Origin of the sequence: Streptomyces huasconensis, assembly GCF_021028635.1 — a bacterium.
Taxonomy (GTDB): domain Bacteria; phylum Actinomycetota; class Actinomycetes; order Streptomycetales; family Streptomycetaceae; genus Streptomyces; species Streptomyces huasconensis.
Map to the genome: position 1 here is coordinate 8,192,079 of NZ_CP086119.1, position 44,504 is coordinate 8,236,582.

General features: G+C 67.5%; 32 protein-coding genes and 2 pseudogenes (1 of these 34 only partly in view). 17 read left to right on the forward strand and 17 right to left on the reverse strand.

Annotation, left to right across the window (positions count from 1 at the left end):
• Nucleotides 1-421 carry the 3' portion of a hypothetical protein gene (locus tag J2N69_RS36195; RefSeq protein WP_230898836.1) on the forward strand. Its footprint begins 296 nt before the window's first position, so the window shows 421 of its 717 coding nt (coding positions 297-717); its start codon lies off the left edge, out of view; its stop codon occupies nucleotides 419-421.
• A gap of 128 nt (nucleotides 422-549) precedes the next feature.
• Here J2N69_RS36195 and J2N69_RS36200 read toward each other — a convergent pair whose 3' ends face one another.
• The 9 genes and pseudogenes from J2N69_RS36200 to J2N69_RS36240 form a co-directional block, all read right to left on the reverse strand.
• A complete protein-coding gene (locus J2N69_RS36200; RefSeq protein ID WP_230898835.1) occupies nucleotides 550-1,272 on the reverse strand; it encodes a hypothetical protein in 723 nt (240 codons plus the stop codon).
• Nucleotides 1,273-1,453: 181 nt separating this feature from the next.
• On the reverse strand, nucleotides 1,454-2,752 hold the full coding sequence (locus J2N69_RS36205; protein ID WP_230898834.1) for a GNAT family N-acetyltransferase: 1,299 nt from the start codon (nucleotides 2,750-2,752) through the stop codon (nucleotides 1,454-1,456).
• 459 nt (nucleotides 2,753-3,211) lie between these two features.
• Complete coding sequence (locus J2N69_RS36210) at nucleotides 3,212-4,342, reverse strand: endonuclease domain-containing protein (RefSeq protein WP_230898833.1); 1,131 nt, start codon at nucleotides 4,340-4,342, stop codon at nucleotides 3,212-3,214.
• Nucleotides 4,343-4,428: 86 nt separating this feature from the next.
• Entirely contained in the window at nucleotides 4,429-4,866 is a 438-nt protein-coding gene (locus J2N69_RS36215) for a hypothetical protein (RefSeq protein WP_230905021.1), read from the reverse strand.
• A gap of 270 nt (nucleotides 4,867-5,136) precedes the next feature.
• Nucleotides 5,137-5,700 (reverse strand): annotated as a pseudogene (locus J2N69_RS36220) (TniQ family protein); the annotation flags it as partial.
• Nucleotides 5,697-6,731 (reverse strand): ATP-binding protein, encoded by a 1,035-nt coding sequence (locus tag J2N69_RS36225; protein ID WP_230898832.1) that lies wholly within the window; start codon nucleotides 6,729-6,731, stop codon nucleotides 5,697-5,699. The pseudogene J2N69_RS36220 and the gene J2N69_RS36225, both read right to left, overlap by 4 nt.
• Entirely contained in the window at nucleotides 6,719-8,878 is a 2,160-nt protein-coding gene (locus tag J2N69_RS36230) for a transposase (protein ID WP_230898831.1), read from the reverse strand. Before J2N69_RS36230 ends, J2N69_RS36225 begins: the two co-directional genes overlap by 13 nt.
• Nucleotides 8,875-9,585: a TnsA-like heteromeric transposase endonuclease subunit gene (locus J2N69_RS36235; RefSeq protein WP_230898830.1), complete on the reverse strand. Its 711-nt coding sequence runs from the start codon at nucleotides 9,583-9,585 to the stop codon at nucleotides 8,875-8,877. The genes J2N69_RS36230 and J2N69_RS36235 overlap by 4 nt, the downstream gene beginning before the upstream one ends.
• 659 nt (nucleotides 9,586-10,244) lie before the next feature.
• On the reverse strand, nucleotides 10,245-11,276 hold the full coding sequence (locus J2N69_RS36240; protein ID WP_230898829.1) for a hypothetical protein: 1,032 nt from the start codon (nucleotides 11,274-11,276) through the stop codon (nucleotides 10,245-10,247).
• 851 nt (nucleotides 11,277-12,127) lie between these two features.
• On the opposite strand from J2N69_RS36240, the gene J2N69_RS36245 reads away from it, so the two are divergent.
• Nucleotides 12,128-13,744, forward strand: coding sequence for a helix-turn-helix domain-containing protein (locus tag J2N69_RS36245; protein ID WP_330166786.1), 1,617 nt, complete (start codon nucleotides 12,128-12,130; stop codon nucleotides 13,742-13,744).
• A gap of 587 nt (nucleotides 13,745-14,331) precedes the next feature.
• Here J2N69_RS36245 and J2N69_RS36250 read toward each other — a convergent pair.
• A complete protein-coding gene (locus J2N69_RS36250) occupies nucleotides 14,332-14,886 on the reverse strand; it encodes an ATP-binding protein (protein ID WP_230898828.1) in 555 nt (184 codons plus the stop codon).
• Nucleotides 14,887-15,090: 204 nt separating this feature from the next.
• Here J2N69_RS36250 and J2N69_RS36255 point away from each other — a divergent pair, with 204 nt between their 5' ends.
• Together J2N69_RS36255 and J2N69_RS36260 are read left to right on the forward strand one after the other, a co-directional pair.
• Nucleotides 15,091-15,327, forward strand: a complete 237-nt coding sequence (locus J2N69_RS36255) for a DUF397 domain-containing protein (RefSeq protein ID WP_230898827.1) — start codon at nucleotides 15,091-15,093, stop codon at nucleotides 15,325-15,327.
• 88 nt (nucleotides 15,328-15,415) lie between these two features.
• Nucleotides 15,416-16,330, forward strand: a complete 915-nt coding sequence (locus tag J2N69_RS36260) for a helix-turn-helix domain-containing protein (protein WP_230898826.1) — start codon at nucleotides 15,416-15,418, stop codon at nucleotides 16,328-16,330.
• Between the two features lie 39 nt (nucleotides 16,331-16,369).
• Here the strand turns inward: J2N69_RS36260 and J2N69_RS36265 are convergent, their stop codons facing one another.
• The 4 genes from J2N69_RS36265 to J2N69_RS36280 form a co-directional block, all read right to left on the reverse strand.
• A complete protein-coding gene (locus J2N69_RS36265; RefSeq protein WP_230904521.1) occupies nucleotides 16,370-17,179 on the reverse strand; it encodes an SAM-dependent methyltransferase in 810 nt (269 codons plus the stop codon).
• Between the two features lie 92 nt (nucleotides 17,180-17,271).
• Nucleotides 17,272-17,751, reverse strand: a complete 480-nt coding sequence (locus J2N69_RS36270; protein WP_230898825.1) for a hypothetical protein — start codon at nucleotides 17,749-17,751, stop codon at nucleotides 17,272-17,274.
• A complete protein-coding gene (locus tag J2N69_RS36275) occupies nucleotides 17,748-18,785 on the reverse strand; it encodes a helix-turn-helix domain-containing protein (RefSeq protein ID WP_230898824.1) in 1,038 nt (345 codons plus the stop codon). Before J2N69_RS36275 ends, J2N69_RS36270 begins: the two co-directional genes overlap by 4 nt.
• A 166-nt stretch (nucleotides 18,786-18,951) precedes the next feature.
• A complete protein-coding gene (locus J2N69_RS36280; RefSeq protein ID WP_230898823.1) occupies nucleotides 18,952-19,209 on the reverse strand; it encodes a hypothetical protein in 258 nt (85 codons plus the stop codon).
• A gap of 738 nt (nucleotides 19,210-19,947) precedes the next feature.
• Between J2N69_RS36280 and J2N69_RS36285 the strand changes: the two genes are divergently transcribed.
• From J2N69_RS36285 to J2N69_RS36295, 3 genes are read left to right on the forward strand one after another with little or no spacing between them, the layout of a single operon-like run.
• The gene (locus tag J2N69_RS36285) at nucleotides 19,948-20,586 is read left to right on the forward strand and encodes a helix-turn-helix domain-containing protein (protein WP_230898822.1); all 639 of its coding nucleotides are present in this window, start codon (nucleotides 19,948-19,950) and stop codon (nucleotides 20,584-20,586) included.
• Nucleotides 20,587-20,610: 24 nt separating this feature from the next.
• Entirely contained in the window at nucleotides 20,611-22,719 is a 2,109-nt protein-coding gene (locus tag J2N69_RS36290) for a coiled-coil domain-containing protein (RefSeq protein WP_230898821.1), read from the forward strand.
• On the forward strand, nucleotides 22,719-23,435 hold the full coding sequence (locus J2N69_RS36295) for a helix-turn-helix domain containing protein (protein ID WP_230898820.1): 717 nt from the start codon (nucleotides 22,719-22,721) through the stop codon (nucleotides 23,433-23,435). Before J2N69_RS36290 ends, J2N69_RS36295 begins: the two co-directional genes overlap by 1 nt.
• Before the next feature lie 143 nt (nucleotides 23,436-23,578).
• Here J2N69_RS36295 and J2N69_RS36300 read toward each other — a convergent pair whose 3' ends face one another.
• Together J2N69_RS36300 and J2N69_RS36305 are read right to left on the reverse strand one after the other, a co-directional pair.
• Nucleotides 23,579-24,001, reverse strand: coding sequence for a hypothetical protein (locus J2N69_RS36300; protein ID WP_230898819.1), 423 nt, complete (start codon nucleotides 23,999-24,001; stop codon nucleotides 23,579-23,581).
• Nucleotides 24,001-24,198, reverse strand: a complete 198-nt coding sequence (locus J2N69_RS36305) for a hypothetical protein (RefSeq protein WP_230898818.1) — start codon at nucleotides 24,196-24,198, stop codon at nucleotides 24,001-24,003. Before J2N69_RS36305 ends, J2N69_RS36300 begins: the two co-directional genes overlap by 1 nt.
• 467 nt (nucleotides 24,199-24,665) lie before the next feature.
• Between J2N69_RS36305 and J2N69_RS36310 the strand changes: the two genes are divergently transcribed.
• The 5 genes from J2N69_RS36310 (at nucleotide 24,666) to J2N69_RS36330 (ending at nucleotide 31,993) form a co-directional block, all read left to right on the forward strand.
• The gene (locus tag J2N69_RS36310; protein WP_230898817.1) at nucleotides 24,666-24,842 is read left to right on the forward strand and encodes a hypothetical protein; all 177 of its coding nucleotides are present in this window, start codon (nucleotides 24,666-24,668) and stop codon (nucleotides 24,840-24,842) included.
• Between the two features lie 185 nt (nucleotides 24,843-25,027).
• The gene (locus J2N69_RS36315) at nucleotides 25,028-25,672 is read left to right on the forward strand and encodes a hypothetical protein (RefSeq protein WP_230898816.1); all 645 of its coding nucleotides are present in this window, start codon (nucleotides 25,028-25,030) and stop codon (nucleotides 25,670-25,672) included.
• A gap of 20 nt (nucleotides 25,673-25,692) precedes the next feature.
• A complete protein-coding gene (locus J2N69_RS36320) occupies nucleotides 25,693-26,745 on the forward strand; it encodes a hypothetical protein (protein WP_230898815.1) in 1,053 nt (350 codons plus the stop codon).
• A gap of 60 nt (nucleotides 26,746-26,805) precedes the next feature.
• Nucleotides 26,806-31,428, forward strand: a complete 4,623-nt coding sequence (locus J2N69_RS36325) for a DUF6531 domain-containing protein (protein WP_230904516.1) — start codon at nucleotides 26,806-26,808, stop codon at nucleotides 31,426-31,428.
• A gap of 28 nt (nucleotides 31,429-31,456) precedes the next feature.
• Nucleotides 31,457-31,993 carry an SMI1/KNR4 family protein gene (locus J2N69_RS36330; protein ID WP_230898814.1) on the forward strand — a complete coding sequence of 179 codons (537 nt, stop codon included), beginning with the start codon at nucleotides 31,457-31,459 and terminating at the stop codon, nucleotides 31,991-31,993.
• A 155-nt stretch (nucleotides 31,994-32,148) separates the two neighbouring features.
• Here the strand turns inward: J2N69_RS36330 and J2N69_RS36335 are convergent, their stop codons facing one another.
• Nucleotides 32,149-32,694: a hypothetical protein gene (locus J2N69_RS36335; RefSeq protein ID WP_230898813.1), complete on the reverse strand. Its 546-nt coding sequence runs from the start codon at nucleotides 32,692-32,694 to the stop codon at nucleotides 32,149-32,151.
• A gap of 620 nt (nucleotides 32,695-33,314) precedes the next feature.
• Here J2N69_RS36335 and J2N69_RS36340 point away from each other — a divergent pair.
• From J2N69_RS36340 to J2N69_RS36360, 5 genes and pseudogenes are all read left to right on the forward strand, one after another.
• Nucleotides 33,315-33,569: a helix-turn-helix transcriptional regulator gene (locus tag J2N69_RS36340; RefSeq protein WP_230898812.1), complete on the forward strand. Its 255-nt coding sequence runs from the start codon at nucleotides 33,315-33,317 to the stop codon at nucleotides 33,567-33,569.
• A gap of 175 nt (nucleotides 33,570-33,744) precedes the next feature.
• Nucleotides 33,745-34,668, forward strand: a complete 924-nt coding sequence (locus J2N69_RS36345; RefSeq protein ID WP_230898811.1) for a DUF6083 domain-containing protein — start codon at nucleotides 33,745-33,747, stop codon at nucleotides 34,666-34,668.
• A 149-nt stretch (nucleotides 34,669-34,817) separates the two neighbouring features.
• Nucleotides 34,818-36,311 carry a UvrD-helicase domain-containing protein gene (locus J2N69_RS36350; RefSeq protein ID WP_230904518.1) on the forward strand — a complete coding sequence of 498 codons (1,494 nt, stop codon included), beginning with the start codon at nucleotides 34,818-34,820 and terminating at the stop codon, nucleotides 36,309-36,311.
• A 654-nt stretch (nucleotides 36,312-36,965) separates the two neighbouring features.
• Complete coding sequence (locus J2N69_RS36355; RefSeq protein WP_230904517.1) at nucleotides 36,966-40,550, forward strand: LamG-like jellyroll fold domain-containing protein; 3,585 nt, start codon at nucleotides 36,966-36,968, stop codon at nucleotides 40,548-40,550.
• Nucleotides 40,551-40,731: 181 nt separating this feature from the next.
• A pseudogene (locus J2N69_RS36360) lies at nucleotides 40,732-44,504 on the forward strand (hypothetical protein); the annotation flags it as partial.

The window sequence follows — 44,504 nt, forward strand, 5'->3', positions numbered from 1 at the left end:
GGCCGTAGCGTTGACGCCGGTGCTTCAGGCCAGCTGCCCCGAAGGGGCCGGCGGCTACGGCGGGACTCTGGAGGCCCGTCTTCACCCTGCGGACGCCCAGGCGCTGGGAGGTATGGAACTGATCCGTGCCGCGATGCGGCGTGCGGCACGCCAACTCGGATGGCGGGTCCGCACCGTAGGCTACGCCCGGGAGCGGCTCGTTCTGGTGATCCAGGACGTGCGCGACGTGCCCGCGGAGTTCACGGACGCCCTGGAGGTGGACTCCATGTCGGCATCTGTGGAGATGCATCAGCGCATGGCCGCGGTTGGGGGCGAGGCGGCGTTGAGCGCGCTGGGACCGGGCTCCGTTCAGCGGCAGACAGAGGCATTCCTGCAGGCGGCTCGGGACGCGGTCAAGGCGGATCCGGAAGCATGGCGATAGACGAGGACGAGTTCTCGACGACAGGCACCGTGCGCCGGTGTGCGTGAGCGCATGAGACTTCCGACCGTGCCCGGATTCTGACGGAGGCGCGTAGCCGCCGTCAGAATCCGGGCTGGTTGCGGAGATGGCTAGGCTGTCGTGTCCGGCTTGCTCAGGATGGGGTTCCAGGCGAACCAGCCCAGAACCTCGGAACCGAGCTCCCAGGGAGATTCCAGCATGAGTTTGCCTGCCGTTTCGAGATCTGCGGTGATGCTGTCCGGGGCCGGTCCGACACGTTCCATCAGCTCACCCCACTCACGCCAGAACTCCGCGTCCCCGCCCCGCAACCGGTGCAGGGCCGCTTCCACGCATGCTGGCCACAGCGGCATCCCGTAGTGATCGGTATGCGTGCCGATCTGGGGAGCGCCGGCGAAGACCAGGAAGTCTTCCGGCCCCGCTTCCTTTTCGACGTAGGCGAGTTGGTCGATTCGTTTCTTCACATGCTTCTGGATCTCCCCGAGGAACCCCCACCCGAAGTCCGTGAGCGTTCCGCCACACCCCGGCCAGACAGTTTCACGGTCCAGAATCAGATCCTCCAGCTTGTACAGCCGGTACCGGTCGTCCGATCCCAGGACATCGAACGCCTGCCGCGTGAGCCATGTGTTCCGGGCGAACATCGCCCCGTCCGAGAGGCCTTTGCGGCGGCTGGTGGGCCGTGCGGCGTGCGCGTCCTCGATCGGCCCGTTCCGCCACACCGACAGAACCAGCCCATGAGCAGCAGCCCATCGCAGACCGTCTTCGGCTGCGAAGACCTCCATCTCCTCCAGCCTCTGCCGCCCCCAGGCCACCGACTCCCGCAGCCTCTCCTCCACCGACTGCGCCTCCCCGTGTTCCCCGGACAACCGATCCGCCCCCTTGTCTGTGATGCACCAGCCCCGTGGAGCCCCACGAGAAACAGCAGAGCCTACGTTCCCCCACCGACACCATGACCAGCAGCAGAACTAACAAGTAGGCGCCTCCTGGGTTTCGCCGTCACGCGCTCGCCAGCGCGGTTCAGCCCACCCAGATGCCGTCGGGCGAGAGGCGGCGCGCGAGCTGCAGCCCTGACCGGCTGATCGGCGTAGACCAGGACACCTCAGCGACGGGGGAGCCGAAGTCGTCGGCGAGCGCCTGGACGAGCATGGCACCCACCCCTTGGCGCCGATAGTTGGCCGCCACCCAGATCAGGTCGATCCGCGGCCGCAGGGTGTCGTCTGCGTCGCCGAGCGGGGATTCGTCGACGAGGTCCCAGGGCCGATGGTGACCGGTGTCATGGGCTGCTAAGTAGCCGACAACGTGCCCGTTCGATTTCAGCAAGTACGCCCGAACGTTGTCTTCTGTTTCTTCGGGCTCGCCGAGGTGAGACCAGGAGCGGAAGTCGTAGTGATTCTCCCTCTGCGGCATCCCCGCCACCTTGTAGGCGAGCCTGCGCCACGCGATGGGGGACTGAGCCGTCACCACGGCCAGGTCACCCGGCCAGGAGAGGTTCTTGGGAACCCGCACACCAAGCGCCCATGTCGCGTGGTGGCCGGCGTGCTCACGGCCGTCATTGCCGCTCTGCCCCCGGTACCCGCACCGGCACTCATGATCGAGTGAAAGCTGCAGCAGGCGGAACTGGACGGGGGCGGCATGCTGACTGAGGTCCTGGTCGCGGCCTCCCACCCAGGGCCGGTGCAGCGTGTCGCCCGAGTCGACATGACCGCTCCACCGGTCCACCCAACCCGGATACTGCTCAGGGAACATCTCCCGCAGCTGCTTCTCGGCCGTCGGCAGTGTGGGGCGCACCCACACACTCCCAGCCGTAGCCCGGCCATTGAGACGCAGCCCGCTGCTCCTGGCCTTGCCCCGCAGGAACCGCAGAAACACGGCAGGCGGCGAATGGAAGTCCACTCCACGCAGCAACTCCCGCTCGCCCGGAGCCAGCCAGTCCTCTATAGGCAGCGTCAGCCGACCGGCCAGTGCCGCAAGCCCGCTGTAGTCGTTTTGGAGTTCCGCCTCACGCAGCGCTCCGACCGCAGCCTCAACCTCCGTGAACGGAACGGGTAAAGTGACCCAGCGACTCCCGTTGCTCCAGGTGAAGCTGCCCGGGTAGCCGTCGTACCAGAGGCGGTCGACGGCCGCGTCCTGAACCTTCTCGACAACATCGGTGTACGCAGTGGGCAACTCTGCGGTGTCGCCTCGTGAGGACACGGCGTCCACGTACCCGTCACGCTCGAGTTCGACCCGGGCGTACCAGCGATGTGCCCGGATACGGATCTTGCGGCAGCGCCAGTCACGCTGGTCGGCATCGAGGTGGATGGTCCGCTCGCTCATCATTGCTCCTTGTCCTGCTGGCTCCACGCACCCTCGGCAGTATCGCCTGCGGTGTACAGGCTGCGAGACAGAGTTACGCGGGATTGTCCGGCTTGCTCAGGATGGGGTTCCGGCGAACCATCCCAGGACCTCGGATCCAGCCCCGAGACCGTGTGACCGCCCATGGGTGTACTCGTTGAGCTGGGCCAAGTAGAGACGATCTTGACGCAAGTGAGACTGAATATGGCTTGTGACGATCCAGGGATCGAGAAGTGACGCTACGAGTACGACGGCGGTCGATACGTCGGCTGCAGAAACAGGAGTGGAGACCTGTGCACCGACTGCGGGGCCAATCACCTGAGGGGTGGGCGATGGAGGAGGCGCACGTAGGGCACAGGGCGGTGTAGCCGCTGTTGCTGGACGTGCGCCACTTCCAGACGCCTCCGGTGGCGGCCGCGAACAACATGCCCGACGTCCCTGCTACAGGCCGGGGCCGATGACTTCGTCGATGAATTGGCGTACGAGAAGCTTCACTTCGTCCGATGGGACGGTGACGGACCATACAAGCTCTGGCTGATGCTGATAGCACTGGAACCGGGCCAAAACCGATCCGTCGTCCTCGACGTAGAACCACCTCCAGGACAGCTCGTGCGTGCATGCCGCGTGTGGTTCGAATACGGCAAGGCAGCGGACGATGTCGGCGTGGTGCTGAAGGGGGAGGGTCCGCTGAGCGCGGCAGTCCGTGCACTGCAGAAGGTGATCGACCGCTCCAGGACGGTCGATGAACCCACGAGTGCCCTCGGAGTTGTTGCACTTCACGCACAACGGCCCGCGGAACAGACCGTGGGAATGGCAATGGTCCCAGTACAGGGCTCGCCGAGGCTCAGGACACATCCGGCACAGGAAAGCCTCGGCGGGAGAGCGTTTGGCGAACGCCTTCGTGTACTGGCGGCCTCGCAGATGGCCGGTGTAGGGCCTGGCGGCCTGGGCAGCACACGACGGGCACAGGACGACGAATCCTGAGGCGCTGGAGGAACGCCACTGCTTGCTGCCGGCCGGCGTTCCGCAGCCGCTGCACACGTCGTCCTGCGCTGCGAGGCCGGCTTCGACCTCCTCGGCCCGGTCCAGCACAGCAGCATAGGCGCGAGGAACCAGCCACTCCTTCCCCGACCAGACCATCAGCGGCAACGGCCGGGTGCTCGCGATGGTCCGCTGAGTGAAAGCTTCGGGCAGCTGCTGCCCGGTGAAATTCTTGGATAGGACACCAGGGCCCTGCATCCGAGGAAGCTCGGACTCATAGGTGGCCTGAGAGATCCACTGCCAGACGCGAGAGCGCCAGGTGTGCGGCTCGCTGGCCTCCAGACCGGCGTCGACCAGGTCGCCGGGGTCGATCTCGAGTCCGGCGAGCCGCTTGCCGGACTTCTGGATGTCCCGGTCAAGGAAGCGCCATTGCTGCCGGTACTTGTAGCCGGGCACGGCCATATCACCGATGAGCACGTGGCTGGTAGCGGAGAACGTGTAGCGGTTCACATGATCCAGATAGGCGGGGACTGCCGTGTGGTGGGTGAGGTCGGCAAGCCTTTGGTGTGCTGCCTGGAGTGAAAGCCACATGAGGCACAGCTCCTTGAAATCGCTGATAGAGACAATGGACGAGTCACCGAGCAGGCCGACGGGGCGACCGCTCCGCTGAGGAGATGTCACGGGCAGGGCGCCGGCTCGGGCCGTGGCAAGGGCACCGGTTCCCAGCCACCGGTGAGGAAGGCCGCCCCGGCCTCTTCGCAGAGGCTGCGGGGGCGGCGGTCGGTGAGGAAGCCGACGCGGTGGCTGTATTCGCTGGGCCGTACAGCTGTCCCGTGCACCGCCCACAAGCCGTTGCTTTCGGGGCTGTCCGCAGCGGTGAGCCTGCGCAGCCACTGTTCGAGGGGATCGGTTTGTGCGGCTGTCCTGGGCCTGGTGCGGGTGTAGGCGATCAGCCAGTCCGCGAGCCATGGCCTGTCGGCCCGGCGGCTGATTTCCTGGAGCAGCAATTCTCTTGCGGCGCCTACCCCTTTGGCTGCGGCGGTTTGGCGCAACTGCTGCTGCCAGTGCCGAGCGCCGAGCAGCCGGGCCACGGCGATCGTCTCGGGGTAGGACACCAGCGCGTGTGGTACCACCGCCGTCGGTATGGATCCCGTGGCTGCGGCCAGCCGGTGTACACGGTCTTGCCAGACCGTCTCGGATCTCCACCCTTGTACTTGCCACGACCACACCACCGCCGCGGCGAGGGCAACCACGTCCGCCGCGTGCGGATGGGCCCGTGCGAGCGCGGAGTGGTGTCGGTGAGCGGTGAGGACCTCGGGCAGAGTCTCCAGCGGAATGCTCGCCGGCCTCCCGGGATGTGCGAGGAGCCAGCGCCGGTGACGTCGGCAGACGTGCCCGGCCGTTCCCGGGTACACCAGCACCGGTCGTCCGGGCCGCCAGGCCCGCCCGGTACACGCAGGACAGGTCCCCACCCATGCCTCGCCTGGCATGTACCAGGCCGCCCGCAGGTTCTCGTCATCTGCGAGCCGTCCGTGTGGGGCGGCGAGAGAGGGCAGCAGGCGGGTGAGCCGGGTCAGGGGAAGACCGGTGGAGCGGGCCAGGGCTGTTCGCGCGGGTGTGTTGAGGAACAGTTCCAGTCCCTTGCCCGGGGTGCCCCTCACCTGCACCCGGTGCGCGCCGCTCAGGATGCCCCGCAGCAAGTCCTGCGCGGGCAGACCGTAAGGGGCGGCCATCCTCCGGAACCAGGAGCCGGTCAGTTCCCTCGCCACGGGAGGGATACGAACAAGCGTGGAGGCGGAGGGTTGCACCGGCATCGTCCTTTGGTGTGTGTGGGGGGTGAAGGCGGGGCATGGAGCACGGTCATGGAGCAGCGCCCGTCGGCACGGGCAGGGGGCTGGGCTGGCCCGTGGCGGGGAGGCATGGGCGGGGCCTTCCGCCACGCCGGTCATCTGCCGGGGCGTTGCCGCAGGGCGGCGCGCGCCGCGTTCGTGGCCTGGACGTCGAGGAGTACCTGCGACAGTTGTTTCTTCGTGATCGCGAGGTTTCCGTCCAGGATGGAACGGATCGCGGCCTCCCTGACGAGGAGGGAGAGACTGGCCATCACGCCGCCGGTGCGGAGATGGATGTAGGCGGCGTGGCGCACCAGGGTTCCGGGCCGGTGGCGGGCCAGCCGCAGCGCCCCCTCCATGTCGCCCAGGAGCGAGTGCCACATCTTCTTCTGCTCCGGGGTGCCGTTGAGCAGCGGGGGAGTGCGCAGGAGTTTGCAGCGGGCGGCGAGCTGGGCACCGCGGGGCCCTGTCAGCAGCGGTGAGTCCTCCACGTTGACACCGGCCAGCACGAACGTCGCGGGTACTCGTTCCATCAGGGTCTTGACCTGGTCGGAGGTGTCAGCGCCAGGCCGGGTACGGGTGTTGAGCAGGTGTACGTCATCGATGAACACCAGCCGGGTACCCCGCTCTAACATGACGTGGCACACGGCGTTGGTGATGGTGTGTTCGGTCATCCGGTCGTGGACGGGAATACCGGCGAACCGAGCGAGGACCTTGGCCAGGTTCCTGGGCGTGTAGGTGGGCGGGACGGAAGCGAACAGCACGGGCATGGAGCCCTCCAGTCCCGGCCGGCGGCGCCGTTCGCTCAGTTCGAAGGATCGGCCGAGTTCCATGAGCGTGGTCGACTTTCCCGCCCCCGGCGGGCCGGACACGATCAATCCGCGCCGGGCGGTGCCCGGCTGCTTGTTGTTCACCAGCAGCGTGACTCTCAGCTCCGCCATCGCCCGCTCCATGGAGGGCGTCTTGAGGGTGACGAACTCCGAGTGGTAATCCAGCAGCCTCGTACGGTTCCAGGACGGGTCTTCCACCGGCGCGGCGGTTACTCGCAGATGGCAGACGTACTCCTGCCACCGGACGCAGTCCGTGACCGCGCCGGGAGTGGCATCGCCGTCGGAGAAGTCGCCGCCTACGAGAGCAGTTACGGCAGCCACTGGTCCTCCTCAAGGTCCTGGTCGCTGAGGACGAGAGACCCTCCCGGGACATGGCCGGCCTCCAGCCCGTCCTCGTCCTCGTCCTCGTCCTCGTCCGGCAGGGTCTCGTCGTCGGGATCGGGCGCCGCGTACACGCCGGCCAGCCCGAACGACGGGGCGAGCACGTCCAGTACGTTGATCTCTCCCGCGGGCACCGGCACAGTGGTCTCAGAGGCGCGGGACTTCGCCATCACCCGCCGCTCCACGGTGGACAGTTCCTCTTTACCTGCGGCCCGCCGGAGGAAGGCGTCTAGGGCCAGGGCCAGTTCGGCCTCGTGTTCCTCACGTGAGCCGGTGCGCTCGACCACCTTGCAGATGTGTTCCCAGACGTGGTGTGTGAACGGGAGGGCGACCGAGGTGGTGTGGATCCACGCCACCTCACGGAAGCCCTCCGGCAGCCGGACCCAGATGCGGACCGGGTCGTAGGGGTTGTAATGCACCTCCCACAGGCCCTTTTGCGCCAGTACCTCGGAGTGCTGCCCGCGGTGTCCGTTGAGGCAGTTGCCGTCGTAGGTGCGGTAGTCGAACCGGATACCGGCATCGGTGATCGGCTGCCAGCGCACCGGCAGCAGCTCCACGAAGTCGTCCGACGACAAAGGCACCGGCACGTATCCGGCGACGGGCAGCAGCGCCGCCCACATCTGGTTCGGGGTGAGAACCTTCTTCGGCATCAGTGGATGCCGCAGTCCCGCGTGCGGGCGGTGGTGCCAGTGGACGAGGAACTCCTCCCACAGGGCCCGGAGTTCAGCCGCACTCCACAGCGGCTCCTGCTCGACCTTGGAACCGCGCTCGCTGACGTTCGAGCCGGTGTAACCGGGCAGCCACTGGCAGAACAGCGAATTGATCGAACCGAAGGGCCTCTCCACATGGCCCTTAGCCGGTCCGTTGGCCGGAGGCACCGGCTGCAGCGAGATCCCCAGGCTCTCGCACGCGGCCCGGGTAGCGGGGGAGACGAACACCTTGCCCTGGTCGACCACGACCGTCTCGGGCAGGATCACCGGACGGGCTGCCGCGTCCTTCACCCGCTCGTCGATGCCGGTCAGCCGCTCGTACGGCACGACCGAAGAGGCCATCGACAGCGCCGCGGACCAGCCGGGCCGCATCACCATCGGCGTCATCATCTGCGCCAGCAACACCGCTACGTCCGTCAGCTTGCTCCCTACCGGCCGCAGCACCCCCCACAGACCGCGCATGGCCACATCCACGGCGATGGTCAGCTCCAGCCGCCCCACCACCCCGTCGTCCAGGACCACCAACACGTCCAGCGGCGAACTGTCCAGCATCACGATCTCACCCGGACGCAGCGCCAGCGTCGGGGTGAACGGCGGGACCGGACGGGCGGCGCGGGCACGCCGCTGCGCCACCGTCCCCTGCAACCCGAGGGATGCCTCCACCGTGTCGAGGAGCCTGTTGAACGTGGACTGCGGCGGCACCTCGACCGTCCGCTGGCTGGGCTCACCGTGGCGCTCGTCCAGCCACCACTGCACCTCCCCCCGCATCCGCGTCTTCCACCCTCGCGACCGGGAGCGGGAAGCCTCCACAGACAGCAGGACGCGCAGCGCCTCGACCACCCGGGGATCGGCGCGGACCAGCCGCGCCGATCTGCGACGCTTCTTGACCAGCCCCCACACCCCGTCGGCGCGGTAACGCGCACGCCACCTGCGCACCGTCGCCCGGCTCACGTCCGTCCAGCCCTGCCCGACCAGTTCATCGGCCTTCGCCTGCTCACGCTGGGCCAGCGTGGTGGATGCGGGATCGTACTCAGGTCTCACCGACGCCGTCCCGTCCGGGGTGGGGCGCCCCGTCTCCACCTCACGGACGTGCCGCTCCAGTTCGAACGCACGCCGCTGCTCGCCCTCGGACACCGTCGACAGCAGGCCCATCTGCGGTACCCGCAGACGCGGCGGCCCTCCTACCAGCTCGAACGACGCATGGTCGAGCAGCTCCGCCAGCCCGAACACCGCCAGCGTGTCCTGCCCGTCTTTCTTCTCCGTCCCGGACAGCCAGATCCGCGCACCGGACACCGAGGTTCCCTCGATACCCGTGACGGTCCATTCCCGGCCCCCGAAGCGCACGCCGGTGCCGGGCCTGAGCAGGTGCTGGCTCACCGCCCGTCCTCCGCGCATGCCACCGCGACGGTCCGCTCGTGCAGCGGGCGTTCCAGCGGCACGCTCAGCACGCCCACCCACAGCGCGTGGAACACCGACGGCCACACCGCGATCGGATCACCCAGCAGCCGCACCCCCTCGGCCAGCGCCGTCGGCGTCCGGAAACACTCGGCCACGTCCGGCAACCGGTCCTGCGCGCACCGCGGATGCCGATAACCGGCAAGCCAGCGCACATTCGCCTCCACCACCGGCGGCGGCGGTCCGATCAGACGATAGGCCCAGCCTGCGGCGGCCGCAGCAACCTCCAGGTGGGCGGCCCGCCAAACCAGTCGCCGTCCCGCCCCGAACCGGCTCGCACAGTCCACCAGTAGTCCGCTGCCGTCCGCCAGACGCGCCATCAGGTGCGGCGCGTGCGACACGGCCCTGCCGCCCCGGCCGCGCCACGTCAGCTCCACCGGCCGGCAGGCCAGAGCCGTCACCACCGGATCGTGGTCTAGCATCATGAGCTGTGTGCGCATGGCCTTGAACCCGTGGTGCACCAGGCGCCTGTCGGTCGCGGACCAGTACCAACCCGGCGCCGAACGCCGTCCTTTGCAGACGGGGAACCGGCGTACCGGCAGGCACTCCTCCAGCCGTTGTTCTCCAGCTGTCTCCAGCCAGGGCAGTTCATACTCGGTGCCGTCGGGGCGGATGAACCGTGCGGTCATGTGCGCCGGATCAGCGAAGCGACGACCGATGCTCAGTGACGGTGGGGAATCAGCTTGCTGGTGTGCTTCGAAAGACAGAGGGATCACTAACAACTCTCATGTATGCAGGGGCGATCGGAACAAAGGGCACCGCTTGGAAGGCGGGACAGGCGTGTGAACACACTCAGTGGAGACGTCAGTCGGACCCGCGACGGCGAGCCGTGGCTCGCATGCCACGCTCACACCAACAAGGCGCGCGGCTACACGAAGGCGGAAGCAGAGCGGCACCAGCGCCATCACCGATGGGAGCGCTGTCGCCGCCCGGATCACCGGGCAGGATTTCCGTCTGATCGGCTGCAGGTTGCGCCCAATCGCCTTTGCCGCAGTGGTGCCTTCCTTCAGCCGCATACCGGCCGCGGCCTTTGGAGCAGGATCAGACATGATGAGTTCTGAGCACGGCATAACACCGTTCGTGACGGACCTTGCGCGTCACTCGATGGGGCATGCCCGCCAAGGCATTCGCTCTCGTGAGTTCCTCGTCCTGGACCGGGCGCCCAGCAGCTCCTGTCGTGCAACGGCCGTCGGCTTGAGCGTTCACGGGAGGCAGGCAAGGGCCATTCCACTCGCTGCCATTCATGCTGGTCAGCTGCCGTAGGGTCAGCTGGAGTACCCGCAGTGGATCAGGCCAGGTCGCCAAAGAGGGTGTCTTGGACTGGCGGTGCAGTGCGCGAGCGGGGGAGCGGTCGACGCTGGTCCTCCGGCGGTGGGGGTGTGCCGGCCGCGCCGTCAGTGAGCGCGTACCGGCAAGCAGCGCGCAGATTGGGCAGCTCGAGCTGTGCGCCCATGAAGCCAAGGAAGTCCGCGACGTTCCAGTCGATGAGGGCGCCCTGGCGGGACAAATACAGCCCCACGGATTCGATGGAGTAGCTGTCGCTGTAGTCCAACAAAAGGTAGCCAGCAAGCTGGTAGAGCTCAGCGCGGCCCATCCGCTCGGGGCGGATAGTGGCCTTACAGTCGATCAACTGGCCGCGGAGGATGAAGTCGGCATCGGCTCCTCCCACATGGGGGCTGCCGTCGAAGACGGGCCCGCAGACGCGCTGCGCGGCGGGCAGCTGCCGTAGGCCGTCGAAGGGCCCGGGATGCGCCGCCAACGCCTTCTGCTGGCCAATGTCGTCGGTGACGTAGGGCGGCACGGCATCGACGATTTCGTCCAGCGTCGCTCCGGGCCGACTGGAGCCCAGGCTGTTGCCCCGAACCCATCCCACGTGGCGGAAGATCGCCTCAAAGCTCGAGGCGACGTGACACAGCCGTACCAGACGCTCCTCCCTCTCGGAGTCGAGCGCCAACGGCAGACCGTCGCTGCTTTCGTACTGTTCCAGTTCTTTCAGCAGTACCGCCCCTGCTGCCTGCACCGTGTCGATGACATCGGGGTCCGGCCAGCCGCCGTCGTCGATGACCGCCCGCACGAGGCCTTCTTTGATCGGCTGGCCGGTGGGTGCTCCGAGGCTGATCCGCAGCCGGTGGTCGATCGTGTGGCCCAGCATGCGGTACTCCGGCTGCTGCCCCGCCCTGGTAGGAGGGTGCACCGGTGCCGGATAGCGGGCCAGGCGCTTGCGGTAGTCGGACAACAGACCATCGACGTCCGGCAGATGCTCGGTGAGGAACCGCGACATCGGCGACATCGGGTCCTTGAGGCACGAGGTGAGACTCATGAACGCATCCTGGCTCACCTGCCGGGCAGTGCATGCGGCGTCCAGTCTGGTACCGAGCGGTAGCCGAAACTTCACGCCATCTCGCCGCACCAGCCGCGCGCGGCCGCATTGTCAGACCCTGCCCCTACAGTGCCCCGGCCCCTCCGCGAAGACGCGGGCCTGAGCTCGCAGCCTGCCCGGCAAAAGAGTGCTGCAACCTGCATCGATGGTGCTGCAAGCAACGCGACGAGGCGAACATCCCGCCGGTGGCCAACGGCGAGACGGACATCCGACAAGGGCCCGGCAACCGGAAGACAGACGGCGGATGACGTCGTGCTACACGCGTTGAGTCCCGGCAATTCCATGCGGGCAAATGACCGAAAGGATCACGGTGCACTGCGAGCCGCCTTAAATTCGAGACGTGTTCGACACGTCACCCGTGCCAGGGCACGTCGGATCCGTACGTGCGTTGACACGTCCGCCCGATGGGCACCAAGGCCGCTACCGCGGCCCTGGCCCTCATCTTTGGCCTACACGCCGGCTCACTACCCCGTGACAGATTCGCCCCTGGCAGCGCTGTACGCGACGGCAACAATGCGAGGAAGTCGATAGAAGCCAGCGAGGCGGGCTACCCCGGCCATAGACCATCTACTCCCTGGTTGCCGCGCCCGTTTACCTCACCTCGTCCGAGTCCTCGGCGAGCACCTCCCGCCCCGGACACCGACCCGCCCTGGTGGACCAGCACCACCGACGAGTCCTGGTGAGCGGCGCCGACAAGAGATTCCGGGTGATGACCTGAGACAGGGGCGGCACCGCCCACGCCACCAACACTCCTTGCAACCCGGCCGCCCCGCTGTATCGAGAAAGACCAGATGATGAGCGGATACCCCGCGATCGACGACCTCCTCGCCACGCGCCGTCCTCTGCCCGCGCCAGCTGAACGCAGGCGTCTGCGCACCAGCCTCGACCTCATTGCTGATGCAGTAGCCCACGCGCTCGGTGTCAGCCCCGCCACGCTCCATGCGTGGGAAGAGGGACACGCCGAACCGCAGGGAGCTGCCCACGACGCCTACGCCTACTTCCTCTCTCGCGCCTGCACCTGCGCCGCCGCCGAGCCGCACCCCACCAACCAACCGGCAGCCGACACCTCCACCGAAATCTCGCCACCGCAAGCTTCTTGCGTGCTGTGCGGAAGCCCGGCCACCCAACAAGTGGACGGCTATCCGCAACACCTCACCGCTGCCGAGTGCGCCGAGGCAGCCACCACCGCGCCGGCCCACAGTCCTCCCCGGTCCGACGCGACACCCGAGCGCCTTATCGCGTACTCAAGCTCAGGCGCCTCGCAACACTCCAGCACCCGCCAGGACCCGATCGGGGAGACGGTCGCCGCGGCTCTGACTGTCCACGACGGAGATCAGCGCCGAGCCATCGCAGCACTTACCGCACGCGCAATTCCCGACGCGCTGCGTCTGCTCGAGGCGTGCCGAGTCGGTGCCCGGTACGACATTGTCCGCCACCCTGCACTACCCGAGATACTCCGCAAGCTGTCCCCGCAAGCACCTGACCGCATTTGGGAGGCGCGCCCCGAGTGGCAGCGCCCGCAGGCGCCAGAACAGAAGGACCCGGTGGCAGCACTCGACGTCAGCGGTGCCTACTTGGCCGCCTTCAAGACTCATCTTCCGCTCGGCCAGCTCCAACCCGCTGACCCTTGCCGTCACGACCGGCGTCGTGCCGGTCTCCACCTCATCACCCCGCCAGCTTGGGAACACGGCACCTACTTGCCAAACCCCCTCGGCCCGCGCCTTGAGCCCGGACCTGTCTGGATCACTGAACCCACCCTGCGTCTCCTGCTGCGCCTATCGAGTTCCCGGCACGCGCTGTGCGACCCGCCGGTTATCCACGAGTCCTACACGTCCGGATCCACCGAGAACCTGCTTGACAAGTTCCGCACCACCTTGCGCGATGCCCGGGCCCGCGCCCTCGGCGACGGTGACACCGTCACACTGGAGTATGTCAAGGCCCTGTACGTCAAGTTCGTCTCCGCCCTAGGTGATTCGGCCTTCAACAGGGGTCTGCGCCGCCCCGACTGGATGCACATCATCCGCTCACAAGCCTTCGCCAATCTGTGGTCCAAGGCCTACAACGCACACACCGAAGGTCTGACGCTCGTTCGGGTGTGCGGCACTGCCGAGCTGCACCTGCAAGGAGAGTGGCGACGTGCTTTCCGGGAAGGCCGAGACCTGGGCCAGGTCAAACTGAAGGACACCTACGAAGTAGCAGCGCTATACCCCGAGGCCGCCCCGGAACCTCAAGAGAGTTGCAACGACCCGTATATCGAGAAGCGGCGCTACGAGTACGCGGGCGGGCGCTACGTGGGCTGTCGCAGCTGCGGGGGAGACCTGTGCACCTCGTGCCGAACCACCCACCTTGCTCCGTCCGACATTCCATACGAGGACAACGACGACAACGTGTGCCCTGCATGCCGATAGGCGGCTCAACGGCAACAGCCATGGGGTCAACCTCCGAGGCCGCCACAGCAAGAGCTGGTGTAGGGCGGCCGTCTTTATAGGCAGGGACCAAGCTCAGGGGCCTCGCGTGCCTGCAACGGGCCGCTGCCGCCAGGCGGATAAGGTCCGGGAGCGATCATAGAGGCTGCCCTGCGTGGGTGGCTTCTCAAGAAAGTTCTAGCCCGGTTGCTGAGGCCCAGAGGATACGAAATCCTCACCGCACGGGACGATCGGGACAAGAAGCCCGGGGGCCGTCGAGGTCCGCAGCCCGTGGAAGGCACACACCGCCACCGCTCCGACGGCACCCGCCACCGGCTGATCACTGCGCGCAGGCCTGCACCGCCAGTTGGCCTTCCGCCGGGCTCGATCTGCACCTGATGGCGGGCCCGGGCGCTGACCCGACTGTCGGCCAGCGACATCAGCGCCTGGGCCAGTTGCTCCACCGGCCGCCCCGCTGCCTTCCGCCAGCGGTTGGCGCGCTACCGCTCCCAGACGTAACTCCTCGGCCCTGGGGCCTGACAACGTGACGGTCTTCGGTACCCCGATGTGCCGGGCTGACTCCCAGCCCGTTATGCCGCTGGCAGTGCCACGCGTGCCCAGACCGATTTTCCCTGGGCTTGGGGGGCTGTGGTCCAGCCCCAGGTGTGGCTGAGGGCGTTCACGATGGGCAGTCCGCGGTGGCGTTCGGCCAATGGCTGAGGAGAGGTGAGTCTGGGGCTGAGTTGGCTGGGATCGCGTACGACACACAGCAGGGTGCGCGGACGCAGAGTGAAAGCCAGCCATACCCCAGCTTGCTCACTGTCGGTTGTGGCCGTGTCTGGCCGGCCGTGGCGCACGGCGTTGGCGACGAGCTCGGAGGCGATCTGGACCGCGTCGTCGCAGATGCTGTGCAGGTTCCAGCGGCGCACGGTCTGCCGGGTGAACTGCCGCGCAATGTAGCAGCAGTGGTGGGAGGCGACGGGAATGCGGCGGGCGGCGAAGGGCGTGCTGCCCAGGCCCGAACGGACGGCGAGGTTGGGCGTGGGGGCCAGTGGTTCGCCGAGGAACAGCAGTTGCCGTCGTCGGCCCTCGTGCGCGGCAGGTGTGGACTGTGGCTGGAATGTGCCCTCGTGTGGTGGCGTCATCGTCCGTCCCCCGGAACTGGTGCCGTGCTTGATAGCACGACGTGCCGTCGTACCCGTCACTATTCCGGCCCGCTCCTCGTTCCTGCAAGCGCGGCTCTGCAATTGCAGAGCCCGGATATTCGTACAGACAGTCGGCCCGGCTGTCGACCGCGACGGACGAGTGCCTGTCGGCGTCGGGTATGGCTCGGAGGGGCACGGTGAAATATGCAACGGTTGGAAAACGGTGTCAGTGCAGGCGTGATCGAAGGGGCGCGCTGGTATAAGAGCCGTCGCAGCGGCGGAAACGGCAACTGCGTGGAAGTAGCCCGTCTTTCCGGCGGGCAGGTGGCGATGCGCAATTCCCGGTTCCCCGACGGTCCGGTCCTCGTCTATACCCGTGGGGAGATCGAGGCCTTCCTCGGTGGAGTCAAGGACGGCGAGTTCGACTTCACCCTTGCGTGACCGACAGTAGAGATATGGCCACTCGCTGACAGGGGTGAGTTCCGGCTGCCATACTCAAGGCTCTCAACAGTCCCATAGGAGTGCCCGTATGGCAGCCGACCGTCAGGCGCCGTCGATCCTCGGATTCCAGCACCGCCCGGAGTGGGGGCCTGCAGCACATCGCAAGGCGCTCGCCGGGCACCTGCGCCGCTGCCGAGACCACGCCGGGATCGCGCCCCGACAGGCCGCCCGGTGCATCCACACCTCTGAAGCGACGATCAGCCGCATGGAAACCGGCCGGATAGCCTTCAAGCAAGCAGAGGTCGAGCAGCTCCTCGACGCCTACCGCGTGAGCGATCCGCTCGAACGCGCCAGGATCGCCGACCTGGTCCAGGAAGCGGCCAAACCGGAGGTCTGGCAGCCCTACGCCAATGCAGCACCGCCGGCTCTGCGTCCGCTGCTGGCCATGGAACCGGCCGCCCGCCGCATCATCTCCTATGAACCTCAACTGGTGCCGGGCTGGCTGCAGACCGAGGAGTACGCCGAGATCGTGATCCGAGCCGCCCACCCGACGAAGCCGGCCAGGGACATCGCCGAACGGGTGGCCCTGCGGATGCAGCGTGTCGAGATGCTGCGCCGCGCCGAGACACCGCCGGTCCTGCTGGCCGTGATGGACTCCGAGGTTTTCCGCCGCCAGGTCGGCACGCCAGGGGTGATGTACCGGCAGATCAAGCATCTGCTCGCACTGCTGGAGGAGTTGCCCTATCAGCTTCATCTCCAGATCGCACCGCTGAGCGTGGGCGCCGCCGGGGCCATCGGGCACCCGGTCGTACACCTGCGGTTCTTCACCCCGGAATACCTGCCCGACCTGGTCTACCTCGAGCAGTACGAAGGAGCCGTCTACCGGGAGAAACCCTCGGAGTCCGAGCGCTACCAGGCCATCCTGAACAACCTGTGCGGCGTGGCCAACCCGGCCGAACAGACACCGGCGCTGCTGGAACAGGCACTGGCTTCCTGGCGCTGACACCCACGCGCGGCAGGCCAGCTTTGCGTTCGACCCGGCTCAGCGCCTGACGAAGCCCACTCCGCCGTACTCCTCCCATTCCCAGCTGAGCTGGGCGGGCACGTCGTCCGGGCGGGAGCGCCATGTGGAGACCTCCACCAGGCCCGGTTCGATCAACTCCAGAGGTGCGCAGAAGTCGGCCACGTCCTTCTTCTCCCGCACCCGGCCCCAGTGGCCCTGGGTCTGCTCGTCCATGAAACGGCTGACGAAGTCGCGGACCTGGGCGGAGTCGCTGACGAGCTGGCAGACCACCATCATGCTGCCGGGCGGCAGCCGGTTGGCGACCCGGGCGATGAGCTCCGCCGGCCGGTCGCGGTCCGGGATGCAGTGCAGCACTGACACGAACAGCGCCGCTACCGGCTGGGTGGGGTCAATGAGCCGGCACACCGGTTCGCTGGAGAAGATGGCGTCGGTATCCCGCATGTCCGCCTGGAGTACAGCGGTGTTCTCATTGCTCGCCAGCAGCACGCCGCCGATCGTGCGGACGATGGGGTCGCTGTCGATGTAGACCACCCGGCTGGCAGGGTCCACCCGCTGGGTGATCTCGTGGACGTTGTCCTGCGTAGGCAGTCCCGAGCCGTGGTCGATGAACTGCCGGATGCCGTATTCAGCTGCGAGCACCTGCACCACGCGGCGCAGGAACTCCCGGTTGTTCAAGGCCAGTTCCCGCATGCTGGGCACGTGTTGCAGCAGCTCTTCGCAGGCCGCGCGGTCCGCGGGGTAGTTGTCCTGCCCGCCCAGGAGGCTGTCGTACATGCGGGCCACACTCGGAATCGTCACGTCCACCCCGTACGGCAAGCTCACGCGCATTCCCTCCTGCCCCCACACGCCCTCAGGGCGTGCTCCCTTATCGACGGAGTGTAGGGACAGGCCGCGGAGGCACGCTGGGCAACGGCCGGAACTCACTCCTGCGGGGAGCGCGGCGGCAGAGTAGGAAGGTCGCCCGGGCGTACCCCGAGCACCTCGGCGATGCGCTCGGGGCTCAGCTGCATCTGCTCGTGCAGAAAGTGCGCATCGTGCTGCAGTGTCTGGACAAGCTGACTGGCCGGGACGGTGGCCGGGCCACGTCCCAGGGCGCGGTCGACGTGGTCGTGCAGAATGCGCCAGGCTGCGGCGGCGGGGCCGGTGCCGCCCAGGATCGCGGTCCAGGACACCGCCAGTTCGGTGAACGCCGCGAGGACGGCCGTTTCGGCCGCGGCGCTCCGGCCGATGCGCAGCGCCGCGTACTGCAGATACGGCTCGTAGTGGCGTTCACGGAAGGCTGTATAAGCCGTCAGCGCGGTGCGCTGGGTCCGGTCCTGTGACGGGCGAATACGGGTGTGCGGCCCTGCGCTGACCGCTGCCGCCTCCGGGCAGCGGTCGACAGGGCGGGGCCCGTTCACGGCTCCTCTTCCGGTACGACGATGTGCGCTCTGCCTTCCGGCAGGCGGGGGTCGTCGCACATCAGGAACGTGTAATGCACTGCCTCCCACAACGGCTTGAAATCGAGCGGACGGCCCCCGAGCACGCACACGAGGGAGGCCAGCACTTCCCATTCCGGCACGTCGATGCCCGCCAGGACGCGACGCGCCTGCAGCGCGCTCACCGTTTTCGCACTGAGGCGTTCGATCCGTTCCGCAGGGGGTGACTTGGCCGCCAGGTAGAGCCCGCGTACGGCAGCGTGCAACTGCGCGATGGCGGCAGCAACGGGCTGGCGCCCGTGCGCCGTCATGCCGTGGGCCGCTTCGAACAGCACGCGCAGTTCGGCCGGGTCAGCACCGAAGAGGATCGCCAGAGAGCATGTCAGGTCCCAGGTGGGCAGCCGGTCTCCTGACAGGACGCGGGAGATGAACGACGGCGAGAGCATCGTGGAGTCGGCCACTTCCCGGATTGTCAGGCCGCTGACCGTCTGCAGTTGCGTCAGGGCTGACGCCAGCTGGCTGGCGGGGGAGACCACTTCACCGCCAAGGTCGTCGGCCGTGTCCTCGGGTCCGTCGGCAGGCCGGGCAGTCTGCAAGCCACGCCACCGGGCGGGCGCGGCCCGTTTTTCGTTGGCGTGGAGATCCATCATCCGGGCCACCCGCTCGGGTCCCCACCGTGCCCGTGCTGTCTCCGGAGCTACGTGTGCGGCCTTAGCTACCGATTCCCATTTCTCACCCCGGTGGCGGGCGTCCTGCACCGCAGCCGCGGTATAGATATCCAGCTCCCGGCGGATTGCTTCGGCTCTCTCCAAAAGCGTGCCGAGCTCCTCCTGGCGCATCTCGCTGTCCAGCAACTGCTGGGCCAGCCTGCGGACCTCGGCCGCCACCGCGGTGCCGACAGGCCCCTGCACGGCGACGACCGGAGCCTTGCGTGCCTGCCGATTGCGCTGGGCCCGCCGACGACAGGCGGTGCTGCAATAGCGGCGGCGCCGCCCGGCCCCGGTGTTCTGCACCATCGGGCCCTCACAAACCGGACACCGCTCCGGCTGCGACAGATCAGTAGGCACCTTCGAAACCCCTCTCCTGTATCCCCCACGGGCGGACCGCACCGCCGACGCTTTTGAACACCGGGCTCCGGGTGGCCGACGGCGGCTTTCGCAGGCCGGCCACCCGGAATGGAGATCAGTCCCGTCGTGCCCAGAGGAATTCGACCCGCGAAGTGCGCGCTGCTCCCGCCGCGACCGCGGCGAACGCCACAGATGCGGCAGCGGTCCATTGGCCGGCGGATGGCAGGACAAAGGGCAGAGCCAGCACCACGACGGGGCCCAGGCCGACCGTGACAACCAGGGCACGCAAGCGTGCGTAATGCCGGTCGGCATTGCTACCGTCCAGACGCGTCCCGGACACCACGGTGCCCCGGGCGACATTGGGGTCAGTCATCGTTCTCCCTTTACAGAATTGACGGCTGGTCAAAATGCGAAGGGGTCCTGGTCTGCTGGTGCCATCCTTTGGTCCAGGGCCCCTATCTCGCCGTGACCCTAGCGTGCTCATGGATCGCGCGGCCAATAGAGTGAGGCCTTAACCGAAGATCCAGCCGTATCGATGTGCGAAATAACCCTGGAATGCAAGGATCTGCTCGAATAAGCCTGCCCAAAGCCGAAAGGCGGCCAGGCGTGATCGAAAATGATCGGTCCTGCCTGAAAGGTTTCTGATACACCGTCTGCTGCCGCGTGAAAAATCAGATAGGACGCACTGGCGCGGCTGCGGGCGCGCGCCCGGCCTGCTGCACCACCCGGCCGCCCCCTCGGAGGGGCGGGGAAGATCTGGCGAAGATCCGCTCGATGCGCTGTGCGGGCCGGCCACAGCGAGGTCAGCCCCACCGTTGGCCGCCGGCTCCTGCGGCCTCACGCCCTGACGGTTTCCCCGTCGCCGCAGTGGTGACCTTTGCCCCAGGGGTGGTGGACGCCGGCGGGCTGCTCTGGAGTGACGAGGTTCGCATCCTCGCATCAGGCAGGGGCGTCGCCACCGTCGTCGGTGCGGCCGCCGCGGTCGGCGGCCGCACCTGCGGGCCTTGACGAGCGCTAGCAGGCGGCCAGGCCGAACCGTCCGCCCGGTGCGTGTTCTGCGGCGGCGCTGCCGGTAGCGGTTTGACGCCCCCTCACCCACTGAGTAACCTGCATGCCAAATCAGATATCAGATGAGGGATGGAGGTTGAAGGGGTTGCTGCTGACGACCGGGCAGGCAGCCGAAGAACTCGGCTGTGCCATCACGACCTTCAGACGTCTTGTGCGGGCCGGACTGCTTCCCGGGCTGTCCCGCCGCGGAGTGCGAGTCATGATTCCCCTCAGTGCGGTCCAGGCCCTCAGCGCACGCCGCACTGCCCCGCTGCAGCAACTGGACACCAGGGAGATAGCCGTCCTGCGCGTGGACACCGCCCAGCCCTCCGAGGACCCCGACCGCGACTGGATCGGCTTCGCAGCCAGCCTCACCCCCGATGCCCTTATCAAGGCGCTGCGGGGCTGGTGGCGGTGCGACGCGGCGAGCGTCGCAGCCGGGGGAGTACTCCCGGTCACCTTGTCCGGCTATGTGGTAGCCGTGCTGACCGGGCTCGAGCGGTGGGAGAAGAACGCCGATGGCCGCCACGCTTTCCCCGATGCCCGCCTGGCCGGATACGTCACCGACCTCGCCGCCCCGCATACAGTGATCACCTCTGGCCAGGACGGCGACCGCCGGCTCGCCGGACTTCTCCTGGGCACCCGGCTCGCCTCTCAATCGGGCGGGGCCATCGCCTACGTCACCACGCACACCGCCGACTGAAACCGGCCGGACAAGGAAGCCCCGATGGACGCCCACAGCTACAGCGCCGCCCTCACCGAGCTGCGGACCGTGCGGGATGCGATCAAAAAGGCCCGGGCAGAACTGACGAGACTGGAGAGCGACCGGGACAAGCGAGTCGTCCAATTGGCCGCCTACGAGAAGGCGAAGGCGGAGCGGATCGCCCCGGCGTCCGGGCTGAGCGTGGCCGACGTCGTCACCCTTGCCCCGGCACTGGCCCCCGACCGCCTGGCAGCAGACAGCGAAACCGCGCCGCAGTCCCCGGCCCCCTCCGAGGCGATCACGACGGCCGCCGACGAGACCGGCCCCAAGCCAGCCCCGCAACCCGAAGCCGCAGCGCCCGCCAAGAGCACCGAACATCCCCGCCCTGCTTCACCAACCCCGGCCGAAGCCACAGCCCCGGCTCCGCCTGCAGAACCCCAGACGCCACGCAGCCTGCCCGCCATTGCCGAAGGCACCGCAGGCGATACCTGGTTCACCCACACGCCCGGCCTGGCATCCACCCGGCCGAACTTCACCCAGCAGGCCCGCTCCACCGTCTTCCTCGACACCAACACCGGCATCCTGGTCCACCGCAACGAGACCCACCACCTGGACCTCGGCGCCGCCTCCGCCGCGGACATCCTCACCGCCGTCTTCCACACCCTCCCCAAGGGCGTGGAACGGATCTACATCACCGCCGGCGACCCCTGGCACCGCGACACCGACCGCTACCCCTACCTGCGCGACGCGGTCGCCGCCTGGCTGAACGCGCCCACACCGGGCTGGCGCACCGACACCGGCCGCGGCCGCGACCGGATGGCTGGCCACTTCGTCCACGCCCGCAACCCCGTCGGCCGCTACCAGCGCGAGATCGGCGACAGCCACGTGGAGATCCGCTCGGTGGGGGAGTGGTTCGACATCGACGGAGACGACCCGCACACCGTCCGCGACGCATTCGTGCTGCTGTGGCAGGCCCTGCGCCGCCACTGGAGCGACGCCGTCCTCATGGGCTCCCCCTCGCAGACCGGCCGCGACCTGTGGACGCGCACCATCCCCACCCGCGGCCAGTGGTCCGACGGCTTCCCCGTGCTGTCGGAGGAACTGCGCGGCCTGCTGCACACCACCGCCGGACAGGGACGCAACGAACTGCTCACCCCGCCCCGCGTCCCTGAGCAACTGCCCCAACTCGTCGAGTACGACCGCACCTTCGCCTACGCCAAGCACACCTGGAAATCCCCCGTCGGCACCCCCCGCCGCATCACCGCCCCAACCTTCGCCGCCTGGAGCGAGAAGGAACAGATGCGCGCCCTGTACGGATGCGGCCACTGGCACGTCCGCGTCACCGTCCCCGACGGCTGGAACCACGTCGGCCTCCTCCCGGCGCCCGCCCCCGGCGACCGCGCATGGCACTACCCGGCCGCCCCCGGCACCACCTTCACCACCTGGGCCGGCGGCCCCGAAATCCACACCGCCCTCACCAACCCCCTCACCCCATGGAAGGTCGAAATCCTCGACGGCATCCTGTGGGACGACGGCAAACCCCTGGACGACTGGGCCAAGAAACTCAAAGACGCCTGGACCAACCTCGCCACCCAGGCCCACTTCCACACCGACCCCCAGCAATCCCGCGCCGCCCACCTCGCCTCCCGCGCCGTACGCGCCATCCTCCTGTACGGCATCGGCTCCTTCGCCCAACGCCCCCGCACGGTCACCGGCACCACTCCCCGCCACCTGGAGCGCGACGTCCCAGCAGACGCCGAAATCATCGGCTTCGACGACGACCTGATCACCTGGCAAAAGCCCACCGGGTTCTCCCGCGACCCCAACGCACACCCCGAATGGGCAGCTGCCATCTGGTCCGGCGCCCGCGCCGCCCTACTCACCCAACGCCACCGCGACGACAACACTCACGCCGGAGCCCTGCACGCCCCACCTGGCAGCGTCATCGCCTTCCGCACCGACGCCCTCTACCTCACCCAGCTCCAGAACTGGCCCTACCACCACCAGCCCGGCGACTACCTCCTCAAAGGCCACCTCACCGGCCCCCTGACCGCGCCCACCAGCGAAGAAGACCTCCTCGCGCTGCGTGACGCCGGACGCACCGCCCTCACCCACACCACCACGGGGGCCTGATGCCACCCAGCACCCGCCGCCCCAGCCCTCCGCGGCAACTCAACGAAGCCGCCCAACTAGCCGACCAGCTCCAAGCCGCCGGCTACACCAAACGCGACATCGCCCGCATCATCAACCGTGACCCCTCCCTGGTCTCCCAGTTCTACACAAAGAACAAAGGCGCCGCCTTCGTCCCCGCCCTCACCCACGTCCTGACCGCCGTACACACCGCTGGCATCACCGACACCAACGAACTCGCCGCCCTCGCCGCACCCCACATCACCCGCCGCACCACCACCTCCGGCAACCGCGCCCGCGTGCGCACCAAAGCCGTCCTCATCACCCCCACCGGCACCGGAACCGGCCGCGTCGGTGCCCAAGCCATCGCCTCCGGCTCCACCCGCCTGCGCCCCCTGATCGCCGAAGCAGCCCGCCAGAACCTCCGCCTGGCCTTCACCGTCCGCCTCGCCAAAACCGGCTACCTCCACGCCTCGGGCAGCCGCACCGACTCACCCGGCATCCGCCGCGACGTCATCCAGCGCGCCGACCACACCGAAGAACGCTCCTACGGCTCAGCCGCCACCGGCGGCTTCGACGCCACCGACTTCGCCCGGCGGGTGGACGCGGCAGGCGGCGACGTTACCGCTGCGGTCCACCAATGGCTCGCGGAGAGCGGCCGCATCAACCCAGACGCGCACATCAACCACCTCGAGGTACGCACCTGGCGCCCGCGCTGACTACATGCCAACAGCTCATTGGCCTGACTGCTGCCCTGGGAGCTTTCCTAAGAAGCGGGCGGTCTGACGTATGCCGGAAGACAACGGCCGCGGGCAGAAGTATCCCGCCCGCGGCCGTCAAACGGATGCCTACAGAGAGGCCTTCAGCCGTCCGGTTCGATCACTTCGAGCTCGACGCCGTACCGCTCCAGCACATCGTCCGCGAACTCCTGCTGTCCCCGTGCTGGGAGTGAGCGGAACCACCAGCGGCTCTCATTGGGCCGAACCGACGGGCCATCTTGCAAGAGTGCTCGAAACCCCTCGTCGATACGGGAGAGTTCGTTTGAGAACCACGAGTACTCAGGCAGCGACCGCACGACCGGGTCATCGATGACGTGCTGCAGCAGCTCGCGGATGGACAGGTCGTTGAGGTATTCGGATACGTCGAGGTCGTAGCCCTCCGTGCACAGCTTCACCACTTCGTCCCAGCTTCGCAGGGCAGCCCCGGGCAACGGGGGGTTGACCCGCCCCGCTGCCCGGGCCACGCGCTGGAACTGCGATACCAGATCGCCTTCGCGTGGTCTCACTAGAACTGCTCCCAGAAGTACTGCATGGGATCCGCTGCGGCGAAGGCGGCTCCGTCGGCGAGGACGCCGTGGACGGGACTCTTCCTGTCCAGGACGGTCAGGATGCCCGCACCGAGTCCGGCAAGGACACCGGGCAGCAGGATGATCGCGGCACGTGCGCCGAGCAGTGGCTGGTTCCGCTCCAGGGGATTCAACATCAACTCCGAGCGTGTATTGGGGTGTTGGTCAGCCTGGGAGGCTGCCTGCCGTGGTCGTTGATGCTGTAGCGGCTGACCCGCCGACTGCCCCCGCGTGATGTGAATCATGGAGAGTAGCGGCAAGACAGGCGCCTCCGAGGTGGGGGAGATCCATGGGGCGTGTCTAAGACCTCGTGCGTGAGGCAAGGGCGAGAGCCGCGGGACAGTGACCGACGCGAGGGAGCGAATGTGCCGGATAAGGCTAGGAGAGAAGCACCGCCGGAAGGTCGCCGGGCTAGGAACCGGAGTCGGCGGAGCTTGGGCCGGCCGGTCTGATGAGTCTTGAACAGGCCCTGGTGGGTACCACTTCTACCCGAGAACAGCCGTCGGCCCCGTGCCGCCCGTCTGGAGACCGACCGGCGGATCGAGGAGGCTCCGCGCCGTGACGGCTTCACCGGCCCCGCTACGAGAAGGCCGCCGAACGCTGGATGGACTACGGCTGGCGGACCACGGTGAAGTGGACCGGCACAGGAGAGATCTTCCGCCACTCCCGCCTGGCCGGACGGCCCGTCCCCGCCGAGGCGAGCACCACCGAGTGGGCGCAGGACGACCGCTACCAGATCGTCAGCCGGTCTCGCCCGGTTCTCACTGACACGGCCTGCTGAGTCGTTCGCTTCTGGAACGTTGTTGTCCCGTCCGAGTGGTGATGAGCGGGTTGTGCACTTGGGACGCGACGGTTCTCGGCCACTCTGCGACCCCGGCTTCGGGCGGGGGAAAACCCTCGTGAAACCATCTGCACCGCAGGTAGCGTCAGCTACCCACAAACCCCACACCTCCCAGGAGTTCAGACGTGACTCGCCGTTTCCTGTCCGTTGCGGTCGCCATCACCGCGAGTACCGCACTGCTGCTGACCGGCTGCAGCTCGGGCGACGGTGACGACGACGCACCCGACAAGATCAAGGGTGCCGGGGCAGACACGGACAGTTCGGCATCCGCCGGCCCGTCGGCGAAGCCGGGTGCAGCCAAGCGACCGGACATCACGCTGCCCAAGGCCTTCCAAGTCACCTTCGACGGCTGGACGAACAGCGATCCGAAACTCCAGGCCATCCTGAACGACGGCAAGGAACGACTCCGTGCCTCCTACGCCGCGATCAACAACAAGGACCCGCAGGACGACGCCTTCACCTTCTACAGCGAAAGCGACGCGCTGCGCACCGGCACCGAGTGGATCAAGGGGTTCACGGACAAGAACCTCGTCCTGATCGGCAAGGGCCGGGTCTTCCAGCCGCAGCCCCGCATCAGCCCGGACGGTTCCGGAACGCTCTTCTACTGCGTGGACGAGGGCAAGGGATCCACCAAGGACACCAAGACCGGCAAGGTCACCGCCACCCTCGCCGATGACGCCCTTGTGCTCTACCGCACCAAGTTGCGCAAGACCAAGGACGGCGTCTGGAAGACCACGATGGTTCAGACGGAGCGAGGAGCCTGCAAGTGAGGACGCCGCCCCCTCGCGCGGTGACGCTCACCGCAGCGTCCCTGGCGATCACGCTGCTTACACCATCGGCCGCCTTCGCCTGGGGAACGGACCCGGGAGAGGGCGCCAAACCGCCCGCCAAGGACAGTGCCAAGGGCACGGCCAGCGGAACGGAACTGGGGGCCGAGGTCACCCGCACCCGCATCGTCGTCACGCAGTCCGGCGGTGGCACGGTTAAGCCGTCCGCTGGCGGACTGACCGCTGTCGACCCTAACTGGAAGCCCCCGGCCTGCTGGTACGAACCGCTTGCCACCTCGCGACAGCTCAAGGACGCGACGGAGAAGATGAACAAAGGCGACCTGTTCTCCGTTAACTTCGGGCGCCGCTGGGGCAAGGACCTCCTCGTCGACGCGTTCGACAAAGGCGATGCCACCTTCACCGACACTCCGACCAAGAACTACAACGTCGGCAAGAAGGGCATGTTCTGGCGGGCAGTGGCCCGCGAGGACCGCGCGAACGACCCAGAAATCCTGGACTGTTCGAAGAACTTGTTCTGGCAGAAGGCCGGCACCGTCCCCGACGACCCGAACGCCCCCACCCCCGAAGTGCTCGCGGCCTACGCCTACGACAAGATCCGGGTCCCGGACACCGAAGTGGAGCTCAAGCCGCAGGGCAAGTCGACGGTGAACCTGCCCACTTGGGTGTGGCTGGACAAGGCCGTCTTCAAGGACGTCACAGTGCGCGCCTCCTTGCCCCACACCGACCTGTATGCGGTGACGACTGCCAAGCCGGTGACGCTGCATCTGGATCCGGGCACGAGTGACGCGAAGACCTTTCCTGCCTCCGGCGACTGTCCGGTCAACGAGGACGGCTCCGTCGGCGCCCCCTACACCAAGGGTGCATCTCAGCAGGAACCGCCGTGCGGTATCGCCTACCTCCGCGCCACTGGCGGTGAGCCCTACCAGCTGAAGGCCTCCGTCACCTGGGAAATTTCCTGGAGGGGAACCGGGGGAGCGAAGGGCGACCTGCCCAACGGCACTTTCGAGGCCACCCAGGACATCAACGTCCAGGAAATCCAGTCCATCAACCGCTGAACTGACATCACCACAGCAGGTGCCCTGATCGCAAAGGGCTGATACAACGGGGGATTGCACGTGGCACACCGCCCGAAGGACTGGCATGTCCTGGATCTGGACAAGGATCCGACGCCGGGTGATCCCGACCGGGTGCGCAAGCTGGCCAAGGATCTGCATGACTTCTCCGATGATGTCGGCAAGGTGCTGCGTGACATCAAGGGCATGGCGGGCGAGGACGCGATCCTGCGGTGGGCGGGCAAGACGGCCGACGCTTTCACGGAGAAGTTCGAGAAGGCGCCGGAGAAGCTGAAGAAGCTCAAGAAGTCCTACGGGATGGCCGGTGACGCGCTGGCCGCGTACTGGCCGGAGCTGGAGCGCGCCCAGGCCCTGGCGGACAAGGCGCTGGTGAAGGGACGCGAGGCGCAGGCCGATCTCGCCTCCGCCAAGTCCAGCCTGTCGTCGGCTGATTCCTGGGTGGAGAAGGCGGGCAAAGAGGCCGACAAGTACAAGGACGACAAGGGCTCGGGCAAGGATGTGCCGAAGCCGGATGAGTCGAAGGTCCGCGCCGCTACCCGCAACGCGGCCTCCGCCGAGAAGGCTCAGAAGTCGGCGCAGGGTGATGTGGATGCCGCCAAAAGCTCGCTGGACGCGGCGAAGAAGATGGCCGAGGACGCGCGCACGATGCGTCAGGAGGCCGCCGGGACGGCGAAGCGGAGGATCGACGAAGCGTCCGACGCGGGGATCCCCAACCGCAAGTGGTGGGAGGAGGTCGGGGACTGGGTCTCCGACAACTGGGACACCATCGTTGCGGTGTGCAAGGTCGTCGTCGCCGTCGTCGGCATCATCGCGATGATCGTTGGCGGGCCGATCCTCGCCGCGATTGTCATCGTCGCCGGAGCCATCGTCCTGGCCGACACCCTCAACAAGTACCGAAAAGGCCAAGCAGGCCTGATGGATGTCGCATTCGCCGCCCTGGACTGCGTTCCCGGCATGAAGGGCCTGACTACCGCCGCCAAGCTCGGCAAGGGGCTGAAGGGTCTCAAGGGTGGGCTGAAGGGCTTCAAGTCGGCCCGTACCGCGCTGAAGGACGGTGCGAAGGGCGCGTACAGCCGGGTCAAGAGCAAGGTCAAGGGCTGTGGCGACCCGGTGGACGTGGCCACCGGCCAGATGTTCCTGGCCGCGGCCGATGTCATGCTGCCCGGCACCCTGCCGTTGGTCTTCACACGCCGGGTCGCCTCGGGCTACCGCAGCGGCGGCTGGTTCGGCCCCACCTGGACCTCCACCCTCGACCAGCGCCTCGAAGTCGACGAGGACGGCGTCGTCTTCGTCACCGAGGACGGCATGCTCCTGGCCTACCCCCATGCTGAGGGCTCGGATGCATCCGTACTGCCTGACGGCGGTCCCCGATGGCCGCTGGAGCGTCTCGACGACGGCGGCTACCGCCTCACCGACCCCGTCGCCGGCCACTGCCGCTACTTCGCGCCACCTGTTGACGACGTGGCGTTCCTGAGGCGAATATCCGACCGCAACCACAACACCGTTGACTTCGACTACGACGCCGAGGGCACCCCGCTAGCGATCCGCCACAGTGGCGGCTACCACCTGGTCCTCGCAGTCGAGGATGAACGGGTCACTGCCCTGAGCCTGGCGGGTGCGGGCGAGGACGGTTCCGACACCGTGATCAAGCGGTACGGATACACCGACGGCAACCTCACCGAGGTCACCAACTCCGCCGGGTTGCCGCTGCAGTTGACCTATGACGAGCGTCTGCGGGTCACATCGTGGGAGGACACCAACCACAGCCGTTACTACTACCGCTACGACGAGCAGGACCGTTGCGTCGCCCAGGGCGGGGAGGCCGGTCACCTCGCCAACACCTTTACCTATGACGGAATCGATGAGGGCTGGCCGGACTGCCGCACCACCGCCGTCACCACTTCCGGCGGCGCCACCTGGCGGTACGTGGTCAACGACGACTGCCTGGTTGTGGCTGAGACCGATCCGCTGGGTGCCACCGTCATCACGGAGTACGACGCCCACCAGCACGTGATCGCCTCGACAGATCAGCTCGGGTACACCACGAGACTGGAAAACAACGATCTGGGCATGCCGGTGAAGGTCACCCGGCCCGATGGCGGCACGACCCGCTTCACCTATAACGACCTCCACCTCACCACCGCCGTCCAGCTGCCCGACGGCACCATATGGCAGTACACCTATGACGAGGCGGGAAACTGCACCGCCCTCACCGACCCCAACGGGGACACCACGCGCTACACCATCGGGCCCCGCGGCTCGGTGCAGGCCGTCACCAACCCGCTCGGCGAGCGTGTGGAGGCCATCAGCAACGCGGCCGGACTGCCTGTGAGGGTCACTGACCCCGCCGGCGCGGTCAGCCACCACTCCTATGACGCCTTCGGACGGGTCGTAACCACCACTGGCCCAGCAGGCGGGCAGACCCGGCTGACGTGGTCGGTCGAGGGCCAGCTCCTGTCCCGCACCCGCCCGGACGGCACGACTGAGACCTGGGCCTTCGACGGCGAGGGCAATTGCGTGCGCCACACTGATCCGCTCGGTGCGACGGTCCGCTCCGAGTTCAGCCACTTCGACCTGCTGACGGCCCAGACCGGACCGGACGGCACGCGCCTCACCTTCACCTACGACACCGAGCGGCGGCTGACCGCCGTTATCAACCCGCAGGGACTGACCTGGGCCTACCACTACGACATCGCCGGGCAACTCGTCGGGGAGAGCGACTTCGACGGTCACACCAGGGCCTATGCATACGACGCGGGCGGCCGGCTCACCCGGAACAACAACGCCGCCGGGCAGACCGTCACCTACCGCTATGACCCCATCGGTCAGATGGTCGAGAAATCCATCGACGGTCAGGTCACCGTGTTCGAGAACGACCTGTGCGGCCGCCTGCTGCGGGCCGCCAGCCCTGAGGCCGTCCTCGAGTTCCGTTATGACGCTGTGGGCCGCCTCGTGGCGGAAACCGTCAACGGCCATACTCTCGCCACATCCTGCGACGCTGCGGGACGCCGCACCCGGCGCACCACGCCCGCCGGCATCACGACTACCTACTCCTACGACACCTGCGGCAACTATGACGCCCTCACTGTGGCGGGCCGTGTCTTTTCCCTCCAGCACGACGCCGTGGGCCGTGAAATCCAGCGCAGCCTCGGCGACCGCTTCACGCTCGCCTTCGCCTGGGACGGGCAGAACCACTTGGCCGGCCAGACCCTCACCGTCCCCGGCACCGTCCGGCCGCGGATCCAGCGGACCTTCACCCACCGCGAAGACGGGCACCTGACCGCCATCACCGACCAGGACACCGGCCACCGCACCTTCACACTCGACCAGGCCGGACGCGTCACCACCGTCAGTGCGGCGAACTGGAGGGAGACTTACGCCTACGACGAGGCGGGCAATCAGGTTCACGCCTCCTGGCCGGACCAGCACCCCGCAGGCCAGTCCCGCGGCGAGCGCACCTACCAGGGAACACGCCTGACAAACGCCGGCTACACCCGTTTCGAATACGACGCGGCAGGGCGCACCATCCAGCGGCGCAAGCACCGCCTTTCGCGTAAACCGGACATCTGGCGCTATGCGTGGGATGCCGAGGACCGCCTCACCTTCGTCACCACCCCAGACGGTATCCGGTGGCGCTACCTTTACGACCCGCTCGGACGCCGCCTGGCCAAACAGCGGCTCGCCACCGACGGAAGTGTCGAGGAGGACACCCGGTTCACCTGGGACGGCAGCACCCTCACCGAGCAGTCGACCCAGGTCGCAGGCTCCACCGAACTCATCACTCTCACCTGGGACCACGACGGCCTGGCGCCCCTCTCCCAGACAGAGACAAAGTCCCTGGCCGAGGCGCCGCAGCACGTCATCGATCAGCGGTTCTTCGCCATCGTCACCGACCAGATCGGCACCCCCACCGAACTCATCGACGAGGACGGCCACGTCGCCTGGCGGGCCCGGGCCACGCTCTGGGGTACCACTGCCTGGAACCAGGACGCGACGGCCTACACCCCGCTGCGTTTCCCGGGCCAGTACTACGACCCCGAAACCGGTCTGCACCACAACTACTTCCGGCACTACGACCCTGAGACGGGTCGCTACCTCACGCTGGACCCGCTGGGCGTGGACCCTGCACCGAACCCGGCCACCTACGTCGACAACCCGAACACCCAGTGCGATCCGCTCGGGCTCTCGCCCTGCGACGAGGCCGACGTCACCTGGGGCGGCCGCGTCCAGTACGGCGCACCTGGCCCGGGCGGCCGGGCCACCGGCATGCAAGCCCGGCTCGAGTCCGACATGACGGGAGGGAGAACGAAGCCCCCCAAGTGGATCCCTGGCTACGAGAAGTACAAAGAACTACACAAAACGCATCTGCTGGGAGCTCAGATCGGCGGCTCCAACAAGGACCTGCGCAACTTCGTCACCATGCACCGAAACGCCAACACGCCGGTCATGAAGCACGTCGAAGAGCAGATCAGAAGGGCAGTCGACTCAGGTGAGAAAATCGACTACAAGGTCACGCCCATCTACCGGACCAATGACCCCAGCGACGTCACCCCACTCGGTCTCCACCTTGAGGCGCAGGGGAACCGCGGCTTCTCCTTCACCCCCTATGAAGGCGGGAGCAGTACCAACAGCGTCACCATCCTGAACGTCGCCAAGCCCACCTGACACCGAAGAGACAAGGACACCGAACCGGATGCACTCCGCTGTAGTTCGCCTCACCGCACTCGTCCCTCCGGCCGGTCCCCAACGCTCACGCGACTGGGCCGCCGTAGAGGAGCAGCTGGGCACTGCCCTGCCACAGGACTACAAGGAGCTCGTCGACACCTACGGGGGCGGAGTCTTCGACGAGACCGTCTGGCTCCTGGACCCCGCATGCCCTCGACCGGGCTACAACCTCATCGACCAGGCCAAGGAGAGCGCGGAGATCCTTGCCAAGCTGTGGCAGGTGGGATCCAAGCCGCATTTTCTGCAGGACGAGGGGGCCGAGGTTCTGCCCTGGGCCTACATCGAGGGAAGCGGCGCCATGCTGTACTGGCTGCGCAGGCCGGGGCAGAGCCCTGAGGAGTGGACGGTCCTGTTCAACGAGGGACGAGGGCCCGAATGGGAACACCACCCGACCCAGTGCGTGCCCTTCCTCCTGTCCGTCCTGACAGGAGAGACGGACTCGGTGTACTTCGACGAGTTCCCCCCCGACGAGCACGAGTTCGACTCCAACGACGACATCCTCTAAAGCCCGATGACCCCTCCCGCCTCCGGTGACCGCCGCAGGACCCGTCCGCTGCGCTCATGGAGTGACATCTGGCTGTCGCTTCCGGGCCGGCTAGTGGGACGGGCTCGTGGGCGGTCACCGGGGGCAGAATGTCCGCGGCAATCCGGTGACCGCGCTCAGGCCTGCTCCGGTAGTTGCCAGCAGACTTCGCCCGCCTCGATGTCGGGGCGCCAAGAAGCCAAAGCGCTGGTGCGGACGAGTTGGTCGAGAAGGTCCTGAAGGGATAGGGGCGCGGTCGCGCAGAGCCGGGTGAGGACCTCGGCATCGGCGCTCCCGCTGCGGGACTCGGTGTGCGCCGCCAGTGCCAGGGCGGCCAGATGGATAGACGGGGGAGCCCGGCGAGGCGCCGCCAGGGGAATGGGGTGTAGTGCCCAGTGGGCGGCGCGTGCCCGCCGCTCACGGCCGGGCGCCTGAGCCAGGACCGTTACGTCCAGCAGCTGTGCCTCGGCGGATCCATGACCGCGTTGGGTGCAGCGCAGCCATCCGGCGTGCTCGAGTTCATGCCAGGGAGTGGCGTGGGAAGCCAGGCGCATGCTGCGCAGGAACCCGGCCGGCAGATCAACGCGTCCTTGGCTGTCGGAGCGCAGTGCACACTGCAGAGCCAGAAGGCGAGCCGTGGGGGAGGAGAAGGGGGGCAGCGCTGCGGACAGATAGGTAAGCATCTCCTTTACGCGCACGCGCGCGTCAGCACCCGGTGACGGGGCGGTCGAACGCCCACGCGGCGGGGGAGAGACCGTGACAGGCGGGGCGGCGGAGAGCAAGGCGTCGGGAACCACCGCGGCTTGCGCAGTCGCGCCCGCACACCCTGCGCAGGTATCGGCCAGGCGCCACAGGCGCCCGCCCTGGGCTCGTGTGAGCACCAGTCGTACAGAGCCGGAGCAGCCGCGATGGCGTGGATGCCACCGACAGCCCCGCTCGTGGCACTGGCAGGTCCGCAGATGCGACGGCAGCACGTCACGCCGGGCGTGCCGCGCCAGATGAGCCAGCACTGCCGGGCGTGCCGAGCCGGCCGCAAGGGGCCGCGAGTCATGGGGGCAGTGCGGGCACACCAGTACCGGCCCGCCTGCCCCGGGCCGCAGCTCCACGCTCCAGATGCGCCGCACCCTCACATGCGTCGTGCAGAGCCTCATTGGGTGCGCTCCTCCCGCCTGATCGCGCCGCCATCGGATGACGAGCGCACACGCTAGTGCAGACCTCTGCCCTGCTGCAGAGGTGCCGACCTGCGGAAATAGGGCAGAGGTCTGCACTGACAGGGCAGGGTGCTGCACCTTCGGATGGTGGAGTGACGATCTTCCCGCCCGACCCGAACCTCACCGCGCTGCGCCTGGAACTCGCACGCCTGAGGGCCGAGCGGGGATTCACCTACGACGAACTCGCCGAACGCAGTGGCCTGGCCCGCCGCACCCTCATCGAGATCGAGCAGGGCCGCACCATCGGCAGCCTCAAGACCTGGCACGCCCTCGCCCACGCCCTCGACGTCCCCGTCGACCGCCTACTGGGCACCCTCTGCGACGACCACACCCCACCCGGCACCTGACCTCCCGGCTGGCCCCCCGCCCTGGCCGGAGCCGTCAAGACGCCACCCAAACGGGCAATCGCAATAGAACAAACACTCCCCATCTCGTACACCCGCCCCCATCCGCTGGGCCATTCGCAGGAGATACCACCGCCGCCCCCAGGTCCGCGGCGCGCCGCCTGGCACGTTCCCTCCCATGCATCCCCACCCCCCAACCGTGGCCCGCCACTGGGACGGCAGCCCCCTCGCCACCCGCCGCCACCGCTCCCTACGCGTGTCCGCAACCAGCCCCAGCCGACTGCTGCGCACCGGGCAGCACAGCCGCTGCCACACATGCGGCAACCGCATCGAGTGGTACCAGCGCAACAACCACCGCCCCATCGCCCTGCACCCGACCGAGTTCGCCAACACCGACGTACCCGACTCCTGCCGGTGGCACCTCAGCGGCGGCATCGCCTACCGCCACAGCGACCACAGCGCCTGGTGCCGCACCCCGCACGCCATCCTGTGCCCACGGCGCACCATCACCACCCGCCTCACACCCCACCTGCAAAACGTCCGTCGCCAACTCGCCGTCCGCACCCGCACCCTGATTGACACCGGTCTGTTCACCCCACCCGCACCGGCACCCACACTCACCCCGCGCGAAACGGCCCCGGACAGCCACATCACCCGACCGGTCGTCCAGCTCCTTTACACCCGCTACCTCGCCGACCACCCGCTCCACACCATCCGGTGCGTGGCCCAGACCCGCACCCGCCACCGCTGCCCCCACCCCATCCTGGACCCCACAGCCCCGGCCGGCGCCTGGACCCTCCTGCCCGCCAACCCTCGCTCCACCCGCCGCCAACTCGCCCTGGCCGACGGGCTCATGGCCATCTACGACCTCAGCCACCTGCCCTACATCGAACAACTGCGCTGGCGCACCCAACGCTGCCCCGCACATGCCACCGCCCACAGCGCCGCCGACCTCGCCCTGACGACATGGCAGGTCTTCGACCCTCTGCTGCACCACCACCTCATCCACACCCACCTGCCCGCGCCTCCGCCCAGCGGCCGCCGTACGGCGGGGGAGTGCCGCGAGCCCTCAAGACCCTCCTGGCCTGCCCGGCCCCGCTGACCCGGTGAAGACCGCACGCCCACTGCAGGCAGCACTGCCTGAACCCCGCCGTTCTCGACCGCGGGACACGCGACATGCCCCAGCGCTGCCAACAACCCTCAACTCCAGGCGTTCCCGCCCGCCTCACCTCACCCCGGAGCACCGCCGTGCTGACCCTGACCGACGAGCAGACTGCCGCCGCTGATGCCTTCCACGCCGGGGACCACCTGGTCCTGCAGGCCGGCGCCGGAACCGGAAAGACCACCACCCTGACCCTGCTTGCCCAGGCCACCCGACGCCGCGGCCGCTACCTCGCCTACAACCGTGCCATCGCCCGCGACGCCACCACACGCTTCCCGCCCACCGTCACCTGCAAGACGGCCCACGCCCTGGCCTACGCCGCCCTCGGACACCGCTACACCCGACGCCTGAACGCGCCCCGCCGCCCCGCCGGACAGATCGGCCAAGCCCTCGGCATCACCAAACCGACCCGCCTGGGAGAGCGCGACGTGACACCACGAACCCTCTCCTACGCCACCCTGCGCACCGTCACCCGCTTCTGCCACTCCGCCGACCCGGCCATCACCCGCCACCACGTACCCCGCCTGCGAGGCCTGGAGGACCCCGACCACCACGCCCAACTCACGGACGCGATCGTGCCGTTCGCCCGCAAAGCCTGGGCCGACCTGCAGCATCCCGACGACGGAGTGGTCCGCTTCGAGCACGACCACTACCTGAAGATCTGGGCCCTCACCCAGCCCACCCTGAGCGCCGACTACCTTCTCCTGGACGAGGCCCAGGACACCAACCCCGTCGTCGAGCAGGTCTTCCTCAACCAGCGCAGTCACGCTCAGCTGGTGATGGTCGGTGACTCTGCTCAGGCCATCTACGGCTGGCGCGGCGCCAAAGACGTCATGACCGGCTTCGACGGCACCGCCCTGACCCTGTCGCAGTCCTTCCGCTTCGGCCCTCACCTCGCCGCCGAAGCCAACCGCTGGCTCCAGATCGTCGGCGCCCCCATCCGTCTGACCGGCACTGACACCGTTCCCACCGAACTCGGCCCCCTCTCGCGGCCCGACGCCGTGCTGTGCCGCACCAACGTCGGCGCCCTGGCCGAAGTGATGACATTGCTGACCGCTGGACACCGCGTGGCACTAGTCGGCGGAGGAGAAGGCCTGCGCGCCCTAGCCCTGGCCGCCCGCGACCTGAAGGAAGGACGCCGCACCGGCCACCCCGAACTAGTCCTGTTCAGCTGCTGGGGCGAACTGCAGGACTACGCCGCATACGACCCAGCCGGAGGCGACCTACAGCCACTGGTCGACCTCATCGACACCCACGGCCCCGAAGCCATCCTCACCGCCGTCGCCCAGCTCACCCCCGAGGAGCAGGCAGACGTCACCGTCTCGACCGCCCACAAGGCCAAGGGCCGCGAATGGGCAGAGGTAAAAGTGGCAGACGACTTCGCCCCGCCCAAGGACAGCCAGGAGCGCGACGACCAAGGCCAGCCTCTGCCCGGCCCGATCGACGAAGACGAAGCCCGCCTCGCCTATGTCGCCGTCACCCGAGCCCGGAGATGCCTCGACCTCGGTGGCCTGTCCTGGATCCACGCGCACCCAGACACACCCGCCGCAGGTAACGGCGGACTGCCTGCACAGGCCCAATGAACCCTTACCCCTCGTCGGTCACGCCGGAGGAATTGCTGCGCGTGGCCCTGGCACGCTCATCCACCAGGCCTGAGCGTGCTGTGTCGCTGGGCATACAACGGCGGACGTCGCGGGAGAGATGGACGCCGGCGTCCAGGATCGTCGCGGTCGCCACAGGGCGCAGCACCGCGGAAGAACTACGGAGCGCCGGTGCTGAGGTAGTGCTGGACGGGCGCTTGCCGCCATCAAGTCCTGAGCTTGGGCATCGGGATGCATGGCGGGCCCGGCCGACTGCTGTTCGCGTTCTTCGCGGCCGATGGCCGGGACCGAGCGGGAACCTCAGGGAATCGACCCCCGCAGGACTCGACGCGGAGACGTCAGTTGACCGTCCACTTCCAGCGCTGCCAGGGTCAGTCACGCGCGACGACGCCGATGGCGGCAGTGTGGCCGCGCGTACCAAAACGTCAGACATCCGCCTGCATATACGACCGTGGTGCACGTCACGCGGACCACGTGTCCGGAATGGCCCCCTCCGCATCCCTTGATCCACAAACTGGCATCTGGTCTAGACCCATCCTCCCAGATATCTTCACATCTTCGAGTGATCTTCATTAAATTCTCAGATTGTGGGGGAACATGGCACGGCGAAGACGCCGTTGGGGAGCGTCGCGGGGTGTGACGGCCGCGGCGTTGCTCGCGCTGGCTGGACTCACCGGGGAGGCCGCAATGGGCGCGGCTTCTGCGGCAAGTGCCGCCGATGAGCGAGCGGAGGCCGCGGAGCCGGCTTCGCGCGATCCCGCTGACGCCGCGCATCGCGGCAAGGCGTTTTGGGAGGATGACGGGCTTCCGCCCGTGTCCGAGGAGCAGAAGGCGTCTCGGGCTGCCGTCTCCTCAGGGCAGCGCGCTGAGGTCAAGTCGCTGACCACGGCAACGAGTCAGCTCTTCGCCAATCCTGATGGCACATTCACGGTGGAGGCGTCTGCCGAACCGGAGCGCGTCCGTCAGGGCGATGCATGGGTACCGATCGACACCACGTTGATCGAGCGCAAAGACGGCTCTCTCGCCCCGCGAGCGGGCGAGGACATCGAACTGTCCGGTGGCGGCACTCGCGAGCCACTGGCCCGGCTGGCAGCCAACGGCAAGGAATTTGCGGTTTCTGCGCCGTGGGACTTGCCGAAGCCGACAGTTCAGGGGGCGACCGCGGTGTATGCCTCCGTGCTGCCGGACGTGGACCTTGCCGTGACGGTCACCTCCGATGGCTTCACGTATCACCTGGTCGTGCACTCCCGGAAGGCAGCGGCCAATGCGGAGTTGAAGTCCGTCAAGTTCCCCGTGACGGCCAAGGGCCTCTCGTCCCGTGCGACGTCGGAAGGGTCCGCCGCGTTCGTCGACTCGGGCGGCCGGCCTGTGGTGCACAGCGGTGCGGCATTGATGTGGGACTCGGCCGCGCCTCCCGCTACTCCTCCTTCTCCGGCTCCACTCAAGGCCCTGCGGTCCAGCGCGGCCACTGGTGCTACGACCGACGCGCTGAGCGCCGGTGCAGGTTCCCGGACCGAGGTCATGGATGTGACGATTGCGGATGACTCCCTCACTGTCGTGCCGGATCAGCAGTTCCTGGCCGACGAGAAGCGGGTCTTTCCGGTGGTGCTTGATCCGCCTGCGGTCAAGGCGACGCTGACCAGTTGGACCACCGTGTGGTCCGATTCCCCGAAAACGAGCTTCTGGAAGACCTCCCACGCGCTGGGGGTGGGCTACGACGCCTATGTGGACAACAAAAAGGCGCGCTCGTTCTTCCAGTTCGACACCCGCAAGGTGTCCGGGAAAAAGATCATCAACGCCACGTTCACGGCGTACGAGATCTGGTCCGCCAACTGCGACAAGCGCAACGTCGAACTGTGGCGTACGGGGCAGATCTACGGCTCGACCACCTGGAGCGACCAGCCCTCGTGGAAGTCGGAGGTGGACACCGTCTCGGCCGCGAAGGGCCACTCCTCGTCGTGTCCGGACGGCGATGTGGAGTTCGATGCCACGTCTGCCGTGGCGTACACGGCCAAGGCCAAAGCCACGCTGACCACGCTCGGCCTGCGGGCCAGCGAGTCGGACCCGATCGCGTGGAAACAGTTCATGTCGCCGACCGACAAGGACGCGACGTCGTCGAAGAAGCCCCGCCTGTCGATCACCTATGTTTCGGTGCCGACCGCGAAGCCTTCGTCAGTCAAGATGTCCGATCCAAAGGTGTCTTGCTCGGCGTCAGGAAGCCCCGCAATGATCAGGGACGCAACGCCGCGACTGACAGCAACTCCGACCTCGGCCGATGGATCGAATGCAACTCTGAGGCCCAACTTCGAGCTGTACAAGGACGGCAGCTCCACGGCGACCACGCTCAAGCCCTCGGCGTGGACGGCCAGTGGTACAGCCGGCACCGTGGTCACCTCGGCCCTTGCCGAGAACACCACGTATCGGTTCCGCGCCCGCACGGAGTACAAGTACAGCTACGGCGGCAAGACGGACTACCTCTACGGCCCCTGGTCCAGCAGTTGTTACTTCAGGGCTGACACACACGGCCCGGCCGCGCCGAAGATCACTTCGAGTGTCTACACCGAGTGCGTCGGCGATACCTGCGAGGGAGACGCCCAGGACGGCAGTGTCGGGATGACCGGCACATTCCGGATCACAGGCTCCGGTGATGTGCGTCGCTACGACTGGTGGCTGAACGGGGTAAAGGCAGGCAGCAAGACGTTCACCGTCAACATGCCGGTCTACGACGTCAAAGTGACGCCGGACAAACGGCTCACCAACACACTGCGAGTGCAGACCTTCGATGCGGCAGGTAACGCCGGCAGCACCACGGACTACCTGTTCAACGTCGCCAAAGCGGCTGATCCGGTCGGTGTATGGAAGTTCGACGAGAACAGCGGGACCACAGCAGCGAATGCCGCAGGTGATGGCAACGCTCTGCGTCTGAGCAAGGCGGCATGGACGGCCAAGGCACGCAACGGCGCCGGGTTCAAGGCCGACGGCACGGCGACCGCCGCCACTTCGGGCCCTATGGTCGACACCACGAAGAGCTTTGCCGTCTCGGCGTGGGCCAAGCTCGACTCGAAGTCTTCGACTGCGACTGTCCTCAACCAAAACGGTGCGAAGGTCGGCGCGTTCCAGCTCTATTACTCCAGCGCCTACGACCGGTGGGTCTTTAACCGCTATGACCAGGATTCGACTGCCGAGTCGACGGCCATTCACCGTGCCATGTCCTCCAAGCCCGCGGTAGTGGGCGCCTGGACCCATCTGCTGGGTGTGCAGGACCTGCAGAAGAAGGAACTGCGTCTGTACGTCAACGGCCACCTGGAAGACACCACCGGTTTCACCAACGCATGGGCGGGCAACGGCGCCTTCGAAGTTGGGCGCTTCACGAGCAGCGATGGATCCTCCAGTCCCTTCAGCGGGGACATCGACCAAGTCCAGGCCTACAACCGTGTGGTCTTTCCCGACGAACTGTGGGCACTGACGAACATCGAGAATCCGGACACGGGCCATCCGCAGGCAGAGCTCCTAGCGGATTGGTCCGTGGACGAGACATCCGGCACCACTGGCGCAGACAGCTCGGGGCGAGGGAACCAGCTCAGCCTGAAACCAGGGGCCACTTTCACCGCCACCGATGATCCAGCGCACGGCAATGTCGTGGAACTGGACACGGCGGCGGAAGGGCATGCCACAGCAGGGGTCGAACTGGACAACTCCGGCAGCTTCACGGTCGCCGGCTGGGTGAACCTGGCGTCCCAATCCAAGCTGGAGGACACCACCGTGGCGCACTCGCCCACGCTGTTCGCCCATCCCGGAGCCAAACGCAACGCCTTCCGCCTGTGGTACCGACAGGAGGCCGGGCAGAGCGTGGGTGACTGGAATTTCGGGATCTTCGGCACGGACGTACTCAGTGGACCCGCCTACGAGGCGGCCTCGGACGAGGTGAACCCACCGGACGGGTGGGTTCACGTAGCTGGTGTCTACGACTCCGCAAGCCAGTCCGCCAAGCTATACGTCACCGGCGAGCGCCAGGGCGACGAGGAGGGTGTCCTCGTGAAGGAGACCTTCCAGCCGACCGGCCCACTGATGATGGGCCGTGCCCGGCGTCATGACACCGGTGAGTTCGGCAACCTGCTGCCTGGCCAATTCGATGATCTTCGCGTGTACGCGGGCGTGCTGTCCGAGGCCGAGATCACTCAGCTGGCCACCGTGGACGAACCGCCGGTGCCGATCGAGTAGCCGCATGGGCTTCACGTACGCACTTTCATGAACAACTCGCGGGGGTGCCGGACACAGGACCGGCACCCCCGACTTCCAGATGCGGAGATTTCCCGTGGTCAGGCACCTCACAGTGCTGCACAAATGGGCATGGAGCAGAGCCAGCCGCCGTCGGGTGGCGGCTGTCTCGCTTCCTGTCTCGGTGGCAGTTGTCGCCACCCTCTTGGGCACAGCGCCGGTCCAGGCGTACGAGCGCAAGCACAGTGCTTTGGAGAAGGCCGAGTACGGCCAAGCCAAACCGTTCGGCTTCAAGGGCAAGAAAATCCACGACCCGGCCGCCGCAGCCGCACAGAAGTCCCGCGCCCGGGCAGAGCGCAAGGTCACCTGGCCGGATGCCAAGACCGTGACCGTCACGCTCCCCAAGAACCAGAAGACACAGGCGCGGGCGGGCGACCTGCCGGTGGAGCTGGCACGGCCTCAGCAGGCCGAGCCCGGCACCAAAGCAGCTCGCTCGGCCACGGCTGCTCCGGGCAAGGCGAAGGTCGAGGTCCTGGGACGAGCGGCCACTCGCAGGCTCGGCGTCGACGGTGTGGTCGTAACGCTGCAGCGCGCCGACGGCAAACAGGGTGCCGCAGACTTCGCCGCCACCATCGACTACAGCGACTTCGCCCACGCCTACGGTGGTAACTGGGCCTCACGGCTGCGTGCCGTAATGCTTCCTGCTTGCGCGCTGACCACACCTCGGAAGCCCGCCTGCCGCCGGACGAGCCCGGTCATCTCCTCCAACAACAGCGCGGACCAAGCCGTCACGGCTCAAGTGCACACGCCTTCCGCCAGGGCCGGCGCGCCCGCGGTGAGCGTGCTCGCCCTCGCTGCCGGTGCCGGCTCGGACCAGGGCTCCTACGAGGCGACGCCGCTCGCCGCCTCGGCGACTTGGGCCGCGGGCGGCTCGAACGGTGACTTCACCTGGAACTATCCGCTCGATGTGCCACCCGCCCCGGCAGGCCCCTCACCCAACTTGTCCCTCGGCTACTCCGCGCAGAGCGTGGACGGACACACGTCCTTCACCAGCTCGCAGCCCTCGTGGATCGGTGACGGATTCGACCTGCCCATCTCCTACATCGAACGCTCCTACGGCAGTTGCGACGACGACGGCCAAGACAAGAAGTACGACCAGTGCTGGAAGGAGGACAACGCCTCGATCGTCCTCAACGGCAAGGCCACCGCGCTGATCAAGGACGAGAAGACCGGCGATTGGCACACCAAGAGTGACGACGGCGAGCGCGTGGTGCGCTCCACCGGGGCCAGCAACGGCGATGACGGCGACACCGGCGACAAGGGCGAGTACTGGACTGTCACGTCCACCGACGGCACTCAGTACGTCTTCGGCAAGGACCGCCTGCCCGGCTGGGCCAGCGGCAAGCCGGAGACCAACTCCGTGTGGACCGTGCCCGTATTCGGTGACGACTCCGGTGAGCCGGGCTATTCCAGCGGTGATTCCTTCGGCTCGCGCGCCAAGACCCAGGCCTGGCGATGGAACCTCGACTACGTCGTGGATCCGCACGGCAACGTCATGACGTACTGGTACGGCAAGGAGACGAACCACTACGCCAAGAACGGCACCACCGGCAACGGCACCGCCTACACGCGCGGCGGTTACCTCAAGCGCATCGACTACGGACAGCGGACCGACACGATCTTCTCGACCACGCAGCCGTCTGCCGCGCGCATCAAGTTCGCCACCGCGGAGCGCTGCATTCCCGTCTCCGGAGGCGAGGACTGTTCGTCGCTGGGCGATGCCAACCGTGCCGCCTGGCCCGACGTACCCTTCGACCTGATATGCAAGGCCGACACGGCCTGCACCGACCAGCGCTCGCCTTCGTTCTTCTCCCGCAAGCGGCTGACCGACGTCACGACTCAGGTCTACAAGGGGAGCGGGACCGGAGCTGACACCGACTACCGGGACGTCAACAACTGGCACCTGGAGCAGTCGTTCCCCGACCCGGGGGATGGTTCCGATCCCGGCCTGTGGCTGAAGTCCATCCAGCACACCGGAAAGTCAGGCACCGATGTCTCGCTGCCCGCAGTCAAGTTCAGCGGCGTCCAGCTGCACAACCGCGTCGACAAGACCGGCGACGATGTCGCCCCGTACATCAAGTGGCGCGTGCGCACCGTCACGTCGGAGACCGGGTCGGTCCTGACGGTCAACTACTCCAAAGAAGACTGCGTCGCCGACTCGAGCATCCCGGCCAAGCTCGACGACAACACCAGGCGCTGCTTCCCGGTGAAGTGGATACCGCCGTCCAACCCGACACCGGGCACCGATCCCAAGCCACGCACCGACTGGTTCCACAAGTACGTCGTCACGCAGGTCACCGAGTCGGACCCGACCGGTGGCGCACCACTGAAGCAAACCGACTACAGCTACACCGGCGGTGGCGCCTGGGCCTACGACGACGAATCAACCATCACCCCTGCCAAGTACCGCACCTGGGGGATATGGCGCGGCTACCAGAAGGTCACCACCACCACCGGTGAGGCGTCCGGTACCCGGTCCAAGACCACTGCCCTCTACTACCGGGGCATGGACGGCGACAAACAATCTGACGGCACCACGCGCAAGGAAACGGTCACCGACTCCAAGAACACGGCCAAAACGGACTCCGAACAGTTCGCCGGCCAGCTGCGAGAACAGATCACATACAACGGCGTCGACGGCGCCGAGGTGTCCGGAACCATCAACACCCCTTGGTACCAGACCACGGCGACCGACAAGCACTCCTACGGCACTGTCAACGCCTACATGGTGCGCAATGCCACCGCAGTAACCCGCACCGCCATACCCGGCGCAGCGGAGATGACCCACATCAAAAGGACCAGCTACGACCCCACCAGCGGCCTGACGCTCAAGGTGGAGACCGACGCGGGCGGCGAGAAGGACTGCACCGTCACCGAATACGTCCCCAACACCAAGGAGTGGATCCTTTCCCTCCCCAAGCGGGAGGAGAAAGTCTCGGTCGGCTGCGACACGACTCCTCGACGCACCGACGATCCCAAGACCACGGACGTCATCTCCGAAGCCCGTGTCTCCTACGACGAGCAGGCATGGGGCAAGGCACCCACCAAGGGCGACGCCACCCGCACCGAGCGTGTCGTCGGCTACAGCGCCGACGGCACAGCCAAGCTCCAGACCATCAGCACCGCCAAGTACGACGCTCTCGGGCGGCCCACCGACGTCTACGACACGCACGGCACCCGCACCAAGCACACCGAGTACACCCCGGCCCTCGGTGGTCCGCTGACTAAGACCGTCGAGAAGAACGCCCTCGACCACACGGTCACCACGGACCTGAATCCCGACTGGGGTGTGAACGTCGCCAGTACGGACCCGAACGGCCATCGCACCGAGTTGGACTACGACGGCCTTGGCCGACTCACCGATGTCTGGCTCGCCGACCGTGACCGCGCCGCGGGCAAGACCCCCAGCAAGAAGTTCGAGTACAAGGTCCAGAACACTGCCGCTTCCTGGGTCGCCACCAAGTCCCTCAACAACGACGGCAGTACATACCAGACCTCGTACGCGATCTACGACGCGTTGCTGCGTCCCCGCCAGAGCCAGGTCCCGGCGGCTACCGGCACCGGCCGTGTGATCACCGAGACGAAGTACGACACGCGTGGCCTTGAGGTCGCCACATCGGCCGACTACATCGACACCACCGCACCTGAGAGCAAGCTCGCCACCCTCCTGACGGCTCCGCCCGCCGGCACCGAGACCACCTACGACGGGGCCGGCCGGCCGATCGTGGAAAAGACCCTCGCCCTCGGCAAGGAGTTCTCCCGCACCAAGACCACCTACAAGGGCAATTCCACCATCGTCGAACCCCCCACTGGAGCCTCGGCGGTCACCGAGACCGCCGACGCGCGTGGCCGCGTGGTCCAGAAGCTGGAGCACGAGGGCAGTTCCGCCGGGAGCTC

Coding starts and splice junctions, on each gene's coding strand:
- J2N69_RS36260 (WP_230898826.1), top strand. CDS start 15,416: ATGGCAGCCGACCGTCAGGCGCCGTCGATCCTCGGATTCCAGCACCGC.
- J2N69_RS36305 (WP_230898818.1), bottom strand. CDS start 24,198: ATGTTGAATCCCCTGGAGCGGAACCAGCCACTGCTCGGCGCACGTGCC.
- J2N69_RS36240 (WP_230898829.1), bottom strand. CDS start 11,276: ATGAGTCTCACCTCGTGCCTCAAGGACCCGATGTCGCCGATGTCGCGG.
- J2N69_RS36265 (WP_230904521.1), bottom strand. CDS start 17,179: ATGCGCGTGAGCTTGCCGTACGGGGTGGACGTGACGATTCCGAGTGTG.
- J2N69_RS36285 (WP_230898822.1), top strand. CDS start 19,948: ATGCCAAATCAGATATCAGATGAGGGATGGAGGTTGAAGGGGTTGCTG.
- J2N69_RS36235 (WP_230898830.1), bottom strand. CDS start 9,585: ATGACCGCACGGTTCATCCGCCCCGACGGCACCGAGTATGAACTGCCC.
- J2N69_RS36245 (WP_330166786.1), top strand. CDS start 12,128: ATGATGAGCGGATACCCCGCGATCGACGACCTCCTCGCCACGCGCCGT.
- J2N69_RS36280 (WP_230898823.1), bottom strand. CDS start 19,209: ATGACTGACCCCAATGTCGCCCGGGGCACCGTGGTGTCCGGGACGCGT.
- J2N69_RS36310 (WP_230898817.1), top strand. CDS start 24,666: ATGGACTACGGCTGGCGGACCACGGTGAAGTGGACCGGCACAGGAGAG.
- J2N69_RS36335 (WP_230898813.1), bottom strand. CDS start 32,694: ATGCTTACCTATCTGTCCGCAGCGCTGCCCCCCTTCTCCTCCCCCACG.
- J2N69_RS36345 (WP_230898811.1), top strand. CDS start 33,745: ATGCATCCCCACCCCCCAACCGTGGCCCGCCACTGGGACGGCAGCCCC.
- J2N69_RS36290 (WP_230898821.1), top strand. CDS start 20,611: ATGGACGCCCACAGCTACAGCGCCGCCCTCACCGAGCTGCGGACCGTG.
- J2N69_RS36205 (WP_230898834.1), bottom strand. CDS start 2,752: ATGAGCGAGCGGACCATCCACCTCGATGCCGACCAGCGTGACTGGCGC.
- J2N69_RS36255 (WP_230898827.1), top strand. CDS start 15,091: ATGCAACGGTTGGAAAACGGTGTCAGTGCAGGCGTGATCGAAGGGGCG.
- J2N69_RS36295 (WP_230898820.1), top strand. CDS start 22,719: ATGCCACCCAGCACCCGCCGCCCCAGCCCTCCGCGGCAACTCAACGAA.
- J2N69_RS36250 (WP_230898828.1), bottom strand. CDS start 14,886: ATGACGCCACCACACGAGGGCACATTCCAGCCACAGTCCACACCTGCC.
- J2N69_RS36210 (WP_230898833.1), bottom strand. CDS start 4,342: ATGTGGCTTTCACTCCAGGCAGCACACCAAAGGCTTGCCGACCTCACC.
- J2N69_RS36275 (WP_230898824.1), bottom strand. CDS start 18,785: ATGGTGCAGAACACCGGGGCCGGGCGGCGCCGCCGCTATTGCAGCACC.
- J2N69_RS36330 (WP_230898814.1), top strand. CDS start 31,457: ATGCACTCCGCTGTAGTTCGCCTCACCGCACTCGTCCCTCCGGCCGGT.